The organism is Chloroflexota bacterium (assembly GCA_020850535.1).
In the GTDB taxonomy this organism is placed as follows: Bacteria; Chloroflexota; UBA6077; order UBA6077; family JACCZL01; genus JADZEM01.
The window spans coordinates 1-50,986 of record JADZEM010000125.1; the positions used below are offsets into that span (position 1 = coordinate 1).

Below are 50,986 nucleotides of genomic sequence, written 5' to 3' on the forward strand. Positions count from 1 at the left end.
ATGTTGATGTCGTCGTGCCGCCGCGTCGGGGCTTGAAAGCCCCGCCTACCATCCTGCAGTCGCTGCGCGACGCTCCAGGCTCGCCAGCCCCGGCCGTTCCCGACGGCCGTCGCGCAGCGACGGCGTGACTGTAGGCGGGGACTTCAGTCCCCGACCGCCCGTTCCATGATGCTCCGGGTACACCAATGTACAGGCAATCGCCCTGAGCGACGTTCCCAAGACCTTGCCGGATCGGGTCGCAACTGCCTATACTCACGTTTGCCGCAAGTGCACCTGCCGCGTTCGTCTAGCGGCCCAGGACACCGCCCTCTCAAGGCGGAGACCACGGGTTCGAATCCCGTACGCGGTACCACCGAGGCCCGAGCACATGCTCGGGCCTCAACTGTTTTCACGCAGCGAGGGTGTCGGCCGCCCGCCCGCTTCGGCCTGCCAGCTTTGGCGGCTTCGGCTGCCGTGGCAGTATCCTTCTCCCTGCTGAGGAGGGACATGATGCCGCAGCTTGGCCTCTTCGAGTTCCTGATCATCCTCGTGATATTCATGATCTTCTTCGGCGCCGGGAAGCTCGGCGATCTCGGCGGGGCAGTCAACCGGGGCATCCGTCTCTTCAAGGAGAACGCCGGCTTCGGTGCGTCCGCGAAGAAGGACGACGACAAGCAGTTGAAGGCCTAGCCTCGGGATGTCGTCGACGCCAGTCGAATCGCTGACGCTCGCGATCCTGGCCGGTGGCCGAGGCTCCCGGATGGGCGGCGTGGATAAGGCGTCGCTGGTCGTCGGCGGGCGCACGCTGCTGGAGCGCCAGCTTGCGACGGCCGGCCCGTTGGCATCCGAGATCATCATCGTGGCGAACGACGACGTGCTGGCCGGCGACAGCCGCTATCGCGTGATTCGCGACCCTGACCCGCATGCTGGCGTCTTGCCCGCCCTGCTGGCGGCGCTCGACGCGGCCACCGCGCCGGCCCTGCTCCTGCTCGCCTGCGACATGCCGTTCGTGCACCGCTCGGTCTGCGAGCTGCTGCTGGAGCTGCTGGAGCACCACGACGCCGTCGTGCCGGACGTTGGCGGCCACCTCCAGCCGATGCTGGCGGCCTACCGCGTCGAGAGCTGCCGCGCAGCCATCCGGGCGGCGCTCGAGCGGGGCGACCGCCGTATGATCTCCTTCCTGGACGATGTCTCCTCGTTCACGGTCTCCGAAGCAGCGTTGGCGATGGTGACCAACAATGTCGAACGCTCCTTCTTCAATGTGAACACCCCCGAAGACCTGGCCGCGGCCCAGGAGATCTACGCCGAGACACTGCACGCCTACGGGCTGCGCGGGTAGCCGCTCGTTCGTTGCGGGGCCGATTCTGGCCCTGATAGCATTCGCGAAAGCGCCGCTTCCCGGGCGTTCGATGTCCCGTGTCCTGTATCGGCGTCTGCTCCTGATCCGCCTCTCTGCGGACCCTCGGCCCGGAGGATGGTCGCCTCGTGTATCAGCCAGTTCCTAGCTCCGTCGATTTCCCGGCGCTCGAGCGCGACATTCTCGCATTCTGGGAGCAGTCGCGGGCCTTCGAGAAGCTTGTCGAGAAGAACCAGCACGGCCCGCGCTGGTCGTTCATCGACGGCCCGATCACCGCGAACAACCCGATGGGCGTGCACCATGCCTGGGGCCGTACCTACAAGGACGTCTACCAGCGCTACTACGCCATGCAGGGGTATCACCAGCGGTACCAGAACGGCTTCGACTGCCAGGGCCTCTGGGTTGAGGTCGAAGTCGAGAAGCAGCTCGGCTTCAACTCCAAGCGCGAGATCGAGGAGTACGGCCTCGACAAGTTCTCCGAGGAGTGCAAGGCCCGCATCCTCCGCTATGCCGACGTGATCTCGAAGCAGTCGGTCAGGCTCGGCCAGTGGATGCACTGGGACGACTCCTACTACACGCACACCGACAACAACATCGAGCACATCTGGCACTTCCTGAAGACGTGTCACGAGAAGGGCTGGCTCTACAAGGGCTCGCGCTCGATGCCCTGGTGCATCCGCTGCGGGACCGGCCTCTCCCAGCACGAGCTGGTCGGCACCGACTCGTACCGCGAACTGACCCACACGTCGGTCTACCTGGCGCTGCCCATCGTCGGCCGGCCGGGCGAGCACTTCCTGGTCTGGACGACGACCCCCTGGACGTTGCCGGCCAACGTGGCGCTGGCGGTAAACCCCGAGCTTGAGTACGTCAAGATCAGGCAGGGCGACAGCGTCTACTACCTCTCCCCGAAGACGACCGGCTTCCTCAAGGGCAAGTACGAGGAGCTGGACCGCGTGTCTGGGGCGGACCTTGTCGGACTGACCTTCCGCAGCCCGTTCGAGGAGCTGGCGGCGCAGGCGGGCGTCGCGCACCCGGTCATCGCCTGGGAGGACGTCGGCGAGGAAGAGGGCACGGGCGTCGTCCATATCGCGCCAGGCTGCGGCGCGGAGGACTATGAGCTGTCGAAGACGCGCGGCATCGCCGTCATCACGCCGATCAACGAGGCCGGCATCTACGTCGATGGCTTCGGCGAGCTGTCCGGCCACAGCATCCGCGAGACCAACCCGGCCATCTTCGACAGCCTGAAGTCGAAGGGGCTGCTCCACACGACCCAGGAGTACCAGCACCGGTATCCGTGCTGCTGGCGCTGCGGCGAGGAGCTGGCGTTCCGGCTGGCCGACGAGTGGTTCATCAGCGCCGACGAGATCCGCCCGATGATGAAGGCGGCGTCGGACGCCGTGAACTGGGTGCCAGCATCCGGCGGCAAGCGGATGGACGACTGGCTCAACAACATGGGCGACTGGAATATCAGTCGGAAGCGGTACTGGGGGCTGCCCCTGCCGTTCTACCCGTGCGCCTGCGGCAAGCTGAACGTGATCGGGTCGCGGGCGGAGCTGAACGCGCGCGCCACCGGCGGCCTGGACGGTCTCAAGGAGCTGCACCGGCCGTGGATCGACGACGTCAAGATCCGCTGCGAGCAGTGCAACGGCGAGATCAGGCGCGTCCTCGAAGTCGGCGATGCGTGGCTCGACGCCGGCATCGTGCCGTTCTCGACGCTCAACTACCTGCACAAGCCTGACGAGTGGGCGCAGTGGTACCCGGCCAACTTCATCACCGAGATGCGCGAGCAGATCCGGCTCTGGTTCTACAGCATGCTCTTCATGAGCGTGACCCTCAAGAACCAGTCGCCGTATCAGAGCGTGCTCGCCTTCGAGAAGCTGATGGACGAGAGCGGCAAGCCGATGCACAAGAGCCTCGGCAACGCCATCTGGTTCGACGATGCTGCCGAGCGCATGGGCGCGGACCCGATGCGCTGGCTGTACTGCGCGCAGAACGTCCAGTCCAACCTGAACTTCGGGTTTGGGCCAGCCGAAGAGGTCAAGCGGAAGCTGCTGGTGCTCTGGAACGTCTACAGCTTCTTCGTGACGTACGCCCGCATCGACGGGTTCAACCCGAAGAACGGCGTCCCGTCGCTGGCCGAGCGCTCCCTGCTGGACCGCTGGATCATCTCGCGCCTCAACAGCGTCATCGGGGAGGTCCGGCAGGGACTGGACCGGATCGACGCGGCCGGGCCGACCCGCGTGGTGCAGGCGTTCATCGACGACCTCTCGACCTGGTACGTGCGGCTCTCGCGGCGGCGCTTCTGGCGCGCGGCCGACGACGGCGACAAGCGGGCCGCGATGGCGACCCTCCACGAGGTGCTGACCACGCTCTCGCGGGTGCTCGCGCCGTTCCTGCCGTTCCTCTCCGAGGCGCTGTACCAGAACCTCGTGCGGGCGCTCGACAGCAGCGCGCCGGAGAGCGTCCACCACACGGAGTATCCGACCGTCGATCGGGCGGCCGTCGACGTGGCGCTGGAACGGCAGGTGGAAGTCTCCCGGCGGCTGGTCGGGCTGGGGCGGGCGGCCCGGGTCCAAGCCAGCATCAAGGTGCGGCAGCCGCTGGCCCTGGCGCGCGTCGGCGCGCCGGCCGACGCTCCGGTCCTGCCCGTCGAGCTGCGCGAGGAGATCGAGCGCGAGCTGAACGTGGAGCAGGTGGTCCTCGGCGGCGACGTGAGCGACGCCGTCGCGCACGTGGTCCAGGCGAAGCCGGCCCTGATCGGCCCGCGCCTCGGCAAGAAGGTACAGGACGTGATCAAGGCCCTCCGCAACGGCGAGCAGACCGTCCGTTCGGATGGCTCCGTCGAGGTGGCCGGCGAGATGCTGACGCCCGACGAGGTGACCATCACGACGAAGGCGAAGGCCGGCTTCGCAGCGGCCGAGGCCGACGGATACACCCTGGTGCTGGACACGCGGCTCACACCCGATCTGCTCCAGGCGGGTCTCGCCCGCGAGCTGGTGCACCGCATCCAGACGATGCGGAAGGATGCCGGCTTCGAGGTCGAGGATCGGATCGTCACGCACTTCGCGGCGGACGGCGAGCTGGCCTCGGTCTTCGAGCGGTTCGGCAACTACATCAAGCAGGAGACGCTGTCCGTCTCGCTGGCGGCAGACGGCGATGGCAGCGATGGCAGCGATGGCGGGCACGACTGGAGCGGCCAGATCGAGGGCGAGTCGGTCAGCCTGCGAGTTGCGCGCGCGGCGACGGCGACGCGCTCGTGAGCTGGCTGGACCTCTTCGGCGGCGACCGCTCCGAGCAGCCGGCCGGCCTGTTCTCGCGGCGGACGCTCACGTTCGCCGCGACGGCGCTCTCGGTGATCGCTCTGGACCGTTGGACGAAGCAGCTGGCCATCGATCACCTGCTGGAGTCCGGCGTCCGCTCGATCCCGCTGCTGGGGGACATCGTCAAGCTGACCTACGTCGAGAATCGAGGCGCGGCGTTCGGCGTGCTCCAGAACCAGACGGCATTCTTCGTGCTGGTCGGCGTGATCGTGATCTCGGTCATCATCGCGTCGTACCGGTACATCCCGGAGCCGTCCTGGATCTTGAACCTCTGTCTCGGCCTTCAGATGGGCGGGGCCATCGGCAACCTGATCGACCGCATCCAGGTCGGCTACGTGGTCGACTTCATCGACTTCACCTACTGGCCGGTCTTCAACATCGCGGACTCGGCCATCTGCGTCGGCGTGGCCGGGCTGGCCTACAGCGTCCTGTTTCCGCCCCGCCGGCACCTCCACGACCACGCGCCCGACCCGCGAGCGTCCGATGCCTGATCGACTGCCCGTCAAGCCCGTGCATTTCACCCGCGCCAACGGCATCGAGCACTTCGAGGTGCCGCCCTACGCCAACCGGATGCGGCTGGACGCCTTCCTCGGCAAGTACGGGGAGGGACGGTCGCGGACCGAGTGGGCGCGGCTGATCGAGGATGGCTCGGTCACGGTTGATGGGCGAAGGCTGCGTCCGGGGGACCGCGTCGCGACCGGTCAGCGGGTTCAAGCGGTCACCCGACCGCCCGTGCAGATCGAGCGTCCACAGCCGGCCGCCCAGATCCCGCTCACCATCGTCTACGAAGACCCGGCCATGATCGTGGTGAACAAGCCACCGGGGCTGGTGGTGCATCCCGCCCCCGGCCACGACGACGGTACCCTGGTCAACGCCCTGCTGGCTCGGTTCCCGGACCTGGACGATCCCAGCGGCGAGCATCGCCCGGGCATCGTCCACCGGCTCGACAAGGACACGTCCGGTCTGCTGGTCATCGGCCGGACGACGGCCGCGATGGCGGCCCTCCAGCACCAGTTCAAGGAGCGGCTGGCCGAGAAGCACTACCTGCTGCTGGTGCAGGGCGACATCGCGGAGGCCGAGGCCGCCATCGAAGCGCCCATCGCCCGCGACACGCGTGACCGCAAGCGGATGGCCGCCCGGTCCTCAGGCCGCGAGGCGCGCACCGGCTTCACTGTGCTGGAGCGCTACGGCGACTTCACCCTGGTGGACGCCGACCTCCAGAGCGGACGCACCCATCAGTTGCGCGTCCACTTCCAGTTCATTGGGCACCCGGTGGCTGGCGACCGCACCTACGGCAATGGGCGCGGCCCGAGCGGTCTGCGTCGGCAGTTCGTCCACGCCTGGTCGATGCGAATCCAGTCGCCGCACGACGGCGAGGAGCGGCGGTTCTTCACCGCGCTGCCCGGCGATCTTCGCTCGCCACTCGAACGGCTGCGCTCGATTCGCGGCTTCGGCCCTGAGACGCTGCCGCCGTCCGTACTCGGGGGCAAGAATCCGCCGTCCATCGCCGGTGGCGAGGTCGTGCCGGTGCCCGGTCAGCCGGGTCGGTCGACCGTCTCGCCCGACACTCGGCCCCCAGCGTCGGCCGGCGGGCGCGCTGGCGGCGCGAAGCGCTCGCCCAGAGCCTCCGGCGGCAGCTCCGCCCCCAGCCAATCTGCCGGCGACCGGCGGCCTCCCTGGAGCCGTTCGGCGGCACCCCGTCCGAAGCGAGGCCCACGCCCATGACCGCAGATTCGTCCGACCACGCGGGGCTGGTAAGGCTCCGCATCGCCCCGTCGCCGACCGGCGATCCGCACGTCGGCACGGCGTACATCGCCCTGTTCGACATGGCGTTCGCGCACCGTCACGGCGGCCAGTTCATCCTGCGGATCGAGGACACCGACCGCAATCGTTACGTCGACTCGTCCGAGCAGAACATCTTCGGGATGCTGCACTGGCTCGGGCTGAGCTGGGATGAGGGTCCGGACATCGGCGGGCCGTACGGCCCCTACCGCCAGTCCGAGCGACTGGACACCTACACGGTCTACGCCGACAGGCTCATCGCCGAGGGGCACGCCTACCGCTGCTGGTGCTCGCCCGAGCGCCTGGAGCGCATCCGCAAGGAAGCTCAGGCCCGCAAGGAGCCGTTCAAGTACGACCGCCTCTGCCTGGGCAAGTCTGAGGAGGAGCGGCGTGCGCTTGGCGAGGTGTCCGAGCGGCCGGTCGTCCGGATGCTGGTCCCCGACGACGGCGTGACCGGCTTCGACGACCTGATCCGGGGTCGCATCGAGTTCGAGAACCGGCTGATCGACGACCAGGTGCTGCTGAAGTCGGACGGCTACCCGACCTACCATCTCGCGGTGGTGGTTGACGACTTCATGATGAAGATCACCCACATCACGCGCGGTGAGGAGTGGATCTCCAGCACGCCGAAGCACGTGCTGCTCTACCAGTGGCTCGGCATCCCAACGCCGAAGTTCGCGCACTTCCCGCTGCTCCGCAACGAGAACCGCAGCAAGGTCTCCAAGCGCAAGAACGAGTGGGCGACGCTGAGCTGGTTCCGCGACCAGGGCTTTCTGCCCGAGGCGCTGCTCAACTTCCTGGCGCTGATGGGCTGGTCGATGCCGGACGGCCGCGAGGTCTTCAGCCTTGACGACTTCATCCAGAACGTCGATCTCGACCGCATCAGCCCGACCGGCCCGATCTTCGACCTGAACAAGCTCGACTGGCTCAACGGCCACTACATCCGCCAGATGTCGCTGGCAGAGCTGGCGGAGCGCGTGCGGCCGTTCCTGGAGCGGGCCGGCATCGTCCCGAACGATCCGCCGCTCGAGGCCGTCCTGCCGCTGATCCACGAACGGCTGAAGCGGCTCGGCGAGGCCCCGGAGCTGCTCTCGTTCTTCTACGCCGACGCGCCGACCTACCAGGACGCGCTGCTGGTGCCGAAGGGGCTGGACCGGGCGGTCGCCGCCTCGCTGCTCGCTGACGCCACCGCCGTCATCCGCGACGCCCCGTCGTTCGAGCACACAGCGCTGGAGGCCAGCCTGCGGGAGCTGGCGTCCGCGCGCGGGGTGAAGACGGGCCAACTGTTCATGACGCTGCGCGTGGCAAGCACCTTCAGCAACGTCTCGCCGCCCCTGTTCGAGACGATGCAGGCGCTGGGCCGCGAGCGCGTGCTGAGTCGGCTGGCACTGGCGCAGCGCCGCCTCACGTAGCGCTTCAGGAAGCACCGTGAAGGTCACCGGCCTGGAGACCCTGCACGCCGGCCCGTCCCCATCCGCAGGCGTCCAACGTGATCGTCGATTTGCCCCGAATCCGTGGATTGGCAGCCGGTGACGGCGCATTTTGCGATGTGTTTGCCGTCGAGTGGGTCACGATCCCTGCGAAAGTCGCCAGCCTCGGCTATCTGGATCTGGTAGCTCCGATCACACCTGGTGGAAGTCGAGACTCGGTGCCACGCACGGATTTGGGGACGGACTCATCAGGGCCGACAGGCAGCATGCACGGTCAGCTCCGACGACCACGGTCGGCTGGTCACCAGCGATCTACACGAACGCGACGACGGGATCTACGAGCTCAATCGTCCACTCCAGAGCCGACGTGGATTCTGCCTTCCTTTGGTCTGGGGCGATCACGAAGCCATGACCCCAAAAGGGCATCGCCCGAGTGCCCTCGTTCAAAATGCGCCTGGTCCGCCGCCGATGAAGGTCTGCCAGGGCGTAGCGCAATGATCCAGAACCTGGAACGGCACGGTCACCGCTCCAGGCGCGAGCCGACGTACGTAGAATGCTACAGAAGCTTCGTTGTGTCCCAGGGTGAACGTCGTGTTCCCCACCAAGCCCTGCGACGAGCCAATATCGACCACGGCGTTCGTGAACGTCCCAAAGGCGAGCCGCTCCAGTCGATCCGATGTACCGCCCGGATTGTCGATACTCACCGTTGTGTGCGGCGCCGGGTGCTTTCTCGTGCCGACAGGCCGATCCGAGGCCGCCCACTCGCCGTTCGGAGGTAGCAGTGCCCGCGATGCTGTACAGCGTTGACTTTGACTGTGAACGGCCGTCACGCTTGGCCAGATTCTGGGCGGACGCGCTCGGCTACGTGATGAGACCGTATGACGACGCGGAGATCGAGCGCCTGCGCGCCAAGGGAATCGATGACATCGCCGACGATCCGATCGTGGTCATCGACCCGCCGACAGTGGGCGCGCCGCCGTTCTTCTTCATCAAGGTGCCAGAGCCGAAGACGACCAAGAATCGACTGCATCTCGACATCCTAGCCGAGACCTCGTTGGAAGCAGAGGTCCGTCGCCTGGTTGGGCTCGGGGCGCAAGTGCTGGCGACATACAATGAAGACGGTGAGCACTGGACGACCTTGCTGGACCCGGAGGGTAACGAGTTCTGCGTTGTGGTGAGCAGCGCGTCCGGCTGAGCTTTCCCTTGGTGTGCGTCGCGCCCACGCTGGGCCGGGCGGCAGCTGCGGGGCCGGCTCGAAATGCGACCTCGAGCGGTAACTACGGTGCGGGCTGCGGCTCAGGGGAGGGCGACGATGTCGGTGTGGCCAGCGGCAGCAGGCCCGGCGACGGTGGAGGTTCGAGCCCCAACGCTCGGATCAGGCCACGACTGAGCCTGTCCTTGTCAGCATACTCTTCAGGAGTGACGTAAAGTCCCTTGCTCACCGTCTCGCAGACATGTCGGCCAGGCTCACACATAGCTTCTTGGCCAGCGACATGAGTTGTGATTGACGGCCACACAAAGAGACTCTGAATTGTCTCGGGGGAGACAATAAACACGAACAGCCTGAACGGGCTGATACGGTCACTTGGTCCACTTTCGCCGGCCACGCCGATGTTGGACCGATCGATCCCTGGACGCAGAATCGGCGAATCGAGCGGGCACTCCAGGCCGAGCAGAAGGGGGGCAGGAGTCAATCGGCGCGCCGCCCATTCGGGATAGGCGGCCTCGACCTCGGCCAGGGCCGCGAGGAGCTGGTCCTGCTTCTGATCGGCGGACAACGTCCCCGTTCTGTCGCTGATGCAGATGCCGAACTGCGTGCGCGACGCGACCCGGTACGGCCCGCCGAACTGGGCCAGGGGAGCCGCCGAGATCGGCTCCGGACTCGGCGTGACCACGACGGCGATGCGCGCAAGGTCCACGGCGGGGTACGGCAAGCTGCTGGCCGTGCTGGTCGAGGAGACCGCCACCGCGATCACCACGCCGACCAACGTGACCAAGGCAACCAATCCGGGGCGACCCATGACAAGACGTCGGCGAAGCGTCATCATCTCCTATTGCGAGCTGTGTTTGATTGAACGCCCAGCGCGCCGTCTGGCAGACTGGCTCCTGGCCCAGCGCTGGCCGCTCATGGATTCGGGGTACCGTTGGTAAGCGAGAATGATGTGAGGTCTCGCGGTCAATGTGCGGCACCGTAGCTGGCTCGTCAACCCCTGGGCGACAATCCTCCAACGTCCAACGTTTGTCAGACTGCGCCCGGGCAGCGTATACTGTCTGAGCCGATGCCGAATGGGGTAATGGTAGCCCGGCTGACTCTGGATCAGTTAGTCTAGGTTCGAGTCCTAGTTCGGCAGCCAGCAGGCCGCTTCACAGCTGTGAAGCGGCCTTTTGCTGTCCTCCCGCAGAGCCGTCGGTCCTCTCTGGACAGCAAACGCCCCCGGCCGTCGTGACAGCCGGGGGCGTGGTCTGGAATCCTGAAGGGGGCAGCCTACGCCGAGACGGCTTCCTTCGCGCTGGCGTCCGTCGAGGCGTCGCCGGCGCCGTTGCCGTTCCCGGTCGCGCCGCGACCGATGCAGATGTAGGTCAGGCCAGCGTCCGCCATCGCCTGCTGATCGTACAGGTTGCGGCCATCGACGAAGATCGGCCGGCTCATGACGGAGCGCAACTGTGCCAGGTCGAGTTGTTTGAACTCGTTCCACTCCGTCAGGAGCACCACGGCATCTGCGCCCTGGGCCGTCTCGTAGGCGTCCTGGCAGTACTTGACGTTCTTGAGCGCGCCTTCCTGGGCCTTCTCCATCGCGGCCGGGTCGTAGACCTGGATCTTCGCGCCCTCGCCCTGGAGCAGGTGGATGATCTCGATGGCCGCCGCCTCGCGGAGATCGTCCGTGTTCGGCTTGAACGCCAGCCCCAGGATGCCGATGCGCGTCTCGTCGAGCTTGCCGAGGGCGGCCCGCAGCTTCAGCACGACGCTGCGCCGAGCATCGCGGTTGATCTGGAGGACGGTCCGCAGCAACTGCGGATGGCAGCCGGCGAGATCGGCCATGTGCGCCAACGCCTGCACGTCCTTGGGGAAGCACGAGCCGCCGAAGCCGACGCCAGCGCTCAGGAAGGCCGCGCCGATCCGGGCGTCGAGGCCCATGCCGCGCGCCACCTGGGTGACGTCCGCGCCCATCTTCTCGCAGATCGACGCGATCTCGTTGATGAACGAGATCTTCGTCGCCAGGAAGGCGTTCGAGGCGTACTTGATCATCTCGGCGGTGCGAAGGTCGGTGATCACGACCGGTGCGTTGAGCGCCCGGTACAGGCCAGCCACCTTCTGCGCCGCGGTCGGATCGTCCGCGCCCAGCACGATGCGGTCCGGATTGTTGAAGTCGGCGATGGCCGCGCCCTCGCGCAGGAACTCCGGATTCGAGACGACGGCGGCGGCAACCTTGCCGTAGCGGTCCAGCCGCTCCTGGACCCAGTCGCCGGTGCCGATGGGCATCGTGCTCTTGTTGACGACGATGGCCGGCGTCTCGAGATGCTCGGCGATGGACATGGCCGCCGAGCGGGCGTAGGTCATGTCGGCCTCGCCGGCGGCGCCGGGCGGCGTGTTGACGGCAACGAAGACGAACTCGGTGCCCTTCAGGCCGTCAGCGTAGCTGGTCGTGAAGGAGAGGCGTCCCGCGCGCACGTTGCGCTCTACCACCTCTTCGAGACCCGGCTCGTAGATCGGGATGCCGCCGTTCCGCAGAGTCTCGACCTTGCGCGGGTCGATATCGATGCACGTCACGTTGTTGCCGAGGTCGGCAAAGCACGCGCCGGTCACCAGCCCGACGTATCCTGTCCCTACAACGCTTATCGTGGCCACCCTGTTGTCACCTCGAATCTTACAGCTGCGAAAGGATCGATCTGCCGTGACCGTGGGCGCCACCGGAGCGCCGGAAGCGGCCTGAGATTATACACCCGTGCAACGGGCTACTCGGAAGACGAACTGCCGCGACCCTGCGCCGCCGCTTCGGACACGACAGGATCACCTTTGCGCGACTCGACTCGGCCACGCGCAAGGCCGCGAAATGAGAGGTCTTCCCGAGTCAGCAATGCCAGCCCGGCCACCACCACCGGGAGCAGCAGCGCGGCATGCGTCACCGCCGTGTACGCCACGGCCTTGACGGTGTCCACACCGAACGCTTCCGTCAAGACACTCTGGAGCGCCAGGTCGAACGTACCGACGTAGCCGGGGGCGGACGGCAGCACCGTCACGAGGTTCGCCACCACCATGCCGGCCATCAGGCCAAGCCACCCGGCGTTCAAGTCCAGTGACTCGGCCAGGAAGGCGTAGAGGCCCAACTCGGCCACCCAGCACAATATCGACAGCGGCACGATCTGCAGGACGGCCCGGCCATCTTCGAGCACCCGCAGGCCGTCCACAATCGAGGCAGCCAGCTTGCCGAGCTTCGGGTGCAGGCGCGTCGCCAACCCGATGCCGAAGCCGAACAACGCTTCGAGCAGCGACTTCGGCGTGACGGCGACGATCAGCAGGCCGACCGCGCCAGCCGTCGCCACGCTCGCGCCGGTGATCGCGAGCACCAGCACCCAGCCCTGGATCGGCGCCAGCAGCAACACCAGCGTCAGCAGGCCGCACAGCGCGAAGACGTCGAGCAGCCGCTCGATCAGGATGGTGGCGAGGCTCGACGCGATCGGCACATCGTGGGAGCGCTTGAGCAGGAAGGTCCGCACCAGCTCGCCCAGGCGCAGCGGCAACGAATTGTTGACCGCGAAGCCGATCAAGATCACGCTGAACAGCCGCCAGGTTCCCACCGTCGCAAACGGCGACATCAGCAGCTTCCACCGCCACGCCCGCAGCCAGACCCCGACGAAGTAGACGCCGATGGCCGGCACGATGTAGACCGGGTTCGCGTTGGTCAGCTCGGCCAGCAGCGCTCGTGGGTCGCCCGAGAGACTCAGGAAGATCCCGAACAGCACCAGCCCGAAGGCGATGCCGATGAGCGACCGGGCGTTCAGGAGCGGCCCCCCGTCACGGCGACCTCAGGGCTGGCGTTGCCGTCGCCATCGCTGTCGGCATCACCGTCACCCGACTCGCGCGAAGCCGCCGCGACCGAGCTGAGCGACAGGTGTTCGCGGCCGAAGAAGACCAGCCCGATGGCCGTCACCAGGATGTACTGGATCAGGTGCGCGACGATGGCGACGGCCAGGGCTGGCTCACGCGGGACACCCCAGACTCCCAGCGCGGAGACGGCGAAGAACTGGAACGTCCCGACGTACCCGGGGGCGGCCGGCAGCATGATGCCGAGGTTGACGACCACCAGCATGAAGGCGCAGGCCGCTGCCAGTTGTCCGGGCGACAGTCCCAGGTTGAACGCGCTGGCGACTGCGTAGTAGGCGGCCCACTCGACCGCCCACACCACAACCGACAGCAGCGTCGTGGCCAGGACAACCGACGGGCGGCGCATCGAGCTGAGGCCGCTGACGAACGCGCCGAACGCCCCGACCGCGAACGTACCGATGCGGGCCGGCAGCGGGCGCGCGACCAGCTCCACCATGCGCGCCACCAATTCGTGGCGAAACAGGAGCACGGTGACGCCGACTGCCACGCCTACAAACAGCACAGTGGCGATCCATTCGACCTCCTGGCCCCAGCCCGGCAGATCGATGGACATCGAGAGCAGCAGGATCACCGCAACCAGCGCGAGCCCGTCGAAGACCCGCTCCAGGAAGACGCTCGCCAGGACAAACGTCTTCCGCAGGCCGGTCTGGCGGCGCAGTAAGTAGGCCCGTGCGAACTCGCCGAGGCGGGCCGGCAGCAGATTGTTGGTGGCGAAGCCGATCATCAGGACGCCGAACAACGCTACCAGCGTGCCGGTCGGCGCTCCCGCCAGGATCGCTCGCCAGCGCACCGTTCGCACGACGTACCCGACGAACCAGAGCAACAGGGCGGGCAGCACCAGAACGTAGTTCGCCGTCGAGAGCGCAGCCGCCAGTTGCCCGAAGTCCACCTGACGGAACGCCAGCACCAGGAAGATCAGGGTGACCGCGATGCCGACGTACCGCCCCTTGCCGCGCATCATGGGCGTACCCCGCGCAGTTCCGCTCGCACCTGCTCAGACGCCCCGATCCGACGCCGCGCGGCGGTCAGGGTGTCCCTCCGGCGCGGCGGATCCACACGGTTCCGCCGCTGCTCTCGGCTACGTAGAGTGAGCCATCCGGACCGACCGCGATGCCGGTCGGGAAGCCGAGGCGAGTCGCGGGATCCGGCTGCCGCTGAAGCGGAGTCACCTGGGCCTGGGCGTTCGCCTGATGGACCTCGTTCTTCTCCGGCAGGGTGAAGTACACCACGCCGTTCGGCCCGGCCGCGAGGTACGGCTTGTTGGCGATGCCGCGCCCTTCCCAACCTTGCACCGGCAAGGCCGAGATCGGCGCGCCGTTGAAATCGAGGCGCTGGATGCGTCCGTTCCAGGCATCCGCAACCAACAGGGCATTGCCATCAATGGCCAGCCCGACTGGCTCGTTGAGCTTGCCCGGCTCGTTGCCCGCGCCCCCGAACGTCCGCACGAACGAGCCATTCAGATCGAACACCTGAATCCGCTTGTTGCCGGTGTCGGTCACGTAGAGCAGGTTGTCAGGGCCAACCGCCAGCGAGCGCGGCCCCCAGAAGCGGCCCGTCGCCGCCTGCGGATCGCGGCTCGTGTCCACCAGGCCGCCCCAGGCCGCCACGAAGCGGCCGTCTGGCGTGAACTTCTGGATACGGTGGTTCCAGGTGTCAGCCACGAAGACCTCGCCCGTCGGCGCGACGGCGATGCCCCACGGCTCGTTGAACTCACCGTCGCCGGCCCCGCCCCGGCCCCAGGTTGTGACCAGGGAGCCGTCCGGGTTGAAGACCGTCACGCGGTTGCCGCGTCCCTCGCTGACGTAGACCCGCCCATCCGGTCCCACAGCCACACCCTTCGGCTCCACAAGCTGCGGCTCGCCGGCCGGGTTCACGCCGAACAACTGCGTCGCGGCATCAAGCTGCTCGGCGACCGTGTTGCGCGGCACGTTCGGCGCGGGCGCGGTGGCCGGGCGGGCCGCCGCCGGGTTCGCCGGCGCGATCGTCGAGGCCGGGCCGAGGTTTTGCACGTCCTTACGAACGTACAGGTAGAACTCCCGTGCACCGAGGATATTCAGCGGCTCGCGGTAGAGCAGGAACTTGAGGAACTTGGCCCGCGAGATCGGGTCGATCAGGCTGGTGACGATGTTCGACGGCTCACGCTGCCAGTTCTTGTAGTCCTCGGGGAACCACCAGTTCAGGCGGTACTTCTGGCCGACGTAGTCACCCAGTTGATCCTTGATCGGATCGACGTTCGGGGCCATCACCAGGATGACCGGGTACTCCTTGAGGTTGATGTCCGGCCCGATCGTCTTCGAGTAGTAGCGCCGGTTCTTGTAGTCGCGCAGGTACCACTCGAAGGGCCACGAGACGGCCTCGTGCACGACGTTCTGGCCGTTGACCTGCTCGGTGTAGCCGTTGTCCATCAGGATCCGCAGCTCCTCGCGCTGACCCGTCTGGAAGCCGATCCGCTCGATCTCGCGGAACACCCAGGGGACGTCTGGCGAAGACTGGACGTAGACCAGCATCTCTACAGGGATGTCGCCATGCTTGTACACGACCATCCACGACGTACGGATGTAGAACGCGCCCAGCACGATCAGCGCAACCAGGACCAGCGGCGCGCTCACCGTCACCTTGCGGGCGACGCCGAGGTAGGTGACGGCGACGATGGCCGCCACCGCAAAGCCGACCAGCGTGTACCGCTCGAGGGTCAGCGCCTGCGTCTGGACCTGACTGAGCGCCTGCGCGGCTCCGAGCGCCAGGAACGCGATGACCGTCAACACCGCGCCGAGCGCGAGGCCAGCGACCAGCAGCGACTGCCGCGAGAAGAGCTGACGCCAGTTGACGCGCTCCGTCCAATCTCCGAGCCAGCGTGCGCCCAGCAGGACGAGCGGCATCGCGACGTGCGGCAGCAGCCACGGCATCTTCTCGCCGGCCCAGGAGTAGATCACGAAGTTGCCAGCGAACCAGTACGCCAGGAACCAGCCGAACAGCGACCGCCGGAACCAGGCCGTGCAGACCGCCGCCACCGCGAAGATGAACGGCAGGAACTCGTACAGGCCGATCAGCAGGACGTAGTAGTACATCGGCTGGCCGCCGCGCTGCACGTCGTGCTGCTCGATCCAGTAGGCCAGCGCGCCGATGGACCCGGAGTACAGGCCGCCGCACGGCGACCCCGAGAAGCGACGATCTCGCAGGCAGCTCCACCAGCTGGTCGGATCGCCGATGTTGGTGAAGAAGGTCGTGAAGAGCAGCGTGTAGATGACGAAGAAGATCCCCAGGCACTCGATCCAGGTGCGGACCTTGATCGCTTTGAGGGCGACCCACACCTGGGGCCACAGCGAATGGAGCGGGCCTGACAGCCAGAGCAGCACGAAGTACGTCACGAAGACGAAAACGTGGATGTAGGTCGCCTCTTTGTCTGCGAAGGCGCAGATCAGCGAGAAGCTGCCCCAGTACAGCCAGCGATTCTGCTGCGTCCGGATCCACCCGAAGATGCCGACGACCATCCCGAGCGTCAAGAACGCGAGGTAGATATCCTCGCGCATGAAGCGGGAAAAGTAGAGGAACGCCGGGGAGACCGTGAACAGGAGCGAGGCGATCAGTGCGCCGCGCTTGCCCAGCTCATGCCGCAGGAAGAACGGCAGGATGATGATGCCGGTCCCGTGGATGATCGCCATCATGCGGGCGGTGACGTTGCTGTCGCCGAAGAGGAAGTACAGCAGGGCCGGGAAGTGGAACTGATACGGCCCGTGCATGAGCGGATCGTGGATGTACCCGCGTCCGACGTACAGGTACCACGAGTACACGGCGTGCAAGCTCTCGTCGTGGTGAAACGCGCGCGAGCCAACGTCGTAGAAGCGAAGGGCCAGCCCCGCGATCGCCAGGATCAAGTAGGGCAGGAAACCGGCCCACGGCTGGAAGGAAAGCCGGGGAAGGGCGGCCGGTTGAGAGGCGGATAGCGGGCGTTCTGCTACCTGGACCATCGACCGTTCACGTGGCGGAGGAGTCGGCGCAACCGGCTGGTCTAACCGCCCCGTGCGACGCCAGAAATGTTCGCATGCCTAGCTGCCTGCGGGCTGGATCACGACTATACCATAGGGCCGAAGCGTCACGAGCGATCCCCGGTTGACGATCCACTTCCAGACGCGACCCGGCTGAAGGGTCAGCGACTGCCAGTCGCCGCTGTAGCCAACGATCCAGCGGGTCGTCTTGGTGTCCGGCGGCACGCTGGCCGGTGGCTCAGCCAGCAGGCGCGGCCCGGACTCGTCCGGGCCGACGGCGTAGCGGATGGTCGGGATATCCCGCAGCGACCACTCGACCAGCGGTCGAATGGATGGATCGACGGGGATCTGCCCGCCCGGATCGGCTCGGTACCACTTCAGCGCCAGCTCGCGGACCACGCGGATATCGCTCGTCACAATCGACTGCTCGATCAGGTGGCCCCGGTCGTCGGACCGTGCGTCGAGCATCCGCATCATGCCGGCGGTGTTGCAGATCCCGAGCAGCACGAAAAGCCAGGTCGCGAAGGCTGCCCCGGCCTGTGCGCCGCGCACCAGATTGAACGCCAACAGGCCGGCCAGCAGCAGGCCGGCCACCAGCACGACGCTGGCAGAGCTCCAGGGCGAGGCGTTCGCCTGAATGCCGGCATTGACCTGGAAACCAGCGGTCACCACCGGCACCAGCCCGACGAAGCCGAGCAGCGTGGAGCGCAAGTTGCCAGCCTCGATCTGCCAGCGCCAGAGCCGCCACAGGCCAAATCCTGCCAGGAACGCGGCCGGCACGATGGGCTGCACGAGGTAGCGGATCTCCGGCATCCGCATCAGCGACGCCAGCGTCAGCGAGACCAGCAGCCAGGTTCCCAGGAATCGGATGGTGCGCGGGTGGGCGCGGTACGCGGTCAGGCCGAGCAGGGCCAGAATCAGCAGGCTGCCGTCCAGCATCCCGACCAGCAGCGGCGCGGTCAGGCCAGCCCCCCGCGCGATCTCCGTCGTCCAGCGGGTCAGCGGATCGAAGAGGCCGGCCTGGATACCCTGTGGGTTCATAAGGTAGCGCGTCGAGAGCAAGACGCCCGTGCCGATACCGATGGCCAGCACCAGCCGCGCGTGTTTGCCGACCGGCCCCCACCACGCCGACCGCCCGAACAGGTCGCCCTCAGCAATCGCGTAGGCCAGCACGAGGCCAAGCAGTCCCACCACGAACGAGGTGTCCAGCCCGAGTCCGACGAACGCGCTCACCACGCCGGCCGCCAGCCAGCCGCGCTCGTAGGCGATGCCGAAGCGCCACCAGGAGATCGCGGTCACCGTCAGACAGAGCAGCGTCGGAGCGGCCGGCGACAGCGTTCGGCTGGAGTTGAGCAGCAGCGATGAGAGCAGCAGCGCGACCGACGACAGCAGGCTCCACCAGCGCCCGAGCACCGAGCGCAACAGCAGCGGCGTCAGCACCAGTCCGACGCCCGCGAGCGCCGGCACGAGCCGAGCCTGGGTCTCGCCCTCGCTGAACAGCCCGAACACCAGCGAGGTCAGGTTGGTCAGGATCGCGCCGCCCTCGTAGGCGACTCGCCCCTCGTGCAGCAGCGTGTAGGCGTCGACCGCTCGGCGTGCCTCGTCGAGGTTGAGCGGCGCCCAGCCCAGCAGCAGCAGGCGCGACACCAGGGTCAGGCCGATCACGGCTGCCCAGGCCACCGCCTCTTCGAGCGAGCAGCCCCAGGCCGCCAGCCGCCCGAAGACGGCATCCTCAAGCTGGCTTCCGAACGATGGCGGCGACACGACATCGCTCTCCGCCGCCGACAGGGTCGTCTCCTGACTCACTGGCTCTCCACCACGTAGACCGTCGTGCCGCCGCGACTGTACGCAGCCGTCAGCAGGCGATCCAGTCTGGCCTGCGCTTCGCCACCATATTTTGCGCGTTCGAGGTCGCCGAAGAACACGTATCGTACGCGGTACTGGTGGGCCAGCCGCAGCAGCTCATCGCGGTTCTCGGTCCGGTAGATGATGTCCACCGCCTGCTGACGCGGACCGTACTCCGGATTGTCGCCGCGCCACTGCGACTCGTGCCCGGCCCAGCCGATGATCGTCGGCAGGCCGCTGAACGTCGAGACCCGGGCGTGCTCGGTGTAGGAGCCGCCGACCGCCTCCACCACTACCGGGCGGCCCTGAGCGTTTTCGCGCAGCCACTCGATTGCACGGTAGTCGGCGTTCGAGCCGCGCTCCAGGAAGCGGTCGCCCATCAGAGTGGCGTCGCCGCGGAATCCGTTCGACTTGGTCCAGGTGGCCCCGAGCGGATACGCCAGCCCCGGCGTGACGACCGCCACCACGACGCACACCACAACCACCCGCCATCCCCTGCTCGTGCCAGCCGTGCGCCAGACCAGCCCAAGCCCGGCCGCCGCCGCCACCGCGAGCATCAGCCAGACGTGGTAGTGAAACTTGAAGACGGTGTTCATGCGCGATCCGAAGACGTCGCGCAGGAAGATGATCTCGACGCCCACCAGGATGCAGAGCGCCCAGAGCATCAAGAGGCCGCAGAACATCGCCGAGGGCGGCCCTCCCCCGCTTCCCGATGACGCCGGCAGTCCACCCACGAGGTACGGCCATGCCGCACCGAACAGCACCAGCAGCACTCCGAGCAGCAGCGCCATCGTCGGCTGCTCCAGCAGGCTCAGGCCGACCAGCACGATCCCGAGGGCCACCGTGATCCGCCCCAGCCTGACCAGGCGGTCACCACCGTCCGGCAACGGCCGGCTCGCCAGCCAGAACCCGAACAGCAGCGTGACCAGCAGCGTCGGGCCGAAGAGGATCAGCATCGAGATCAGCGGCGTCCGCTCGGCGACGATCCCCAGGCCAAGCGACTGCGACTGGTAGCCCACGAAGTATGGCGCCGCGAGCAGTGCCGCCAGCACGACCGGCAGCGCGAGGGCCGGCAGCCGCCCGAGAAACCGCTGGCGGGTCGGGCTGCGCCGCCACGCGTCGGCCACCAGCGCCAGCCCGAACATCCCCCAGAACGACGGCACGTCCCAGGTGCTGGCGGGGATCAGCGTCGCCAGTGCGAGGCCGCTCGTGCCGAGGTACGGCAGATCGGGCAGATCGTCCGAGTCGAGCCAGCGGCTGACGGCCAGCCCGAGGATCAACAGGCCGAACGGCATGGCCGAATAGTGCGGGTGCAGGTCGCCGAGGATGAACGAGAAGTACGGGAACTCGGTGATCCCGTCAGGCTGGATGTTGGCGATGACGCGGGACGACCGCCACCACCAGCCCCCGTCCACCGGCAGCCACGTCGGGCTGACATTCGGCACGAGCCCCTTCACGGCCACCGCCGACCAGAAACCGGGGCTGCCCCAGCCGCGCGCCGCCAGCAATTCGAGCGCCCCGACCAGGTTCCCGACGACCACCGTCAGCGTACCGCCGAGCAGGCCAAACAGGTAGGCGGCTGGCGAGAACACGGCGCCGTCCGCCGTCTCGCCGCGCGCCGAGGCGACCAGCCCATAGACGATGCACAGCGCCGAGCTGAAGCCGCCGGCGAACACCAGGATCATCGCCATGCTGTAGGCGAGTGGCCCGGGCGAGCCGGCGATCTTGCCGGGCAGGCCCACCAGCAGATACCCCAGGTAGTAGTAGGGCATCGCGTAGCCGGAGAGCCACATGTCCTCGGCGGGAAGCGTGGTCGTGCGGAGCAGCGCGTTCAGGAACGCGTAGTCCATGAACTTCTCTTGCCCGACCATGTCGGCGTTGTAGGCGCGCACGAACGTGGCAAGGCCGAAGATCACCAGGAGGGCGGCCTCTTCAGCGGCGATCAGGCGCCACCGCGCTCGCAGCAGGGCCATCGTCTCACGCCACCACGCACCCCACAGGACGCCGCCCACCGCCACGCCGATAGCCCCGACTGTCGGCCCGACATACGAGGTGAAGCCGAGCAGCGCGGTCAGGTAGGCCAGCCAGCCGACCACGACGATGCCGAGGGTGCGGCTCAGGCCGTACCCTCGGTCGGGCAGGCCGGCGAAGACCCGCACGGCCAGCGGCAGCGCCGCCACGCCGAGCGCCACGAACACCACGAACCAGAAAAGCGCTGCGATCATCGGACGACCACAGCGGGCAGCTCAGTGGGCCTCGGGGGCAGCCGACTTGGCCCGCGACACCAGATCGCCGAGGCGGCGTCCGCTGGTCCGACCGACCTCGCCACGCAGCAGGTAGTACGCGCCGCCGATGATGAAGATCCCGAAGACCACGGCATGCTCGACCACGGCGGCGGCGGTCGCCAACTCGTCGCGCGCGCCAGCCGTCAGCCCCTGGATCGTGAACAGGGCGAGCGTCGCCACGAACACCCCGTGGAAGACGCCGACGTAGCCAGGGGCGCTGGGAATCGCCATGCTCAGGTTGGTGGCGACCAGCACCAGCAGCGTCATCTGGAGCAGCTCGTAGGCGGATGACCCCGTGATGCCGACGGCCACCAGCGACAGCGTCACCGTCGAGGCCGAGATCGACCACTGGACGATGGTCCAGAAGATCACCCAGAGCAGGGTGACCGGCTTCTGCGCGAACGCCAGACCGTCGAGGAACGCGTTCAGCAGCCCCGAGACGCCGATCTTCGCCAGGATCGGGATGCGCGCCTCGAACCAGAGCGCCAGGCGCGTCGCCAGCGGCCGGGCAGCCAGCGCGAAGACGATCGCGCCAATCGCGATGAGCAGTCCGATGCCGCTCAGGTAGGCGGCATAGCGGGCCGACTCCGGCAGGTCGGGGAAGATCAGCCCGAGCAGGAACAGCAGCAGGCCCATCGTCCCGAGGTCGATGACCTTTTCGATGAGGACGGTCGCCAGGGTTGTGCTGGTGTTCGCCTTCTCGATCTGCGCCGCCACGAACGCCCGCACGACCTCGCCAGCCCGCAGCGGCAGCACGGTGTTGACCATGTAGCCGATGTACAGGGCTTCGTGGAGGCCGCTGATCCGCATCGCCTGGGGATTCGGGAAGAAGTGACGCCAGCGGACGGACTTCGTCCACATGGCAGCGAACACCGTCAACGCGCAGACGAAGACCGCCAGCGGGTTCGCCCGGCTGAGGGCGTCGAGGACTTCCCACGGGTTGACGACGTAGAACAGCATCACGGTGGCGAGGATGCTGATAAGAATGCCAACGAGGACGCGAGGGTCCGTCATCTTCCGTCCAACAGGTCGAGCAACGATCGAGTGCGATTCAGGGCCGAGCGACCCGGTAAATCGTCACGCTGCCCTGGCGATATACGACCTCAAATCCGTTGTCAACCAGACGCTCGAACTTGGCGAGGCCAGCGGCCGGGTAGTATGCCCGTTCCAGCCCACCCACGACGATGAAGCTGATGTCATAGCGGTCGATGATGCTCCACATCGCCTGGGTGTCGGTCGTCTCATAGAAGCGACCCACGTCGCGCTGTCGCTGATCGACCCGCTCGACGTAGCCCGCACGCTGCTGCTTCTGGTGCCAGTCCCAGCCGAGCACGGCGGGCAGGCCAGTGTAGATCGAGTAGCGCGCGCCCCAGTGGTACAGCGGCGCGATACCCTCGACGATCACCGGCGAGCCTTCGATGTGGGCCATCATCCAGCGGATCGCGTCGTAGTCGGAGGGCAGGTCAAGATCCTTGTCGCGGTCGCGGTAGGCGGCCGCGGACATGTACTCCATGCCGTCCAGCGACATCGGAAGCTGTTCGAAGCGGTTCGGCACCTTGGTGCGGGTGGCCAGGACCGGGTACACCGCGCAGGACGCGGCCAGCAGCACAGCCACCGTCAGCCAGGCGTAGCGGGCACCGCTTCGCACGGACTCGGGCGTGATCAGCTCGGGCGCGGCGGCGTGCGGCTCACGCTCGGCGGCCAGCCCGAGTGCGCTGACTGGAGCCAGGCGCAACTGGAACAGGGCACGGAAGACCAGTACCGCCGCCGGCCCGGCCAGGATCGAGAGCAGGATCCAGGCTTGCAGGAAGAACTTGAAGACCGTGTTCATCCGACCGACGTCGCCTTTGACGCTCAGGATCTCCGGGAACGCGAACGCGCCAAGCGCGGCCAGCAGGATGCCGCAGACAAACGCGATCTCCCGCGAGGTCCGGCGGTAGAGCGCCAGCGCACCGGCGAGCGCGCCGGACAGCACCAGCAGGCCGACGGTTCCGTAGCCGACGCTCCAGAGCGCCAGCATCGCCAGCAGCACGGCCATCGCCGCCGACGACACCTGCCCCTCGCCGCGCAGCGTGATGGCCGGCGCGAACGTTGCGAGATACTGACTGCCTGGGGCCGGCGCGCGGAACAGGAACCGGCCCTCGACGGCACGCGCCACCAGCGCCGAGCGAGCCAGCGTGTAGACGACCCAGCTCAGCACGACGAAGAGCAGCGCGCCGTTGATCAGCAGGAACTGCCCGGGCCGCGTTGGCGTCGGCGTCTTGACGACGCCCGAATAGAACAGCTCGTAGCGGGCCAGGAACGGCGCGAAGAGGATCGAGGAGAGGACGTAGGCGGCGGCCAACGCCCCGCCGGCCCCCGCGGCCGCGCCGAGCCAGGAGGTCCACTTCCCAGGCCGCGCGGCGATGAACGCCATCAGCCCGACCATCGCCAGGTAGGTCGGCAGCTCCCAGGTATTGGTGGTCCGCAGCGTGCCGATCAGCAGGCCGGCCAGGGCCACCAGCGCCAGCGGGCGGACCATCCCGAGCAGCGCGGCGCGCCGCGTGTCGGCCCGCGGCAGCCCCGGGAACGCCTGGATCTCGGGGCGCAGCAGCCGGACGGCCTGGAGCGCCACGGCCACCACCAGCACCTGAAGCGGCATCGAGATCATGTGTGCGTGGAGGTCGCCGTACAGGAACGTGAAGTACGGGAACTCGTGGATCGGCCCCGGCTCCTCTGGCCCGATGAACCGGGTGCTGCGCCAGAAGTCAAATGAGAGCCGATTGCCCCCCGTCACCATGGCTGCCAGCCCGAACAGCGCCCGCGACAGGCCGGTGACCAGCGGCAGGCCGCTCTGGATGCCGTCGCCGCCGGCCTTCCAGAGCACTTCGAGCAGTTGGAGAGCGCCGTCCAGGTTGCCCAGCAGCACCACCGTCACGGCGGACAGCGCGCCGGCGACGACCGCGCCGCGCGTCAGGCCGCGCCGGCCGCCCGGACCGCTGACAATCGAGAGCGCCACGCTGAACGCGCCGCCCGCCGTCAATGCGAAGATGGTGGAGACGGCGAGGTTGTAGGCGATGTGCGGCGGCACGCCGGTCAGGTGGATCAGCGCTGCCACCAGCACGAAGCCGTAGTAGTAGTAGTTGATGAACCCGCCAGCGAACCACGGATCGTAGGGCGGGAACGAGGGCGTCTTCACCACGGCGTTGAGGTAGGCGAAGTCCATCGGCTTCTCGCCGCCGTAGTTCGGGTGCCAGAGGTCCGGGTTCGACATCCGCACCAGCAGGATCACGACGAAGCTCACCAGGAACGCCAGCTCGACGGTCAGCAGGCGCGGCCAGACGGTTCGCAGGTCGGCGGCGAAGGCGTGCCAGCGCGTCCGGAGCACGATCAGCGATCCGAACGCCATCAGAAGCAGGGCTACGATCAGCAGGCCCCGCCCCCAGGTTCCCAGTCCGACGCTCGCCGCCAGCCACCCGATGTAGGCGACCAGCACCAGCCCAAACGTGCGGACCACGCCGTACCCCCGGTCGGCGAGGCCGGGCAGCAGCAGCCAGCACAGCGGGTAGGCGACCAGCCCGAGGATGGTCACGACCAGCAGCCAGATCGGCAGCGCCAGGGAGGTGGTCGAGCCGTCCAGCGTGAACATCTCCGACCACGTCCCGCTGTCCTGGACGTGCTCCCACTCGCGGGCGGAGAGCAGCAGTCCCTTGCGGGCCGTCGCCTCAACGGGCTTGGTCCGCTCGACGTTCTCCAGCGACACGCCGGCGAAGATGTCGCGCACCTGGGCGACCTGGAACCGCTGCGACTTCTTGAAGATCAGCACCGTCGGGTGGTCGTAGACGGTGAAGTCCTCCTGCGCGCCGCTCGAATCGAGCGTGACCCCGAACAGGTTCGGGTGCGAGTCGAACTTCGCCACGAGGTCGAACCCAAGGCGACCGTCGAACAGCGCGCGGTAGTATTCGATGGTCGCCGGGTACCGCTTCGGCAGACGCGGGATCGAGCCGTACAGCCGGTTGCTGGCAAGGATCAGGTAGTCGACCTGTTCGAGGTTCGCCACCACCTTGCGGATCTTGTCCGGGTTGTCGTCGTCGTACAGGTTCATCGAGACGTCGGTGAATTTCGGCTCGAAGCCGCGCAGGCGCAACGGCAGCGAATCGTCCCAATGCTCGACGCCGAGGGCCGAGCCCCGCGGGATGTTCGCGTAGATCCACTCGGAGGCCGCGATGCGGGTGTTCGGCCGGTTGTAGATGTTGACGAACGCCAGCGCGTAGAGGCCGGTCAGCAGCAGCACGACCGCCGGCAGCCCGACTCGCACCAGTGCCTGGAGGCCGGCTGGCGCACGCACCCTCGCAACGAACCTCGGCAGCGCCTGCACCAGCAGATACGCCGACAGCACCGCCAGGACGGGGTAGGCCGGCAGGAAGTAGCGCATGAACTTGGCGAACTGGAAGCCGAAGTAGCCGAGGTTGATCGCCGCCCAGACCACCAGCAGCAGATGGATGCTGTGCTGCTTCCAGCGGACCATCTGGAGGCCCGCGACGACCATCCCGGCCAGGGCGGTCAGCCCGGCGGCCGGTCCGAAGCCCCACAGCACCATGTTCGTCAGGGCGAAACGCGGGTTCGGCGTGTTCGCCCACTGGATCATGAACGGGACTTCGATCTCGCCCGAGCTGATCTTGACCCAGCGGTTCAGATCCTCGAATCGGAACAGGTTCGGGAAGATCCCAAAGAAGCTCGGCCCGGCGAAGCTGTACGGCTCCCCAACGCGGTACGTCAGGAACGAGACGAGGCCACAGATCATCAGCAGGACGGCCATCTCGGAGATCGTGCGGCGGGTCCGCTCGCCGGGCGACGGGATCGCAACGGCCAGCAGGACGACCGGAGCCAGCAGCGCCGCGCTGAGCTTGGTGGACAGCGCCAGCCCACAGGCGAAGCCGAGCAGGATGACGTTGAGGTAGCCGCCCCGCAGCCAGACCCGGTAGGCGGCGTAGATCGCCAGCGTCGTGGCGAACGCCAGGAACGTGTCCACGGCGAAGAAGTGCGACAGTTGGATGTGCGTCACGGTCGTCGCCAGGAGCGCGGCGGCCACCAGCCCGACGGCGCTGCTGTAGAGCATCCGGCCGATCAGAAAGACCAGCAGGACGGTCCCCACGTCCGACAACGCCGAGAGCCACCGCCCGACAAACGACACGTTGTCGTAGCTCGCCATGTCGAGACGGTCGGCCACGAAGCGCGCCACGAACAGCGGCGCCATGCCGTAGGCGAACGCCTCCTGCTTGTTGTTGTACGGGTTGAGCGTCGAGCGGCGCGTGTCGAAATAGTCCAGCGGGTTGGCAGGGAACCGGATCGCGCTGGCGACGATCGCCATGAACCGCTCGTCGGGGTGCAGGTGGTGCCCGTCGTCCCAGTTGACGTTGTAGAGGCGCAGGCCGCCGGCAAAGAGCAGGATCAGCAGCAACGCCAGCAGGGTGACCGCGCCGCGGCGCACACGGGCCAGCAGCGACGCGCGCAGAGTGGCCGCCGGCGTAGCGTCAGGGATGGGCGCGTCGTCGTGCTCCCGAGCGGGAGCTGCGAGCGCCTCTGGCTCGCCGACCGGCTCGGCGTCAGCGTCGGATCTCGGTGAGTTGACCGTCACGGAGGAGCCACCATCGATGTTCGGGGTAGCGCGTCAGGAGTCGCCAGCTCTCGATCTCGCCGAGGTCACGCGCATAGACAACTGTACGATCAAGCGCGGGCGTGTTGGCGAGAAACACCGAGCCGTAGGCTTGCCAGTTTGGCCAGTCTGAAGTAACGAAAACCACTGCCTGTTCGAGCCCGGCCTGTTCGACGAGTTGCAGATTTTGCCGGCTGACGCCGTTATAGTCACGGTAGGCCAGGATGATCTCGGGCAGGTAGCCGACGACGTTGATGGCGAAGAGCAGCGTCAGCAGGACGGCCGCGAAGACGACGCCGCTCAGACCCTGCGCCCGAACGCCGACCGGACCGGCAACGCTCCGCGCGGCGGGCGACTCATCCGAGGCCGGCGACGCGACCGGCGACGACCCGGCGGCCTCAGGTTCGCTCGCGGCGTCGCTCGTGCGCCCATCGGCGCGGGCCAGCAGCAGGACGCCGCGTGCCGTCAGCAGCGCCAGCGCGCCGACCGCCTCGAACGCGAAGCGCGGCCCGTAGATGATGCCGTCAGACCAGTACAGCAGATGCGCCGCGCCCAAACCGAGCGCCGTCATCAGAAAGAGGCGGTCCCAGCGGTTGGCGGGGCCGAGCACGAACGGCACGGCCGCCAGCGCCAGCGTCAGGTAGCTGGGCCAGCCGTACAGGTGGCGCAAGAGCACGGCGGTGTTGGCCCAGGCATTCCCGAGCGCATTGGCGAGATCGTGGCCGCCCCGGGTGCCCACGTTCGGACCGAACCCGATCCGGTCCACCTCCGACCAGAGCGAGAGCGGCGGCAGCATGGCGCTCCCGCTGAGCTGGCCGTTCACGAAGGCCGCGTAGAACACGCCGGGCGCAGCTGCGAAGGCGAAGATGGCCGCCCGCACGACGACCGGGCGCAGCGGCTGGCCGCGACCTGACAGCACCAGCACCAGCATCATCGGGACGCCGATGCCACCCGCCGCCAGTGGCCGGGTCAGCACGAGGCCGCCCATCGCCAGCCCCGCCAGCATCCACCCGAGCGAGCCCAGCAGCCCACGCTCCGCGCCGTAGAGGGCCGTCGCGACGCCGAGCGTCAGCACGACCGTCAGCAGCAGCGCGGCGGGGTGGGCCAGCATGTCGCCCGAGAGCATCAGCAGGAACGGCGAGAAGAGCAGCAGCACGCCTGCCAGCAGGCCGGCGACCGTCCCGTAGGTGGCCCGGCCCAGCACCACGATCAGCCCGAGCGCCAACCCGGACATCAGCGGCGATACCAGCCAGGGTGCGCCGTACTGCATGCCGTACGCCAGCAGCATCGACTGGCCCGGCGGCAGCACGCCGAACCAGCGGCCGTCCGCCGTCGCCGCCACGTACGCCTGCTCGAAGAATTCGGGGAGGATCGGCGCTTGCGCCCAGAGGCCGCCGCCGGCGATCACCTGGGCCTGGAAGAGGTAGGCGATAGACTCGACGGTGTGCGGAACGCCGTCGAGCAGGCCGAGCGCCACCACCGACGTGAGGAAGGTGGTGACGGTCCCGATCAGTACGGCCGCCACCAGCGTGACCACCACGCCAACCGGTTTCGGGAAGCGGGCCGCCGTCACGCGGGTCGGCAGGGCCAGCAGCCGTGAGGCCGCGACCAACGTCAGCGCCACCAGCCAGACGCGTCCGATCTCGCGGAGGAGCGTCTGCGTCCAGCCAACAACCGAGCGGCGGAACACGAACGGGCCGCCGACCAGGATGTCGGCCGGTCGGTCTGGCGGGCGGACCTGGACGGCGAAGTACCGGCGATCCGGCGCGGCCACGACCTCGACCACCGTGCCCGGATCCTCGCCGTGCAAGGTCACCTTGACCTGCGCCGATGGCCGCGCGATATCCGCCAGAACGGCGTACCGGTTGGTGAAGATCTCCGGGCTGTTGACCGTGACCGTCGCATCGGCGGCGCGGCCAACGGTCCAGGCATCAGCGCTGCCGCTCAGGCGGGGCGGCCCCGCCGCACGGTCGGAGTGCCACAGGCCCTCAACGGACGGCACCAGGTCCGAATCGTTGGCGTCCACCACCCGCAGCGACGACAGGCCGCCGCGCATGCCGCCGACGAGCCACTCGTTGAAGCCGGCCAGCAGGGGGACGCTGTCGGCGATCCACGGTGCGGCGACCGGCCGTTCCTCGACTGCGCCGACCTCGACCGTCAGCCGGTTGAGCGGACTGTCGATGCCGGCCGTCGTGGCGGCGAGGCGCACGCCGTTCAGCGTCACCTCAAGTTGCTCCGGCGTCCGCTGGATCGTCAGCAGGGACGATTCGGAGACGGCCCAGCCAAGCAGCAGCATCGCCGCGCCGTTGACGACGACGAAGCGCAGCAGCAGCAGCCGTTCCTGGGCGAACAGCGCATAGGCGGTGAATATGACGCAGCCCACTGCCAGGAGCAGCAACGCCAGCCAGTCCGCCACCACCGACAACGCCAGCAGGCCGGACAGGACGCCAAGCCCAGCCGCCAGCCTCCTGGTGCGGACGCTGGTATCATCGGGCGTAAGCAGCGCGGCGAGGGTTGGTTGCGCCAAGCTATGCGCTCGCGAACCGGCGTGCCCGGGTCGCGGGCCTGGGATGGGAGCAGGAGCTCGTGGAATCACCCCGTTTCGAACGAGTCTGTCGCACAGCGAACTCCGAAGCGTACCTGATCGTCGACGGCGAGGATGAGGAGGTCGTCGGGCGGGTCGATCTGCACTACACCAGCGGCCCGACCTACGGCGTCCTGATCGTCGAGCGAGACCTCTCCGAGTCCGACATCCTGGAGCTGCGAAGCGAGATCGACGACGAGCTGGTGCAGACTGCCGATATCTCCCGAGACGATTTCCTGCTTGCCGTGTACCAAGGCCAGCCTGTTCGCCCCGAGCCGTTCACCGACGAAGACACCGAGCTGCCCATGGGCGACGCCCTCCCCTGAGCGGCGGGCAGGACGATCCTAGCACACCCGCGCCTCCAGGGAAGGTACGTCAGCGGCTCGATTCCATCGAATTGAGCGGAGCGCGGTCGGGCCTGTGCTACGCTTTCCCCACCGAGAGCAGGGGCGTGTCTTCCTGGGCACGCCCGCTGCAATGGTCCTGGTCTTGAAACTCTGGTGGAGGACGGAATGCGCTCCACGATTGGCCGACGTCGTCTCCTGATGGTGCTGGCCGGCGCGTCGCTCGGGCTGGCCGCCTGCTCGTCATCTCAACCCGCTGCGCCCGCCAAGCCTGCCGAGCCAGCGGCCCCCGCCAAGCCCGCCGAGCAGAAGCCGGCCGCTGCCGCGCCTGCCGCCGCGTCGCCGGTCGCGGCGGGTGCCTCGCCTGGGGCGGCTGCGTCACCAGGGACCGGGCCGGCCGCCAGCGGCGGCGCCGCCCGGCCAGCCGGAACGGTTGCCGGCGGCACGTTCGTGATCGCCAGCATCGGGCCGCTGCCGCGCACCGTCCACCCGTACCCGAACAGCGCCGACTACAGCAGCGGCTGGGTGGAGGTCGCCAAGCTGATCTACGGCGGCGGCCTGCTCGACCAGGACGCCAACTCGCTGGAGTACGTACCCTACTCGGTGAAGGAGTGGAGCGTCTCGCCAGACGGCAAGACGTTCACCTTCAAGCTGCGCGACGATCTCAAGTGGAGCGACGGCAAGCCGATCATCGTTGACGATTACCTGTTCGCCTATCAGGAGGCCGTCAAGGAAGAGAACGATTTCGTCGGCCTGGAAGACCTGGAGCGCATCGAGTCGTTCACGTCGCCCGGGCCGGGCACGCTGGTCGTGACGCTCAAGGAGCTGTTGGCGAAGGACGTGGCTATCGGCGTGGCGACGGGCGTCTCGCCAGTGCCGAAGCACGTCTGGCAGGGCAAGTCCTGGACGGACGGCGTCGCCAACCCCGAGATCCTCAAGCCGACGGTCGTCTCGGGGGCGTACCTGCTCAAGGAGCTGAACACGGCCGAGGGCGCAACCTTCGAGCGCAACCCGAGCTGGTTCAAGGGGCAGGCCAACTTCGAGAAGATCGTGATCAAGCCGGGCCAGCAGCCGACGGTCGCCTACGAGCTGCTCAAGAGCAATCAGGCCCAATGGGCGCCGGCCATTCCGCCGTCCCAGTACACCGAGGCCAAGCAGAACCCCCAGCTCAACATGTACGAGTGGAGCCCGGCCAACGGCCTGTACCGCGTGCTCGAGTTCAACCTCAAGCACGAATTGCTCAAGGACAAGAAGGTCCGCGAGGCCCTGGCGCGTACCATCAGCCGCGAAGACCTGATCCAGGTGGCCGAGAACGGCCTGGGTCAGCCGCAGTACAGCTTCCTCAACCCGGCGAACACCAAGTGGTACAACCCGAACGTCGAGAAGTACGAGTTCGACCTGAGCAAGTCGAAGTCGCTGCTCCAGGAGGCTGGCTTCAAGCTGAACGGCAGCGCGCTGGCCGGCCCGAACGGACAACCGGTCCGACTCGGCGTGCTCTATCCCGTCAGCAGCACGCCGCGCGGGAAGATCGCGGCCTACCTTCAGCAGCAGTGGAAGCAGCTCGGCATCGAGGTCGAGGTGAAGGGGTTGGACGCTAACGCCTACTTCGAAGAGGCCAAGAAGAAGAACTTCGACGTGTCGCTCGGGTCGTGGGGCGGCGGGAGCATCGACCCCGACCTCTCGTCCAAGGGCCAGATCCTGAGCACGGGCCAGCAGAACGTGACCAGCTTCGCGAGTGAGAAGGTCGATCAGCTGGTCAAGGCGGCGTCGGTCGAGCTTGACGATGCGAAGCGCAAGCAGATGTACTTCGATCTCCAGAAGCTGGTCGTGGACGAGCTGCCGTCGATGTATCTCTACTCGGCCACGTCGTTCAGCCCGATGACCAAGAAGGTGCTGGGCGTCCAGCCGACGAAGTTCGACAGCCTGGACGTCAACGACGGGCTGACGCGCTGGGCGTACGCGCAGTAGCGGAGGGCGGCGGTGGGCAGGTTCGTGGCGCGGCGGCTGGTCCAGTCGGTCATCCTGGTGTTCGCCGTCATGACGCTGTCGTTCTTCCTGATTCGCCTGACGCCGGGCGGTCCTGACGCGGCGCTCATGCAGAATCCTCGCCTCTCGCCAGAGACGATTCAACGGATGCGGGAGCGGTTCGGCCTCAACGATCCGCTCCCAATCCAGTATCTGAAGTGGCTGCGGAGCGTCGTCGAGCTTGACTTCGGCCGCTCGTATGCCTATCAGGTGCCCGTGATTACGATCATCGCGGAGCGGGCCTGGCCCACGTTTCAGCTCAGTGCCCTCAGCTACGCCTTCGGTCTGCTGGGAGTGCCGCTCGGCGTGTACGCGGCCAGCAAGCGCGGCCGGCTTCCCGACACCGTCGTGCGAGTGATGACCGTGGTGGGCACCTCGGTGCCCACATGGTGGCTGGCGCTCAGCCTGATCGTCTTCATGAGTGGCGCGATCAACTGGTTTCCGAACGGCCAGGGAGATGGAACGCTCGGTAGCTGGCTGAAACATGTGACGATGCCGGCAATCCTCCTGGGGCTCGGCGGCCTGATCACGTTTACGCGCTTCGTGCGCTCGGAAGTTCTCGAAGTCCTCGGGCAAGACTACGTGCGGACGGCGCGCGCCAAGGGACTCCCCGAACCTGATGTTCAGCGCTGGCACATCATGCGAAACGCGCTGATCCCCGTGGTGACATTGCTTGGATCGCTGCTGCCGGCCTTGATTTCTGGATCGGTCATCACCGAGACGATCTTCAACTGGCCGGGCATGGGGCGGTTGTTCATCGAGGCAGCGTCCACCCGTGACTACCCCTTGCTGCTCGGTATGCTGCTGATCGGCACGGTCCTGACGATCATCGGCACGCTGCTGGCGGACATCGGCTACGGGCTGGTCGATCCGCGCGTGCGCTACACATGAGCGCGCCGCCGAAGTCCGGTCGCGTGGCGGCGGCCCGCACGGCGCCGGGCAGCGTCACGGCGTCCCGCGCCGACGCCCCGCTCACCAGCAGGCCGTCCTGCGGCTTCCTGAGCAGCTCGTTGCGGAAGTTCCGCGAGGACCGCTTGAGCATGGTCTGCCTGGCGCTCTTTACAGTCATCGTGGCGATCACCATCTGCGCGCCGCTGATCGCCACATACGTGCTGGGGACCACGCCCGATCAGTTCATGCGGACGCCTGAGGGCCGCATCGCGACGCTCAGGCCGCCCGGACCGGGTTACCCGCTCGGCACCGACGAGCTTGGCCGCGACAACCTGACCCGCCTGATCTACGCCGGTCGGGTCTCGCTGACGGTCGGCTTCCTGGTGGCGCTGGTCTCGCTGGCCATCGGCACGCCGCTGGGGCTGGTGGCTGGCTACTACGGTGGCAAGATGGACGACGTCGTCAACGCGCTCGTGCAGTTGGTCATCAACATCCCGTCGCTCTTCATCCTGATCATCCTGTCGGTGATCTTCACGCCGGGCGTGATCGGGCTGGCGATCATCTTCGGGCTGTTCTACTGGCCAGCCACCACGCGGCAGGTGCGCGGGACGGTCCTCTCGCTGCGAAATCGAGATTATGTCGACGCGGCCCGCGTGATGGGCGCCAGCGACGCCCGGATCCTGGCGCGGCACATCCTGCCGAACGTGATCTCGGTGGTGACAGTGGTGGCCGGCTTCGACGTGGCCTCCGCGATCCTCGGCGAGTCGGCGCTGAGCTTCCTGGGCTTCGGGGTGCCGGTCCCGCTCTCAAGCTGGGGCAACATGCTGAGCGGCTCGCAGGACACCTTCCGCAGCGCGCCGTGGCTGGTCTACCCGCCGGGTCTGATGATCCTGTTGACGGTGCTGTGCGTGTTCCTGATCGCGGACGGCCTGCGCGACGCGTTCGACCCGAGGCTGCGGTCATAGCTGGCAGTCGGCAGTAGGCGGCAGGCAGTGGACCAGGCTCGACGTTCCGAACCGTTCGTGTCGAACGTCGTCAACGGCCTGGGCGAGCGCGGCGCGGCGTGGCTCGACGCGCTGCCGACGGTGCTGGCGTCGCTGGCCGAGCGCTGGGGCCTCACGCTCGGGGAGCCGTTCGACCTGTCGTTCAACTACGTCTGCCGGGCGACCGTTGATCCGCGAGGGCGGCGGTCCGCCGCCAGTCGCCGCGTTGACCCCGAATCACCTGCCATCCCGAGCGGAACAAGCCTGCGAGTGGAGTCGAGGGATCTTCCTTTGCACGACCAGGAAGATCCCTCCACTTCGCTCGTACCTCGCCGCGGTCGGGATGACGGCGGGGAGCTTGGACCTCGTGTCGCTTGCCCTGAGCGTGCCGAATGGGGTCGGGATGACGAACGAGCGTCACGCGCACCTCGGTCTTTTGCTGACCCAGCCCCCCGGCCGGCTGCGCGGCGCAACAATCAGCGTCGCCGACATCATCTCCGACGCGGAGAGGGGGTGGCGTTCGACGAGGGTGAGGCGGTGCTCAAGGTCGGGCCGTGGGGCGCGGAGAACGTCCAGGAGATCCGCGCGCTGCGCCTGTACGCGGGGCGGGGGGCCTGCCGCCTGCTGGAAGCGGACGAAGACGTCGGAGCAGCACTGCTGGAGCGGGTACGGCCGGGCCGGCGGCTGCGAGACGTGGTGACCGACGACGACGCAGCGACGCGCATCGCGGCCGGGTTGATGCAGCGGCTCTGGATACCAGCCGGCGAGATCGCCGACACGAGGGGGCTGCGCCCACTGGCGTCCTGGTTCACGCGGGCGTTCGCGCGGCACCGGGCCGAGTACGGCGGCGCCGGGCCATTTGCCCCAGGCCTGTTCGAGGCGGCTGAGCGCATCGCTGGCGAGCTGCTCGCGTCCGCGCCGTGCGAGGTGCTCCTCCACGCCGACCTGCACCACGAGAACATCCTGACCGGTGAGCGCGAGCCGTGGCTGGCCATCGACCCGAAAGGCATGCTCGGGGATCCGGGCTACGAGGTTGGACCGTTCCTGCTGAATCCCGACCCGCAGGCCAGCCCGCCAAAGGACGGCCCGCGGCTCCATCGCCGCCTGGACCTCTTCGCCGAGGCGCTCGCCTACGACCGCGAGCGGCTGCGCCTCTGGGGCGTCGTGCACGCGGTGCTGTCGGCTTGCTGGAGCGCAGAAGATGGCGGCTCGGGCTGGCAGAACGCCATCACGGCAGCCGAGCGCCTGCTCGAACGGTGACGGACAGACTCCGATCTACCCTCGAGCGCGTGCTACGCTTCTCGGGCTATGCCTGAGCGAACTGCGCGCCTCTTCGTCGGGATCGACCTGGACGCGGTCTGGATGGCCGGCCTGACCAGCGCCGCCGACATGCTGCGCGAGCCGGTCGGCGACCGTGCGCGGTTCGTCAGGCCGGAGCTGTATCACGTGACCGTGGTCTTCCTGGGCGACCAGAGTGAGTCTGACCAGGAAGCGGCCGGGCAGGCGCTCCGCGAGACCGTGGCCCAGTCCGCCCCCTTTGAGCTTCACATGGCTGGCATCCAGCATCTCGGCGGCCACGAGCACGGCGCGCTGGTGGCCGCCCTCCAGGATCCATCAGGCGACCTGCAGCGGCTCCGTCAGCGCCTGGACGAGGCCCTGCGCCGGCGGCGCGTCCGCTTTGACGCCAAGCTGCTGACGCCGCACATCACGCTGGCGAGGCCGAAGCGGCGGTCAGGCCCGCTGCCGATTGCCCCGATGGACCTCTCGGACGCGCCGCCGCTTCGGGTGAACGCCGTCAGTCTCTTGCGCAGCTTCCTCCAGCCGACCGGGCCGCGCTATCAGTCGCTGATGAAGCTGCGACTGACGGGCGGATAGCCGCTGCCCCAACTGCAAGACGGCCCTCACCCCCCGACCCCCTCCGCTAAGCCCCGACGACGCTGCACGACCCGCGCAACGTGCAATCGCCCTGGAAGCGTCGGGAGTCGCCTCGACAGTCGGCGTGCGGACGCTCCAGATGGCGTGGAGGGATCCTCGGGGGCGTGTGAGGAAGATCCCTCCGCTCCGCTCGTGCCTCGCCGCGGTCGGGATGACGAGTGGGAGAGTGACGCAGGCTCGCTACGGTCCGGATGACGAGTACGCGTGTCCCCCGTCAGCCGACGCTCGGGGCGAAGATCGTGCAGACGGCGTTGGTGAACGTCAGTTGCGGTCCGGTCGGCGTCAGCGCGCCGGTGTCCTGGTCGATGCTGAACACGACCGCGTTGTCGCTGTCCTGGTGCACGCAGACCAGGAACCGGCCACCCGGCTCGATGTTGAAGTTGCGGGCGACCTGCCCGAGCGTCGGGGCGTGGCCGGCCAGCGTCATCCGGCCCGTCGCCTGATCGATGGCGAAGATCACGATATCGTCTGACATGGTGCCGGAGCCGCGATTCGACCCGTAGACCCACTTCCCGCTCGGATGAACGATCACCTGGGCCGTCCACTTCCGGCCGGTCCAGCCGGGCGGCAGGGTCGACTCGGTGTGCAGCTCCTCGAACACGCCGCGCTCGGCGTCCCAGGCGAGGGCCGTCATCTCGGCGCTCAGCTCGTTGATGACGTAGGCGAACCGGTTGCTCGGGTGGAAGGCGATGTGGCGCGGACCCCGCCCCCGTGCGAACTGGATGTACGGTGGATCGTTCGGCGTCAGCGTGCCGTTCGCGGTATCCAGGCTGTAGACGTAGGTGCGGTCGAGGCCGAGATCGTTCACCACGACCCACTTGCCGGACAGGTCGAACGGGCACTGGTGCGCCTTCGCCTGGGTCTGGTCTGGATGGGGACCGGGCACCTCGCCCTCGTGCTTGCGGACGTCGGTCGGCGCACCCAGGCTGCCGTCCTCGTCGATCGAGACGACACAGACCGCACCGCCCGAGTAGCTGGCCCCGACGACGTACTTCCCGCTCGGATCGACGCTGATGTGCGACACGCTGCTGGTGCCCGTCGGCGAGCTGTTCAGTGGCGTCAGTTGCCCTGAGGCAGCATCAACGGCGAACGCCGCGATAGCGTCGCCGTCGACGGCGGCGTACAGGAACCGCTCGTCAGGGCTGAGCGCGAGCCACCCGCGACCCGGGATGTCGTTGCCACCGATGTCGGTCAGGACGCCAGTCTCGGTGTCGAGGGTGGCGATGAAGATGCCCCGGCCCCGGCTGCTGCTGCCGAAGTAGGTGACCAGGGGCCGAGCATCAGGCTGTGCGGCTGTCATGGCTGCTCCTTGGCGAGTGGCTGGCGGCCCGAGCAGGCGGAGAACGCCAGCGCCAGCCCGTCACGGAACGATATACCGGGCGGCGCCGCGCGGCAATCGCCTATCATCCGAGCCTGTCTCATCCGAGCCTGTCGTGCACGGTGCAATCTGGCGTCTGCGCGGCGACCGTTCTGGAGAGGGAGGGAAGATCCCATGGCGGTACTGACCGCGATCAAGAAGCGAGCGCTTCGGTACGCTCGCGCAGCCGGAGTGCCGGGCACGCTGACACCGGAAGCGATCTTCCAGGACGGCAATGAGAAGGAACGGACGGCCTTCTTCAACGCGGCCATCGCGAAGAATCGGGCCGGCTACGATGCGCGCGTCCGCCTGAAGGATGAGCTGGCCGGCGTAGCAGCGGCCCATCCGGACGTGGCCCAGGGCGGGCTGCACCTGCCGGAGATCCCCTACGAGAAGGGGATCATGGCCGCCCGGCCGGAGGGCTTCGCGCTGCTCGACGAGGCCATCGCCGAGGCCCGGCAGGCGTTCGCCGCCTACACCCCGGGCACGGCCCACTCGAAGCGTGAGAAGGACAGCCTGGAGGGCGTCGCGCGGCCGGACCGCTCATACGAGTCCGCGATCAACCGGCTGGCGATGCATCCCGAAGTGCTGCGGGTCATCTCCAACTACATGGGGATGCTGCCGCTGCTCTACCGGATCAACATCCTCTACTCGCCCAACAACCAGACCATTGAGGCGTCGTCCCAGTTCTACCACCTCGACCCCGAAGACGTGATCATGGCGAAGATCTTCATCTTCGTGGAGGACGTAGACGAGGACACCGGGCCGACCACCGCCCTGCCGGCCGACCGCTCGGGGCTGGTCCGCGGCGCCATCACCTACCGTAAGGGGCGCGTGCCCGACGACGTCGTCGAGCGGTACGGCGGAAAGGAACACATCGTGCAGTGTACCGGTGAGGCCGGCACGATGGCGTTCCTCGACACCTGCCGGTGCTTCCATATGGGAAGCCGCGAGGCCGGCAAGCCGCGCTTCGCCATCATGATCCAGTACCAGTCGCCGTACGCCGCGAGCTTCCCGCTCGAGGGACCACTCGGGACTATGCCGATTGGCGGCAGGGCGATCCCGCCTGAGCCGTCAGAGCTTCAGGAGTACTTGCTCGGGCTGAAGCGCTAGCGCGGGGCCCGGATCGGGGTGTACGGCCCGCTATAATGCTGACGGAGGGGCCACCGTAGGCAGCCAGAATTGGCGACGGTGGTCCCGTCCCATGTGTGCCGCTCAGCGGTTCCGGAGGGGGCAAGTGGCGGAGAGACCGAAGCGGTTCGTCATCGTCGGCAACGGCGTGGCGGGCACGACCTGCGCCGAGACCCTACGCAAGAACGACGCAGACTGCGAGATCATCCTGCTCGGCGATGAGCGGTGGCCGCTGTACAACCGCGTGGCGCTGCCACCCTACATCAAGGGAAAAGCCACCCGGCAAAAGGTCTTTCTGCGGACCGTCGAGCAGCACGTGCAGCGCGGGATCGACCTGCGCCTTGAGACTCGCGTCGCCAAGGTCAACGCCGACGAGCAGACGGTCCTCCTCACGGATGGCAAGGAGCTCCCGTACGATGCGCTCCTGGTGGCGACCGGTGGGCGGCCGAACCACCTGCGGGCGCCCGGCGCTGAGGGCGCAAAAAACGTCTTCAACTTCCAGTACTTCGACGACGCCGAGGCGATCCTCGACGCGATGAGTCGCTCGAAGTCGGCGGCCGTCACGGGCGGCAGCTACATCGCCTACGAGCTGGCTGAGGGGTTCCGCGAGGCCGGCCTGGAGGTCTTCTGGCTGCACCGTGGGCCGCACTTCCTGCGTCGCATCCTCGATCCTGAGGGCGGCGCGCTGGTGGACGACATCGCGAAGGATCACGGCGTCACGATGGTCTACAACTCGACCATCGAATCGTGCGAGCGCGACAACGGCCTGGTGAAGGCCATCACCGACTCGAATGGGCAGCGGTTCGGCGTGGACATGATCGGGGCAGGCCTCGGCGTGCGCCTGAACGTCGAGCTGTTCAATGACCTGCCGGCCGGGATTCGCAGCGGCGTCGTCACCAACGAGTATTTGGAGACCGGCGTCCCGAACGTCTACGCGGCCGGGGACATCGCCGAATTCTTCGACGTGACCATCGACCAGCACAACATCCTGGGGACCTGGGGCAACTCCATCGGGCATGGCAAGGCGGCGGCCCTGAACATGCTGGGGCAACGGACCGTCTACGAAGACATCCCGATGTACTCCAGCACGCTGTTCAACTCGTACATCCGCGTCATCGGACTGACGCCCGACAGCGGGGCGAACCTCGAATCGTTCGAGCACCTGAACGCCCAGAGTCGCAGCTACCAGCGTCTCTTCTTCCTGGAAGGGCGGTGCGTGGGCGCGGTGCTGATCGGCGACATGCGGTTCCGCCAGCGGATTTTCGCGGCGATCAGGAGCCGCGAGGTCATCGCTCCGGACGACCGACGACAGCTGCTGGCGTAGCTGGAGCCGTCCAGACCAGGAGGACGGCGAATCCTCAGATTCGTGTGATCCGACCTCGATCCGCTGGCGTACCCCTCTCATCGAGCCTGTCGCATTGGGCGGCAGGTCAGGAGACAGGGGGTTTCCAACGATGCACCACACACCACGCCTTCGGGTCACCGGTCTGTTCCGCGCGTGGAGTCTCGACCGCCGCGCCATGCTGCGGCTGGCCGCCGCTGGCGCGCTCGCCGTATCCGTCTCGTCGGCCTCATGGGGCTGGGCGCTCGCCAACCCGGCCGCCCCGACGACCACCTCCAACGTCGTCCGCTTCGCCGGGTCGGGCGCACACGGCGTCCATGCGCCTGCCGCGTTCTACGGCATGACCGACGCTCCGGCCGCTGGCCTGCGCGTCACCCTGAACAACCTGTTTGCCGAGCATGTGTACCTCGCGGCACGGGCCACCAGCGGGGCCATCGGCAACCGCCCGGCCGAGTTCGAGGCGGCCGCGGCAGCACTCGACGCCAACTCGGTCGACATCTCGAAGGCCATCGGACTGGCGTATGGCCCGGACGCTGAGGCCGCCTTCCTGCCGCTCTGGCGAGCGCACATCGGCATGGTGGTCGAGTACACCCAGGGCAAGGCCACGAAGGACGAGGCGAAGCAGCAGAAGGCCGTCAACGACCTCGTCCAGTACACCCAGGATTTCGGCGCGTTCCTGAGCAGCGCCAACGAGAACCTGCCGAAGGACACCGTGGCGATGCTCGTCAAGGATCACGTCCTGACCCTGAAGGACGTCATCGACGCGCAGGCCGAGGGCAACCAGGACAAGGTCTACGAGACGCTGCGCACGGCGATGGCGCACATGCAGATGGTGGCCGACCCGGTCGCGGACGCCACGGCGAAGAAGTTCCCTGACAAGTTCGGGGGTCAGGCCATCACGCCGGCCTCGAGCCTGCGGGTGACCCTCAACTACCTGCTGGCCGAGCACGTGTTCCTGGCGGCAAGCGCCACCGGCGGCGCACTCGGAAACCGCGAGGCCCAGTTCAAGGCAGCGGCGGCCCAACTGGACGCCAACTCCGTCGATCTCTCGAAGGCGATTGGCTCGGCGTACGGCCCGGAGGCCGAGGCCGCGTTCCTGCCCCTGTGGCGCTCGCACATCGGCATGGTGGTCGACTACACCGTGGGCAAGGCCACGAAGGACGACGCGAAGCAGACGAAGGCCGTCAACGACCTCGTGGGCTACACGGCCGACTTCGGGGCGTTCCTGAGCAGCGCCAACGAAAACCTGCCGAAGGATGCTGTGGCCGGGCTGGTCAAGGATCATGTGCTGACGCTCAAGGACGTCATCGACGCCCAGGCGGCCGGCGACGCGAAGGCGCAGTTCACGGCGATTCGGATGGCCGGCCATCACATGAGCATGATCGCCGACCCACTGGCTGAGGCCACGGCAGTCAAATTCCCCGACACGTTCAACAGCATGGCCTCCGAGCCGATGCCGGCGAACTCCGGCCATATGATGCCGGCCGGCCAGTCGATGACGACCGCGCCGATGGGCGCGTCCATGCAGCAGCCGGGGCAGGCGGCGGACATCAAGCAGTTCGCCTTCGCGCCGAAGCAGCTGGAGGTGCCGGTCGGGACGACCGTCACCTGGACGAACCAGGATGCCATCCAGCACAGCGTCACGGCGTCGGACGGTTCGTTTGACTCGGGCCTGTTCACCCAGGGTGGCACGTACGCCCACACCTTCGACGCGCCGGGCGCCTACACCTACGTCTGCTCGCGGCACGGCTCGATGATGGGTACAGTGGTCGTGACAGGCTGATGCGGATCGTCGGGGGTACATCGCGCTGACAGGCCTGCCTCGCTCGGGGGAGCGAGGCAGGTCGGCCGCTCGCGCCCGAACCCCCCGGACGTGAGCGGCAGCACGGACTCCGGCGCTCATCGCCCCGCGATGCCAGATCCCCAGGGTGTTCCCTCCCTCGCCCTGGCCCGCGCGGGTCGGCAGCGGTGTGATGAGCGCAGGGAGTCCGTGTTGCCATCTCGGGGGCGGTGCGCAGGGCGATTGCATGTTCGCTGGTGTTCCCGAAGCGCGACGAGGCGCGCAGTCGGGGCTTGAAAGCCCCGACGCGGCGGCACAACGACATCAACATGCAATCGCCCTGGGGCGGTGCGGATGTCCGAAGCGAGCGTCCGCGACGATGGTGTAGCATCAGGTGGGGCGGGAGCGGGATCGTGGAGCGCAGCACCGACACGCGAATCTACGGACAGCCGGCGGCGGATCACACATCGGACGCCGAGAGTCTGGCTGGCCTGTATGCGTTCGGGGCGCTGGACGGGGCCGATCTCGCGCGCTTTGAACGGCACCTGGACGGCTGCGGGCGCTGCGCCGAGGTCGTCGACGGCGATCTGGAGATCGTCTCTGCCCTCAGCCTGACCGCGCCCGCGGTCGAGGCGTCGGACGGATTCAAGGAGCGGCTGCTGGCCCGCGCGGCTGAGGAGCTGGCCGCCGAAGCGCACGACGATGCGGTCGCACGCGTGCCCTTTCGGGGCCGCCGCGCCGAGACCGCGCGTCTGGCGTGGCTGCTGCCACTCGCAGCCATCCTGCTGGCATTGCTGGCTGGAGCGGCGGTGCTGAGTCGGCAGATCGCGGCAGTGCAGCCGGTCGCCACCGTTGCGCTGGAGAACCACGCAACTGGCGGCCAGGCGAACGTGCTGGTGCGGCCAGATGGCGAGGGCGTCATTCAGCTGGCCGGCTTCGAGAACCTGAGCGACGGGCGGGTCTATCAGGCCTGGGTGATTCGGCCGAACGCGCAGCCGGTGGCGGTCGGGTCCAGCAGCAGCGGCAACGGGGCGCTGGTGCTCGGGCGCGAGGTGCGCGGCACGCGCGTGGCCGTGACGCTCGAACCGGGGCCGGGTGCGACGGTCCCCTCGGTGCGACCGTTCGTCATCGGGGACGTGCCGCTGTGATCGAGCCGTGTGAGCAGACGGCGCGCACGACTCACCGGACAGGGTCAGGATGCCACGCCGCCGGCACGGATGCCGGATCGCCAGAGGATCGGAACGCCGGTGACGACCATTCCCGCAACTGAGCAGCCAGGGACGGAGCTCGGGACGCTGGAGGCGGTGTACGAGGAGTACCATCGCCAGGCGCTCGGCATCGCCGTGCGCGTGCTCGGCAATGTAGCCGAGGCCGAAGAGGTCGTGCAGGAGGCGTTCCTGGCCGTCTGGCGGATGCGTCACACTTTCGACGCGACGCGCGGCTCAGCGAAAACCTGGGTGCTGACCCTGGTGAGGAACCGCGCCATCGACGTGGTCCGGGCGCGGCAGCGGCGGCCGGTCCAGCCACTCGACGAGCGCGTGGATCCACCCGACTCGACGGACGTGCCGCTGCAGGCCGCGTTGAACGTCGATGCCGAGCGCGTGGCGGAAGCGTTGCACCGGCTGCCGCCCGAGCAGCGCGTGGTGATCGAGCTGGCCTACAGCTCGGGCCTGAGCCACACCGAGATCGCCGCGAAGCTGAGCCTGCCGATGGGGACCGTCAAGGGCCGGATCAGGCTGGGGCTGGACCGGCTGCGGATGGCGCTCGGGGTTCCTCGGTAGCGCCTGCGCCCCTCACCCGCGCCCGGTCATCGTCCGTCAGGTTGGAGGCCATCACCCCCAGCCCAGTCAGGCCACCGGGCCTGTGCGCGGGAGAGGGGGAGTCCATCTGAGGCCTGTGTATCTCCCCTCTCCGCATCGGAGAGAGGCCGGGGTGAGGGCCTCCAGCGTGTCGGACGAAATACGCGGCTATTTCGTCAGTCTTCAAGAAGCCCCGACACGGCCGCTGGTGCCGTTCATCATACAATCGCCCTGCGCGTCCTTCTGATGAAGAAACGGGAGACGGGCCCCGCGCTACGTCTCCCGTGCGTCACCAGGAGCGTGTTGTGGACGGAGCTGCCTGCGGCGAGAGCGCAGTCGGCTCCGACGCAGGGCGTACGGTTGTGCTTCTCAGAAGATCCGGAAGACGACCAGCAGCGACACGCCCAGGTAGGTCAGGCCGGAGACGGCGGCGACGCTGGTGTTGTGGTCGCGCCGCAGCTCTTCGAGCAGGCGGGCGGGCGTCAGGCCGAACAGCAGCCAGTTGACGGCGTACAGCAGCACGAACGAGACGATCTGCCCGTAGATGACCCAGGCCAACATGAACGTGACGCGCTCGGCCAGCGTCGGATCCCACACGGGCGTGATGCTCTGCCGATTCGCCACGCCGACCAGCGCGCACACAGCCGCGAACAACGCTCCGGTCAGCACGCCGTAGCTGGCGCTGTCCTGCTCGACGACTTGCCGCCGGATGCTCGGCCAGCTCTCTTTCAGGATCAGCATCGACGACACAACCGAGAGTATCAGCGAGACGGCCGCTCCGAAGAGCACCATGCCGGTCGTGTAGAGCAGGTCGTTGATCCAGACGTCCATGCGATGTGTGCTCCCCTGGTGCGTACGGTAGGCCTCGGTTGGGCCGGTCGGAGGGTGTCAGCGAGATGATAGGAACGGCGGGGTCGTGCCAGCGTCAGGGCCAGGGCAGTCCGGGGATCAGCGCCGAGGTGCGCGCGCGGTACGCATCGTACTCGGGAAACGCCGCTGACAGCAGCGACTCCTCGTAGCGCAGCCGGACGATCTGCGCCGTGACAAACAGCAGGTTCAGCGCCACGACAGTGGGTGAGAATCGGAGCCAGATCTCGCCAAGCGTGATCAGGACGCCGCCGAGGTAGATCGGGTGGCGCACGTAGCGGTAGGGGCCGGTCGTCACGAGCTGGCGCGCCTGCGGCAGGAGGCTGAAACTCCGTCCGAGGTGGATGACGCTCCAGAACGCTAACGCCGTGCCGGCGAGGCTGAGTCCGAGCGCCGGGGCCAGCGCATCCGGCTGGGTGACCGGCTGTCCCACGCTCAGCCCGAGCGCGTCGATGGCGAGCGCCGTGGCAAGCACCGCCCGCCAATCGTGGCGGCTGGCGAGCGGCGGCGGCTTGCGCCAGTAGGTCGCAAGCTGGAGGCCGATGTACGCCGCCGCGACGACGGCCAGCGCCGTTTCGAGGTCGATGCGCGGCTCGCGCCAGACCGGCCAGTCAGCGCGCACCTGCCAGACGAGCAGCCCGGCGAAGTAGACGATGGGACCGGCCGCGACGACGCCCCGCGCAAGCGCCCTGCGCCAGCCTTGGCGTGGGCGGGCTGGCGTGGCGACGGGCGGCGTCGCCATCGCCGACGGCCCCTGCACCTCACCGACTCCAGCGTTCGGGCGCGGCGTCAGATGTGGTGAACCGTGAGGTCGCTGAGCTTGATCGGCTCGATCTCGAGCAGGAAGACGTACGCGCCGACCTCGACCATTCGCACGAGCCACCCGCTGGGGTCGAGGCGCACCGTCATGTCGGAGTAGTTGACGCCGTTCGGGTTGGCGGCGCTGACCGGCAGATACCCCTTGCCCGGCTCCGATTCGAGCAGTGCGAGGCGGCCCTCGTAGCGGGCGGCGATGATGGCGCCGTCCTCGTAGGGCGGCAGGTGGATCGGCAGCTCGCCGGCCCCGCTCTCCTTGTACCGGATCCGCTCCTGCCGCAGCTGCTCGATGATCTGCCCGGCCCGGAAGTCGCCGACCGGATCGTCGGGCATCAGCGCGCGCCCGAGGTACGCGACGGCGGCGGTCGGCGAGTCTCCCTCGATGACGATGGTGTTGGCGCTCGAGCCGCCGCCTTCGACGGTGCAGTAGCGGAACTGGAAGTTGCCGGCCACGTCGACCGTCTGGACTTCGCCCACCTGGACGATGAGCCCTTCGATGTCGAAGCCGCGCGCGCCCCAGAACGAGGGATCGCTGGTGGCGATGGTGAACGCCTCGCCCGAACGGATGACGCCGGTGACCCGCTCGATCTCGCGGGCCTCGTTCGTCTGGTCGGGGTCCATGCTCCAGCGGGCCTGGGGGCGCGGTCCACGCCCACCGGCCTCGTCGTTCTTGCCGCTGTTCATGTTCAATTTGATCACCCGTCGGATACGGCTTGGAAGCTCCGACTGGCTGGTCGCCAGGTAGATGACGATGCCAATGATGGCGACGAGGACGACCAGGAAGACGAGGGTTCCGGCGTTCATCCGCCTCCTCCGAGTGCGCCAGATTGATGCGTGGGCCAGCGGGGCGTGCCGACGAGCGTCACCAAGGACGCGGTCGGCCGCCAACGCTGTAGGTGCGTGAGGTGGAGCCCGAGCGTAGTGTTGTCCATCAGCGCCTGCCGCCGCCGCTCGAGCCGCTGGACCGGCTGGGCGACGAGCCGGACGAGGATGGGCGCGTCGAGCCCTGGGATGGGACGCTTGGTCTGGTGGTAGTCTGGCTGCCGCTGCTGCTCGAACCGGTGCCGGTCGAGGTGCGCGGCTGCGTTGAGGTATTCGCGCCGCTGCTGCCGGGTGCTGTCGACGGCTGGCCCTGCGATGGTGCGACGGCGTCCGATGGCCGCGAACTGGAGCTGCTGCCGCTGCTGGTGTTCGGGCCGGCTCCGGTCACGCCGGTCGAACCACTGGGACGGGTCGAGCCCTGGCCGGGTGTGGTCGGCTTTTGCTGGGTGACGGTCTGGCCGCTGCGGCTCGAAGACGGCGGATCCGAGACACGGTAACTTGAGGATGGAGCGTTGCTCGGACTGCTGATGATGACCGGCGGGGACGAGTAGCCCCACATCGGCGGGTTGCGCCAGAGCAGGTACATCAGCAGCGCGTCGCTGGCGTCGAAGCCGCTGCCCTGGTGAGAGACGACACGCTCGCCGCGTTCGTTGATGTAGCCGGCCGTTTCGCCAGAATTCAGCTCGTTGGCGTTCAGCGGGCGCGGCTTCTGCATCCCCTGGGCGAGCAGCATGACGCTCTGCGGGAAGAGCTGCCCGCCCTGAACGTCGAAGGTGATGTTCTCTTCGGCCTGGAACGTGCTGCCGGCCGGCGGCGTCACCGACAGCGAGTACGATCCGCGCGGCACGTTCTCGAAGCGATAGTTGTAGGCGGCCTCGCCGGCGGCGTCGGCCGGTACTTCCGTCGACGTGGTCGTCAGGGTCTGGCCGTTCCCGCGCAGGGTCAGCGTGGCGCTGGCCAGAGTCACGAGCGTGCGGTCGGCGTTGAGGCCCTTGACCTGCCCCGCGACCGACCCGGTCGCCGTGGGGCGTCCGCAGACTGCCCCGATGAAGACGATGCCGATCAGCATCGCGCCGAGCGTGTAGATCAGGTTGACGGGCAACCCCAGAAAGCGGGGCCCGCCGGTGAAGAAGGACCCCGGTCCGCGACGCTGGCGACCCTGGTTCTCGTTGCCGAACGGGTAGCCGCCAAACGGTGCATCATGCTGGCCGGGCCGTCCTGACCACCCTTGCTGTGAGGTGTGACCAGCCCTCTCGTCGTCGGTCGGCTGAAACCCGCCGCGTGACGCGCCCTGCGCTCCGCCCGGCCCGGATCGCGACGGGCGACGTGCGCCGCTCGGGTACTCGTCGGAGTCTCGGTTCATGGTGGCTTGATGATCGCCTTCTGGCCGCCTGCGCGGGTCAGACTCGGCTGAGTGTGACGGACGGCCGTAGTATCGAGGGCGTGCGCCACAGGGCGTCGAGCGCCCGCTCAGCCCCTGGCGATGGCGCTTGCCCCTCGGCTCTCAGTATGCCATCCGTGTCGGTGCGCTCCACAGGAATACTGACATTCCGGTCACGTTTTCATGCACTACTCATGTTCGGAACGATCTGCCGTGGAGCGCGAGGGGGTGTTCTGTCGAGCAGCGTCCGGCAATCCTGACGGTCCTGCTACAATCCGGCAGGATCAGGGGGCGTAGCTCAACGGCAGAGCAGGGGCCTTTTAAGCCCAAGGTTCAGGGTTCGAATCCCTGCGCCCTCACCCACCAGATAGGAACTGGCTCAATCCCTTGGCTTCGAAAAGTACCTTTGCTCAGACGAAGCAAGAACTTTTCGGAGGGTGGGGCAAAGGTTTTTCTCTCCCTCAGATCGGCGAGAAATTCGGCATCTGCCGCGCCGCCTCGGTCTGGCGGGCCCGCCCGAGGTAGCGGCGGGTCATGACGTTCGTCGAGTGCCCGAGCATCTCCTGCACCAGCGCCGCTGGCGCGCCCTTGACAAGAGCCGTCTGGGCGAACCCGTGGCGGAAGAGATGCCAGTGCAGGCGAGCGATCCCACTCCGCGCCCGCAGCCGCCGCATGATCGACTGGCCGCCCCAGTAGTGGAGCGGCCTGCCGTCGGCCTGGAGCCAGAACTGGTCGGACAGGCCGATGCCGGGCCGCAGCCGCAGATACTCCTTCACGTACTTGAGAGCCGCCGGGGACAGGCGCGCCATACGCTCCTTGTTCCCCTTGCCACGGATGAACCGCAGCTCGCCGCTGACGCGATCGAGGCCGTCGAAGGGCAGCTCCAACACCTCGCGGAAGCGCAGGCCCGTGGCGATGTACGTCCCGACCAGCGCCCGATCGCGGATGTCCTCATATGTCGGCCGATCGTAGCTGGCGAGCACCTGCTCGATCTCCCGCTCGGTCAAGATCTCGGCCGGCTTCTCCGGCGGGGTGATGCGTGGCACTTTCATGAGGAGATCACGGGTTGTCAGCTCCAGGTGCTTGTAGATGTACTTGGAGCTGAAGACCTTGAGCGACCCGAGGCGGCTGGCGATGCCGTCCTCGGACCGGCCGATGGTTCGCTGCTCGTTCACCCAGGCGTTGACCAGGCCCGGCGTGACCGAACCCAGCACCTGCTCCTCGCCCTGCCGGTCGAGAAAGCGGATGAAGGCGAGTAGCGAGGCGTTGTACTTGATCACGGTGTCGGGTGAGGTCGGCTGAGCCCGGCCTCGCAGGTAGTCCACGTAGTCGCGGCGCAGCCGATCGAGCGACTCCTCAGCGTACTCGTGTTCAACCCAGACGGTTGGCGGATGGCGCATCTCCTCCTGCTTTCGAGTCTGGACCGCCCGGTCCGCCCTCATTTCACCACATTCCGCCGGAGGTGTCGAACGCCTCCCTTCGCTGCTCGCAGTCGCCGGTGAGCGAGCGGCGGCCGTCGAGACGGACCGCCGTTCATTGGTGACGCGGCCTTCCTGTCCGTGAGCGGTGTGCCGGTTGCCTGACCGCTCGACTGGACCTGGTGCGACACTGTCGTGGAGCAGGTCGAGATCGTGGTCGGCGCCGTTGGAGTAGGTGAATCGGGACGACATCGATCCCAACCTCCCGGGGTTTGGGCGCCGCTCGACCGCACGGTGGCGACGGCCGCCTGGAATGTCTGCCGACCGGCGTGCCGTACTGGCCTGAGCGTTACGTCCTGTGTCTCACGGTACCGATGGACGATTTCACCAGAGTTACTTGCGAGCTACTTCCCGGCTACCGGCCGATGCATCAGGCGACCGAGGGGCCAATTCCTGCGGACATGACTGGATTGCGGAGCGATCCGCCACTCCTGGTGAGCCAGCATGAGTTCGCGAGCGGTCCTGACCGTCTGGCGGTGGACGACTTCAACGATCGACCTCGGACCGACGCTCGCCGCCCGTCTGTGCGGGGGTGTTCTCGATCCAACGGCGCCGCCGGTCGAACGGCGCGTCGGGCTCGCGCCAGATCGGGCCGAGCAGACCGTCAGGGTTGTTGGGATCGTCGAAGATGCGCCAGGTCGCCGTGAGGAGCAGCGGTAACCGCGTGTACCGTCCGACCGAGGCCGCTCGCGCTGCCCTGGCGAAGCGCCGCTCGGCGGCGTTACTCGTCGTGACGACCAGCACGATCGGGAAGTACGGATAGTCGCGTCTGAAGCGCCCGGTCTCCAGGTACTCGTAGTAGGCGTTGAGCTTCCGCACGAGGCGACGACCGCCGGACGTGCCGCGGTCGTACTCCAGGAAGAAGTGACACAGCTGGCCTCCGCGTCGATAGACTCCGTGCCCATCGGGGCGTACGCGTCCGCGACCGCAGGCGCCCGGGCCGTCCCACAGGACAAGGTCGTCGCCACCCTGTGTGATGCCGCGAGCGGCAGAGCTCTGCAGATGGGTGAAGACGGCGTTCGCCCCGAGCGTGTGGGTCAGGTTCTTGACCAGGCTCTGGCGGTCCCCGATCGGCTCGGCGGGTCCGCCGCCGGCGAGCCCCTCCACCTCGACCGCGACGCTGAGCGGGAAGCCGAGGCGGGATGCTGCGAGCCGCAGGCCATCAACCGTCAGCTCCGCCAGTTCGAGGGTCACGCCACGACTGGTGTTGGCGGGGAGCAGGCGCGCCAGTCCCCGACGAATCAGGTCATCACGCCGCTGACGCGTGCGGCTCGTCGACCAGCCGAGCGTGGTTGCGACGCCGTGGAGTGGCAGGAACGGATGGCGACTCACCACATCGAGCATCTTCGCATCAGACGGCATGAGATCGAGCGCCAGACGCCCGAGTCGAGCCGCCAGCGTTCGAGGTCGGGCCACGTTCGTGGCCAGGTCCCCGACCGGCCGTGGGATTGCGGCGTCGGGGCTGCGGACCACCAGGCGAGGCGTCTGGGGCAGCTCCGCAGAGTCGACGGATGAGGCAGGCTTGAGCTTCTCGACGTCGAACAGCTTCTCCAGGTCGGGGTCGAGCGTCGTCCACCGCGCGATCCAGGCTCTGAGCGGCGCATCTCGCCGGCTCCTGGCGATGTCCTCGAGAAGCGCCTCCCAGGCTCCTGCCCGCCGGCTGTCGGTGGCGATGACGAGCCGCGAGGCGTCGCCGACGGCCCGTCGAAGCGCATGGAGCTGATGCAGCATCGGCCGATAGATCCGCAGGTGGGACGTGCCGAGATCGGGGATGAGCAGGTAGCTTGCACCCTGGTCATCCCACGCAAGCGAGGCGTGCGCCGGCAGCTCCAGCCTGGACGGTGCCTTCGCGGTGGGGCGTTGAAAGCAGCGACGGCACGGTTGCTCCCAGCTGAGCAGGCGTGGCCATCCAGGTCCGGCCCTCGCGAGCGCGCCGAGCAGGTGATAGCTCGCCAGGAGCGTCGGCAGGCCCGGTAACCGACCCAGTAGGTCGGATCCACGGGCCCGAAATCGCCGGGCAATCTCGACCGGATCGCGCCGGTCGCCGACCGCGACGGTGGCCAACCCGAGGTCGGTGATGTAGAGGAGGGCCGGGCTGTATCGCGGCTGGATCAACGGACGAACCTCGCCGACCAGCCCGGCAGCACGCAGCCGAGCGAGCCGACGGTAGACGGCTGCTCCACCACAAAGTCCGCCCAGCTGCTCGAGCAGCGTGACGGTGGCGAATGGCACGCGGATCAGGGTCGTCAGGGTGTCGCGCTCGGCCTGGGTGAGCCCGGCTGCGGCCCGCTCCGCGTCACGCCAGACAGGTCGCCGCGCGACGCTGATTGCACGCGGCGCTGTGCCATGACTCAGGCAGCGCTTTTCGGCCGTGGCGGCGGTGGCCCGCAAGACGGCCGGCGCGACGGTGTGCGTCGTGCTCGTCTCGTCGAGATCCCCCGCTCGCCGCGGCTGGCCACCATCCATGCCGTCAACCTAGCAATCACCAGGTACTTCTCGGTTACATGGGAGGTACGCCAGGGTTACATGACAGGAAATCAGGCGTGACCGGCGAGGTAGCCGGTCTCTTGCGGGCTCTCTGAACTGTCTCATGCACCGGAAGTGTCCGTGGCCAAGTTAAAGTCCCCAGTGGTGGCCACGAAAAGTCCCCGCCTCGCGATTGAATGAGCCGGCCGGAGGGCCCCGCCGGTAAGCGATGGTGAACGTGCGAAGGACACCACGCTGACCG

36 protein-coding genes and 3 tRNA genes are annotated in these 50,986 nt (G+C 67.8%); 21 read left to right on the forward strand and 18 right to left on the reverse strand.

What is annotated here, in order from left to right; genetic code table 11:
* Positions 1-275 precede the first annotated feature (275 nt).
* From IT306_18415 to IT306_18445, 7 genes are all read left to right on the forward strand, one after another.
* A tRNA-Glu gene (locus tag IT306_18415) sits at positions 276-352 on the forward strand.
* Between the two features lie 137 nt (positions 353-489).
* Positions 490-669 (forward strand): twin-arginine translocase TatA/TatE family subunit, encoded by a 180-nt coding sequence (locus IT306_18420; protein MCC7370406.1) that lies wholly within the window; start codon positions 490-492, stop codon positions 667-669.
* A gap of 7 nt (positions 670-676) precedes the next feature.
* On the forward strand, positions 677-1,318 hold the full coding sequence (locus IT306_18425) for a molybdenum cofactor guanylyltransferase (GenBank protein MCC7370407.1): 642 nt from the start codon (positions 677-679) through the stop codon (positions 1,316-1,318).
* A 146-nt stretch (positions 1,319-1,464) separates the two neighbouring features.
* Positions 1,465-4,596, forward strand: a complete 3,132-nt coding sequence (locus tag IT306_18430) for an isoleucine--tRNA ligase (GenBank protein MCC7370408.1) — start codon at positions 1,465-1,467, stop codon at positions 4,594-4,596.
* 47 nt (positions 4,597-4,643) lie between these two features.
* A complete protein-coding gene (lspA, locus tag IT306_18435; GenBank protein ID MCC7370409.1) occupies positions 4,644-5,147 on the forward strand; it encodes a signal peptidase II in 504 nt (167 codons plus the stop codon).
* Positions 5,140-6,381, forward strand: coding sequence for an RluA family pseudouridine synthase (locus tag IT306_18440; GenBank protein MCC7370410.1), 1,242 nt, complete (start codon positions 5,140-5,142; stop codon positions 6,379-6,381). The genes lspA and IT306_18440 overlap by 8 nt, the downstream gene beginning before the upstream one ends.
* Complete coding sequence (locus IT306_18445) at positions 6,378-7,850, forward strand: glutamate--tRNA ligase (GenBank protein ID MCC7370411.1); 1,473 nt, start codon at positions 6,378-6,380, stop codon at positions 7,848-7,850. Before IT306_18440 ends, IT306_18445 begins: the two co-directional genes overlap by 4 nt.
* Positions 7,851-8,311: 461 nt before the next feature.
* Here IT306_18445 and IT306_18450 read toward each other — a convergent pair whose 3' ends face one another.
* Complete coding sequence (locus tag IT306_18450) at positions 8,312-8,572, reverse strand: hypothetical protein (GenBank protein MCC7370412.1); 261 nt, start codon at positions 8,570-8,572, stop codon at positions 8,312-8,314.
* An 86-nt stretch (positions 8,573-8,658) separates the two neighbouring features.
* On the opposite strand from IT306_18450, the gene IT306_18455 reads away from it, so the two are divergent.
* The gene (locus tag IT306_18455; GenBank protein ID MCC7370413.1) at positions 8,659-9,063 is read left to right on the forward strand and encodes a VOC family protein; all 405 of its coding nucleotides are present in this window, start codon (positions 8,659-8,661) and stop codon (positions 9,061-9,063) included.
* Positions 9,064-9,145: 82 nt separating this feature from the next.
* Here IT306_18455 and IT306_18460 read toward each other — a convergent pair whose 3' ends face one another.
* The gene (locus IT306_18460; GenBank protein MCC7370414.1) at positions 9,146-9,865 is read right to left on the reverse strand and encodes a hypothetical protein; all 720 of its coding nucleotides are present in this window, start codon (positions 9,863-9,865) and stop codon (positions 9,146-9,148) included.
* A 283-nt stretch (positions 9,866-10,148) separates the two neighbouring features.
* On the opposite strand from IT306_18460, the gene IT306_18465 reads away from it, so the two are divergent.
* A tRNA-Gln gene (locus tag IT306_18465) sits at positions 10,149-10,222 on the forward strand.
* A gap of 131 nt (positions 10,223-10,353) precedes the next feature.
* Here IT306_18465 and IT306_18470 read toward each other — a convergent pair.
* From IT306_18470 to IT306_18510, 9 genes are all read right to left on the reverse strand, one after another.
* Positions 10,354-11,715, reverse strand: coding sequence for a UDP-glucose/GDP-mannose dehydrogenase family protein (locus tag IT306_18470; protein ID MCC7370415.1), 1,362 nt, complete (start codon positions 11,713-11,715; stop codon positions 10,354-10,356).
* A 107-nt stretch (positions 11,716-11,822) separates the two neighbouring features.
* Positions 11,823-12,830, reverse strand: a complete 1,008-nt coding sequence (locus IT306_18475) for a flippase-like domain-containing protein (protein ID MCC7370416.1) — start codon at positions 12,828-12,830, stop codon at positions 11,823-11,825.
* Between the two features lie 35 nt (positions 12,831-12,865).
* Positions 12,866-13,933: a flippase-like domain-containing protein gene (locus tag IT306_18480; GenBank protein MCC7370417.1), complete on the reverse strand. Its 1,068-nt coding sequence runs from the start codon at positions 13,931-13,933 to the stop codon at positions 12,866-12,868.
* 64 nt (positions 13,934-13,997) lie between these two features.
* On the reverse strand, positions 13,998-16,940 hold the full coding sequence (locus IT306_18485) for a TIGR03663 family protein (GenBank protein MCC7370418.1): 2,943 nt from the start codon (positions 16,938-16,940) through the stop codon (positions 13,998-14,000).
* A 78-nt stretch (positions 16,941-17,018) separates the two neighbouring features.
* A complete protein-coding gene (locus IT306_18490) occupies positions 17,019-18,764 on the reverse strand; it encodes a glycosyltransferase family 39 protein (GenBank protein MCC7370419.1) in 1,746 nt (581 codons plus the stop codon).
* Entirely contained in the window at positions 18,761-21,028 is a 2,268-nt protein-coding gene (locus IT306_18495) for a hypothetical protein (GenBank protein MCC7370420.1), read from the reverse strand. Before IT306_18495 ends, IT306_18490 begins: the two co-directional genes overlap by 4 nt.
* 21 nt (positions 21,029-21,049) lie before the next feature.
* Entirely contained in the window at positions 21,050-22,102 is a 1,053-nt protein-coding gene (locus tag IT306_18500) for a flippase-like domain-containing protein (protein MCC7370421.1), read from the reverse strand.
* Between the two features lie 37 nt (positions 22,103-22,139).
* Complete coding sequence (locus IT306_18505; protein MCC7370422.1) at positions 22,140-26,705, reverse strand: glycosyltransferase family 39 protein; 4,566 nt, start codon at positions 26,703-26,705, stop codon at positions 22,140-22,142.
* Entirely contained in the window at positions 26,674-29,250 is a 2,577-nt protein-coding gene (locus IT306_18510; GenBank protein ID MCC7370423.1) for a hypothetical protein, read from the reverse strand. Before IT306_18510 ends, IT306_18505 begins: the two co-directional genes overlap by 32 nt.
* 59 nt (positions 29,251-29,309) lie before the next feature.
* Between IT306_18510 and IT306_18515 the strand changes: the two genes are divergently transcribed.
* From IT306_18515 to thpR, 6 genes are all read left to right on the forward strand, one after another.
* Positions 29,310-29,633, forward strand: coding sequence for a hypothetical protein (locus tag IT306_18515; protein ID MCC7370424.1), 324 nt, complete (start codon positions 29,310-29,312; stop codon positions 29,631-29,633).
* Between the two features lie 186 nt (positions 29,634-29,819).
* Positions 29,820-31,619 (forward strand): ABC transporter substrate-binding protein, encoded by a 1,800-nt coding sequence (locus tag IT306_18520; GenBank protein MCC7370425.1) that lies wholly within the window; start codon positions 29,820-29,822, stop codon positions 31,617-31,619.
* A 12-nt stretch (positions 31,620-31,631) separates the two neighbouring features.
* Entirely contained in the window at positions 31,632-32,567 is a 936-nt protein-coding gene (locus IT306_18525) for an ABC transporter permease (GenBank protein ID MCC7370426.1), read from the forward strand.
* Complete coding sequence (locus IT306_18530) at positions 32,564-33,532, forward strand: ABC transporter permease (GenBank protein MCC7370427.1); 969 nt, start codon at positions 32,564-32,566, stop codon at positions 33,530-33,532. Before IT306_18525 ends, IT306_18530 begins: the two co-directional genes overlap by 4 nt.
* Positions 33,533-34,063: 531 nt before the next feature.
* Positions 34,064-34,810, forward strand: coding sequence for an aminoglycoside resistance protein (locus IT306_18535; protein MCC7370428.1), 747 nt, complete (start codon positions 34,064-34,066; stop codon positions 34,808-34,810).
* 48 nt (positions 34,811-34,858) lie between these two features.
* A complete protein-coding gene (gene thpR / locus IT306_18540; GenBank protein ID MCC7370429.1) occupies positions 34,859-35,425 on the forward strand; it encodes an RNA 2',3'-cyclic phosphodiesterase in 567 nt (188 codons plus the stop codon).
* A 274-nt stretch (positions 35,426-35,699) separates the two neighbouring features.
* Here the strand turns inward: thpR and IT306_18545 are convergent, their stop codons facing one another.
* Complete coding sequence (locus IT306_18545) at positions 35,700-36,785, reverse strand: lactonase family protein (GenBank protein MCC7370430.1); 1,086 nt, start codon at positions 36,783-36,785, stop codon at positions 35,700-35,702.
* A 192-nt stretch (positions 36,786-36,977) separates the two neighbouring features.
* On the opposite strand from IT306_18545, the gene IT306_18550 reads away from it, so the two are divergent.
* From IT306_18550 to IT306_18570, 5 genes are all read left to right on the forward strand, one after another.
* Positions 36,978-37,955 carry a hypothetical protein gene (locus IT306_18550; protein MCC7370431.1) on the forward strand — a complete coding sequence of 326 codons (978 nt, stop codon included), beginning with the start codon at positions 36,978-36,980 and terminating at the stop codon, positions 37,953-37,955.
* A 124-nt stretch (positions 37,956-38,079) separates the two neighbouring features.
* Positions 38,080-39,297: an NAD(P)/FAD-dependent oxidoreductase gene (locus IT306_18555; GenBank protein ID MCC7370432.1), complete on the forward strand. Its 1,218-nt coding sequence runs from the start codon at positions 38,080-38,082 to the stop codon at positions 39,295-39,297.
* A gap of 1,456 nt (positions 39,298-40,753) precedes the next feature.
* On the forward strand, positions 40,754-41,098 hold the full coding sequence (locus IT306_18560) for a cupredoxin family copper-binding protein (GenBank protein MCC7370433.1): 345 nt from the start codon (positions 40,754-40,756) through the stop codon (positions 41,096-41,098).
* Between the two features lie 410 nt (positions 41,099-41,508).
* Positions 41,509-42,243 carry an anti-sigma factor gene (locus tag IT306_18565; GenBank protein MCC7370434.1) on the forward strand — a complete coding sequence of 245 codons (735 nt, stop codon included), beginning with the start codon at positions 41,509-41,511 and terminating at the stop codon, positions 42,241-42,243.
* A 99-nt stretch (positions 42,244-42,342) separates the two neighbouring features.
* Positions 42,343-42,876: a sigma-70 family RNA polymerase sigma factor gene (locus IT306_18570; GenBank protein MCC7370435.1), complete on the forward strand. Its 534-nt coding sequence runs from the start codon at positions 42,343-42,345 to the stop codon at positions 42,874-42,876.
* Positions 42,877-43,263: 387 nt separating this feature from the next.
* Here the strand turns inward: IT306_18570 and IT306_18575 are convergent, their stop codons facing one another.
* The 4 genes from IT306_18575 to IT306_18590 form a co-directional block, all read right to left on the reverse strand.
* Positions 43,264-43,725, reverse strand: a complete 462-nt coding sequence (locus IT306_18575; protein ID MCC7370436.1) for a hypothetical protein — start codon at positions 43,723-43,725, stop codon at positions 43,264-43,266.
* A 94-nt stretch (positions 43,726-43,819) separates the two neighbouring features.
* Entirely contained in the window at positions 43,820-44,521 is a 702-nt protein-coding gene (locus tag IT306_18580; GenBank protein ID MCC7370437.1) for an isoprenylcysteine carboxylmethyltransferase family protein, read from the reverse strand.
* A 29-nt stretch (positions 44,522-44,550) separates the two neighbouring features.
* Positions 44,551-45,381 carry a hypothetical protein gene (locus IT306_18585; GenBank protein MCC7370438.1) on the reverse strand — a complete coding sequence of 277 codons (831 nt, stop codon included), beginning with the start codon at positions 45,379-45,381 and terminating at the stop codon, positions 44,551-44,553.
* A 127-nt stretch (positions 45,382-45,508) separates the two neighbouring features.
* On the reverse strand, positions 45,509-46,762 hold the full coding sequence (locus tag IT306_18590; GenBank protein MCC7370439.1) for a hypothetical protein: 1,254 nt from the start codon (positions 46,760-46,762) through the stop codon (positions 45,509-45,511).
* Between the two features lie 305 nt (positions 46,763-47,067).
* Here IT306_18590 and IT306_18595 point away from each other — a divergent pair.
* A tRNA-Lys gene (locus IT306_18595) sits at positions 47,068-47,139 on the forward strand.
* 102 nt (positions 47,140-47,241) lie between these two features.
* Here IT306_18595 and IT306_18600 read toward each other — a convergent pair.
* Positions 47,242-48,180: a tyrosine-type recombinase/integrase gene (locus IT306_18600; protein MCC7370440.1), complete on the reverse strand. Its 939-nt coding sequence runs from the start codon at positions 48,178-48,180 to the stop codon at positions 47,242-47,244.
* 564 nt (positions 48,181-48,744) lie between these two features.
* Positions 48,745-50,724 carry a replication-relaxation family protein gene (locus tag IT306_18605; GenBank protein ID MCC7370441.1) on the reverse strand — a complete coding sequence of 660 codons (1,980 nt, stop codon included), beginning with the start codon at positions 50,722-50,724 and terminating at the stop codon, positions 48,745-48,747.
* Positions 50,725-50,986: the final 262 nt, after the last annotated feature.

Bases quoted from the DNA above. Each gene is read 5' to 3' on its own strand.
- IT306_18585 (MCC7370438.1), bottom strand. From the start codon at position 45,381: ATGAACGCCGGAACCCTCGTCTTCCTGGTCGTCCTCGTCGCCATCATT.
- IT306_18425 (MCC7370407.1), top strand. From the start codon at position 677: ATGTCGTCGACGCCAGTCGAATCGCTGACGCTCGCGATCCTGGCCGGT.
- IT306_18445 (MCC7370411.1), top strand. From the start codon at position 6,378: ATGACCGCAGATTCGTCCGACCACGCGGGGCTGGTAAGGCTCCGCATC.
- thpR (MCC7370429.1), top strand. From the start codon at position 34,859: ATGCCTGAGCGAACTGCGCGCCTCTTCGTCGGGATCGACCTGGACGCG.
- IT306_18560 (MCC7370433.1), top strand. From the start codon at position 40,754: ATGGCCTCCGAGCCGATGCCGGCGAACTCCGGCCATATGATGCCGGCC.
- IT306_18500 (MCC7370421.1), bottom strand. From the start codon at position 22,102: ATGACGGACCCTCGCGTCCTCGTTGGCATTCTTATCAGCATCCTCGCC.
- IT306_18605 (MCC7370441.1), bottom strand. From the start codon at position 50,724: ATGGATGGTGGCCAGCCGCGGCGAGCGGGGGATCTCGACGAGACGAGC.
- IT306_18600 (MCC7370440.1), bottom strand. From the start codon at position 48,180: ATGCGCCATCCGCCAACCGTCTGGGTTGAACACGAGTACGCTGAGGAG.
- IT306_18440 (MCC7370410.1), top strand. From the start codon at position 5,140: ATGCCTGATCGACTGCCCGTCAAGCCCGTGCATTTCACCCGCGCCAAC.
- IT306_18575 (MCC7370436.1), bottom strand. From the start codon at position 43,725: ATGGACGTCTGGATCAACGACCTGCTCTACACGACCGGCATGGTGCTC.
- IT306_18590 (MCC7370439.1), bottom strand. From the start codon at position 46,762: ATGAACCGAGACTCCGACGAGTACCCGAGCGGCGCACGTCGCCCGTCG.
- IT306_18545 (MCC7370430.1), bottom strand. From the start codon at position 36,785: ATGACAGCCGCACAGCCTGATGCTCGGCCCCTGGTCACCTACTTCGGC.
- IT306_18455 (MCC7370413.1), top strand. From the start codon at position 8,659: ATGCTGTACAGCGTTGACTTTGACTGTGAACGGCCGTCACGCTTGGCC.
- IT306_18420 (MCC7370406.1), top strand. From the start codon at position 490: ATGCCGCAGCTTGGCCTCTTCGAGTTCCTGATCATCCTCGTGATATTC.
- IT306_18520 (MCC7370425.1), top strand. From the start codon at position 29,820: ATGCGCTCCACGATTGGCCGACGTCGTCTCCTGATGGTGCTGGCCGGC.
- IT306_18550 (MCC7370431.1), top strand. From the start codon at position 36,978: ATGGCGGTACTGACCGCGATCAAGAAGCGAGCGCTTCGGTACGCTCGC.
- IT306_18530 (MCC7370427.1), top strand. From the start codon at position 32,564: ATGAGCGCGCCGCCGAAGTCCGGTCGCGTGGCGGCGGCCCGCACGGCG.
- IT306_18480 (MCC7370417.1), bottom strand. From the start codon at position 13,933: ATGATGCGCGGCAAGGGGCGGTACGTCGGCATCGCGGTCACCCTGATC.
- IT306_18495 (MCC7370420.1), bottom strand. From the start codon at position 21,028: ATGATCGCAGCGCTTTTCTGGTTCGTGGTGTTCGTGGCGCTCGGCGTG.
- IT306_18485 (MCC7370418.1), bottom strand. From the start codon at position 16,940: ATGGTCCAGGTAGCAGAACGCCCGCTATCCGCCTCTCAACCGGCCGCC.